Consider the following 49,804-nt stretch of genomic DNA (forward strand, 5'->3'; position numbering starts at 1 on the left):
TGGTTGATCACTGTCCAGCCTACGAAATATCTCACCATCATCATTGAGCAGGACAACCATTTCATTAAGAAACTTACCCGACCTATGCAGCCCTTCAAATCGCTGAATTCCGCTTCGGTTACTCTTGCCGGAATTGAAGTCGCGCACATGATCCGGAAAGGTCAGTTTGACCAGCCAGAGCAGTCTAGCTTCGCGCAATTTGCGGCGGTCGCTGGATAAGTGTGTCCAGCAGAAGAGCATTCTTAGGCTGGTAGAATCTTTGCGACACGACCGTCTATTGGGGGTTGAGCAAGCGGTCTGTGTGTCGCCTTTCAAACCTGTAGTATCTGGATAATACCCCTTATTCCCGGTCATCCACTAACGTCGCCTGACAACAAGTCGGCGGGAGATGAGATTGGCGAAATACGTACACACGATGATCAGGGTTTATGACGAAGCGCGTTCACTCGCGTTTTATGACAAGGCTTTCGGGATGAACGTCGCGGAGCGGCTGGACTTTGAGGGTTTCACACTCGTCTACCTGTCGAACTCGGAAAACACGATAGAGCTTGAGCTGACGATCAACAAAGACCAGAGCGAGCCTTACGATTTGGGCAATGGTTATGGCCATATCGCCTTTGTGGTTGAAGACGTCGGCACCGAACACAAACGGTTTGAGGAGGCCGGCTTCGCTCCCCGTAAACTCATCGACTTTGCGCACGAAGGTAAGACGCTCGCGCGGTTTTTCTTCGTTCAGGACCCGGATGGGTATGAGATTGAAGTGATGCAGCGACTCGGGCGCTACCAGTAGCAATACCAAAAAAAGGGAGGAATAGATGACTACGACAGTTTCAACACGGGGACTTACTAGGCGGCAATTGCTGAAAAGCTCCGCTGCAGCCGGTGCCATTGCTGTTGTAGGGGCAGGCTTTATCGCCTCTCCGAATGCGGCCTGGGCGCTTGAGGTCAGCCAAATCACCGAGCACGAGATGGCGACGCTGATGCAGATGGCGCGTGATATTTTCCCGCATGATCAGGTCGGTGATAAATTCTACGCCATAGCAGTCAAAGGCTATGACACCGCAGAGCAGAAAGAGTTTGTCGCACAGGGTGTCGCCAAACTAGACGAACTTGCGCGAGCAGCAGGTGCGCCCGACTATCTTGAGACCAAATGGGAGGACAACCGCGTCGCGCTTCTGAAGCAGATCGAAGATGACGCGTTCTTTCAGACAGTGCGCGGCGGGCTTGTGACTGGCCTATATAACCAGAAAGCCGTCTGGCCGATCTTTGGCTATGAGGGCGAGTCCTTCAGTCAGGGCGGCTACATCGATCGTGGCTTCAACGACATCAACTGGCTCTGAGAGGACGATCATGACAAAATTTGAAAAGAGTGACGACAGTGTCGTCATTGTCATCGGAACCGGTGCCGGTGGCGGTGTTCTGTCGAATGAACTGGCGCAAAAGGGCGTGAAAGTTGTCGCGCTGGAAGCGGGCGGGCGGTATCTGCCCGAAGACTACGTCAACGACGAGTGGGACAGTTTCGGACAGCTTGCATGGCTTGATCCGCGGACCACGTCAGGCGATTGGCGCGTGGCTAAGGATTTCTCAGGCCTACCCGCGTGGATCGTCAAAGCCGTTGGCGGTACAACCACCCACTGGGCGGGCGCGTCGCTCAGGTTTCAGGACCATGAGTGGAAGGCCAAAACTAACTATGGCGAGGTTGACGGTGCCAACCTGCTCGACTGGCCAATTGATCCGCGCGAGATGGACGACTATTACACCAAGGCTGAGAACAAGCTGGGTGTTACGCGAACCGGCGGACGCGAAGGATTGCCAGGCAACAACAATTACCTTGTTTTCGAAAAGGGCGCCAAAGCGCTTGGGTACACCGAGGTCCATACCGGACGCATGGCCATCAACAGCGAAGACAATGATGACCGGGTGACCTGCCAGCAAACGGGCTTTTGTTTTCAGGGCTGTAAATGGGGTGCCAAATGGTCCGCGGCCTATACCGACATTCCGCGCGGTGAAGCAACCGGTAATCTGGAAGTACGCGAACACGCACATGTTGCCCGCATCGTGCATGACGACAGCGGCAAGGTGACCGGGGTCGAATACTTCGACAAGGACGGCAATCTGCAATTGCAGAGAGCACGAGTCGTCTGCGTTGCGGGTAACTCGTTCGAAAGCCCCCGTCTGTTGCTGAATTCGGGTTCGTCAATGTATCCCGATGGGCTGGCAAATTCCTCGGGTATGGTTGGCAAGAACTACATGCGGCACATGACCGGATCGGTCTATGCGGTCTTTGAAGAGCCGGTGAAGATGTGGCGTGGCACGACCATGGCGGGGATCATTCAGGATGAGTCGCGCCATGACCCCAGCCGGGGTTTTGTCGGAGGCTATGAGATGGAGACACTGGCGCTGGGTCTGCCCTTTATGGCGGCATTTCTGAATCCGGGAGCCTGGGGTCGCGGCTTTACAACCGCGCTTGACGGCTATGAAAACATGGCCGGTATGTGGCTGGTTGGAGAAGACATGCCCCAGGAAACCAACCGTGTGACCCTGAACGGCGATGTCAAAGACCAGTGGGGGCTGCCGGTGGCGAATGTGAATTTCTCGGATCACCCTAACGACATTGCGATGCGTGAACACGCCTATCGGCAGGGGCAGGCGGTTTACGATGCCGTCGGTGCCACCCGGACCTTTCCGACACCCCCCTATCCGTCGACCCACAATCTGGGCACCAACCGGATGTCTGCAGACCCGCAGGACGGAGTTGTCAACAAATGGGGTCGCACTCACGATATCGAGAACCTTTACATCTCGGACGGGTCGCAATTCACGACCGGTGCTGCGGAAAATCCGACGCTCACTATCGTGGCGCTGGCCATCCGCCAGGCCGATCACATCGCAGGCGAGCTGGCGAACGGCAACTTGTAGACAGACTTTTAAAACAGAAACGGTCCCGCCATCTGGCGGGGCTGTCTCAATCAGAGGGTAATCGAATTGAGTTCAGTGTTGATCTTTAGGAACCGCCTTGAACAAAGTCCGTTCCTTGTTTCTGCCCGCCTCGACTTTCAGGATCTCTTCGGCTGGAAGAGTTTCGAACCCGGCGGATTGCCCGCTTGGCAAAAGCCCCTTGAGCTGAAGATCAATGAAGCGCAGACAACATACTCTGAGGAACGATGTAAAGTTCCCAAGATCATGCCCCTCATCAATGGACTCGTTGTATAGCTGGTGCAATAGCTGCGGAACGTTCATGTCGTCCTTGGCAGCAATCTCTTCGAGTACCGTCCAGAACATGGACTCGAGCCTGACACTGGTAACCATTCCGTCCATTCGGATCGACCGTGTCTGACTGGTCCACAATTCGGGGTCAGCCCCGATAAACAACCTGCACATATCTGATTCCAAATCTGCCAAATTCAGGCGCACCTTAGCCAAATCCCTGAAAGTGTGACAGCTATTTCCTGTCTGGAGGGGCCCATGTTGCGTGGATCAGGTTTGAGACGAATTTGCCCTATTGCCCATCACTTTAGAAGACGCGCTCATACGCCGCACGACCGAGAGATGTCATGCGGTTGAGCGCTCTTAGGGCAATGTGCACTTCAGTTCTTTGATTGTCGAAATCACGCGCTAGCAGACGCTCACCGATGGCTTGGTTCCATCTGCCGATCTGGGTTTCGACCCGTGATCTCTGGTTGTATCCCGTCTTCGTTTGCCAGCTCATTCTGCAATTTTGAGCGATGGCATCGATGTGGTGGTTGCGTTGTGCATTCTCACCGTGAACCGCGTTTTTCGGCAGAGGAATAATGATCTCAACCCCGGGCCCGAACTTATCCACCAGACAGTCTGCCACCCCCTGGCCGTCATATGCACCATCCGCCAGGAACCGGCTCACATCGGCATCAATATCAGAGAGCAAGTCTGGCAGCGCCGTTTCATCACCCACATGTTCGGTGGTCAACTCCGCTGCGGTGATGTCGCCAATTTCCGGGTCGAGTCCGATGTAGAGCTTGCGCTATGTTTTGCGGGCCTTCCTGGTGCCGTGCTTCTCTTCATGCCAGTCGTTGCCGCCATGCATTTTAAACCCGTACTATCCATAATGAGTGTGATCGGCTTACTTGTAGCTCGCCAGTTTTGGTTGATCTTCAGCCCCTTACTACGTCGCGACAGGGTCGAGAAATCCGGCACCAGCAGATCCAAACCCATCAGCTTCGCAACCGACCGCATGAAGCCCTGAGTTTGCCTAAGCGGAAGCCGAAACACGACCCGCAGAGTGAGGCAAATCTCGATTGCCAAGTCGGATAACCGCGGCTGACCACCGCGTGTCTTGCGGCGTGGCGATGACCAATTCTGTGCCAAATCATCAGACACCCAGATCGTCACATCGCCACGTTGTCGAAGGCTTTCGTTGTACTCGGACCAATTTGTAACGCTGTACTGTGCCTTGTCGAATTTGTCCCTGCGGGCATCATTGAATTTGTAGGGCATCTACCGTCGCTCGCGTCAGAGAAAACGCTGGAACTACCGCGACAGATCGTTCCATGCAACACGCCCGTTAAACGGGGTGAATGAGGAATCTCGTCACCCGACCGCTACCGCACCAAGAACTGGTCCGACTACAATGCTGCGCTCAGGAAGCGCGGATCACTTCTTATCTGGCTGGACTGGTCTATTCCCGATTGCTCCACCTTTAGCCGTCGGCAGAAGACCTTAGCCGTTCAGATCCCGTATCGCCGTGCCGACGGTCCGCTCAACCTTCTGGTGGACGGCACCGGGATCAAGTTTCTCGGCAATGGCGATGGCGAGTGGCAAATCCGCAAGCATGGCGTTCGGGGTCGTTGTCAGTAGCGCAAGATGCAACTGGCTAGGGATTTGGCTACCTCCGATATCCGCGCCGTCGCTACACTGCCATCATTGAGTGTGACGCCGCCCTGATCATTCCGATCCCCAAGAACGGTCGACCATGGAAGGAAGACTGCCCGGCCGCTCGGGTCAGGAACGAAACACTGCGCGCTACCCGGCACTACAGTCGGACGTTCTGGAAGAGCCGGACAGGATATCACGCTCAGAGCCGGGTCGAGGCGAAGATGCGCTGCCTCAATGCTCTCGGCAACGCCGAAATCGTTCGAGTCGCATGACGTCAGCGGGGAAAGGGGCGGTCAGTCCTCAGGCGTTAGTTACGCAACAACGTCGGTCAGAGCATAAAATTCTGTGTCGGCGGATCTGCAGATCTTCTGCCAATCTCTCAAACGCAACGCCTCGATTTGGATTCATTGGTTCCTTTTATCTCGACCTCAGGATCGGCCGGTTCCTCAAGGAAATAGGATAGAGCAAAGCCTTTGGTTTGGTCGTGAAACCTTTGCCAGTCACTGTCGCTCAGGTCATCTTGCTCGAGAAAGAAGCTGACTTCAGGACGAAACGCGACGTAAAAATGCTGCGCGCTCCAGATCTGGAAGAGAAATGCCAGCGGGTCGGTTCGGCGCATGACACCATCATCCATGTATTTCTCAAGTAGTGCGACAGTGTTTCCGACAATCGTCCGGGATCCACGGTCCTCCATGATTTCAAGGCTGGCAGCTCCGCCGGAAATCATGTCCGAAATAATCAGTTTATTCTGATGCGGTTTTAGCTTGGCTTGCAGGAACAGATGGTCAATGTACTCGGAAATAACTCGGCGTGGAGGTGCGTCCCAATTGACGGGGTTCAGACTGCGCCATTCCTGAAAAATCCGCTCTATGACGTCTTTGTAAAGGCTTTCCTTGCTTTGAAAGAAATAGAGGACCTGCCGCTTCTGTAGGCCTGCCCTATCCGCAATGGACTGAACTGAAGTGCCGCTAAGGCCATTGATTGCGAATTCGAATTCTGCGGCATCCATGATGCTCTGAACCCGCTTTTCTCGCACGCGGTTCGCCCGTTGACGCGGTGCCGGCACCTCTGATTCTGGCACTTTTTTCTCCTTAAACATACCTAAGGCCGCCTCCTTCAACGATGCATACCTAACCGGCGAACTTTTTGACTGTACATCTCTTCATAATCCAATTTCGCCTTCAAATTTTCAAAAAACAGAAATTTGTCAGCGGGTTAATCCGAACGACACGCCAAGCGAAACCATCCTGGGCAACTCGATTCCAGTATGCGGCACTCAAAATTCGTTGACAAATACTTTTTCACACCAGATGGTGAAAAAACACCAAATGGTGAAAAAAAGGATTCGAGTATCCATGAACATGAACGATTTCATCGCCGCGATGCCCAAGGCAGAGTTGCACATGCATATCGAAGGCACGGTTTCAGCGGCAAAAGTGCTGGAGCTGGCGGAGCGTAATGGGGTGGAGATCCCCTACACCTCGGAAGCGGAAATTCTCGCGGCACAGGATTATGGCTTCCCGGCGCTGGAGAACTTTCTGGACTATCACTACATGTGTTCCAGCGTTCTGCGTGAAGGGCGTGACGTTTTTGAAATCACGCGGAATTTCCTTAATAAATGCCTGGTTGAAAACATCCGACACGTAGAGATGTTCTTTGACCCGCAACAGCATATCGAGCGCGGAGTTTCTTTTGATGAACTGATGGATGCGATGACGACAGCCTGTAAGGCGTCGGATGTGTCCACCGGTCTGATTATGTGTATGAACCGCGACCGCTCGCTGGATAGCGCAATCGAGATGCTCGACCTGGCGGGCAAGCATCGTGGCGACATCATTGGGGTGGGTCTGGATTCTTATGAAGAGGGAAATCCGCCAGTAAAATTCCAGGAGTTCTATTACCGCGCCCGGGAGGAGGGGTACCGGCTGACCGCGCATTGCGACTGCGATCAGAAGGATGCGGTCAAACATGCCCATCAATGTGTGCACAATCTCAAGGTCGACCGGATCGACCACGGCCTGCATGTTCTGGATGATCCGGAATTGATCGAGGTCGTACGGAGCCGCGAGATCCCGCTGACGATGTGCCCGACCTGGCGCCCATCTGATCCTGAACCGCGCCGTCTGATGGCGCTACGCAAAATGTTGGATCTGGGACTACCGGTTTGCCTCAATACCGATGACCCTGAAGAATTCGCCAGCCGCTACCTGACTAACATGATGCAGAGCGTGCAACAGGACGGCGATTTCAGCGCCGACGAGATGACCCAGTTCATGCGCAATGCTTTCAGGGGTTCCTGGATCGGGGAGGAACAGCGCACAGCTCATCTGACAGAGCTTGAAGCGCATCTGGAGACCTATCTGCAGCAAAAATAACTGGCCTGCGAACCAGCCAATCTCTCAGGGAGGAAAGAGATGAATTTACGACCATTAATGAAACAGATTGCGCCGGGAATTCTGGCAGTTGCCGGTATGTTTGGTACGCTCAGCGCCACAACCACGTTCGTTCAGGCCGAGGAACCGGTGCGGGGAGGTGAGTTGGTAATCGGGGCCGGGTACTCGGCTTCATCCCTTAACCCTGCAGTGCAATCAGGCTTCGGGGCCGGTGTTCCGGGAGCTCAGCTTTTTGCCGGATTGGTGCGCTATGACGAAGACTGGAGCCCGCAGCCGTATCTGGCCACCGATTGGGCCTTCAGCGATGACGGTAAAACCCTCACGCTGAACCTGGTCAAGAACGCGACCTTCCATGACGGGAAGCCTATCACCGCCTCGGATGTTGTCTTCTCGATCAACGCGGTGAAGGCAAACCACCCGTTCAAAACAATGTTGCAGGCGGTCGAAAATGCCGAAGCGGCGGACGATCATACAGTCGTCATCAAATTGTCTCAGCCCCATCCGGCCTTGATGGTTGCACTATCTCCATTGCTGCTGCCGATAATGCCGGAACATATCTATGGAGATGGGCAGGAACTGCGCACACACCCGCGCAACCTGCAGGACGTCGTTGGCTCCGGCCCCTTCAAATTCGGGGAATATGTTGCCGATCAGCGGATCGTTCTGGAACGCTATGATGATTTTTTTATTGAAGGTCGGCCCTATCTCGATCGTATCGTAATTCAGACCGTGCGCGACCGTAGCAATATGTCCCTTCTTCTTCAGCGCGGCGAAGTGCAATACAATCCATTCACCAGTCTGACCCTACGGGATGTGGACCGGTTGGCTCGCATAGAAGGCCTGTCCGCGACGACCGACGGCTATGGCGGCATTGGCGCCATTAACTGGCTGGCCTTCAATCTTGACCGTGAACCTTTAAGTGACCTGCGCGTGCGTCAGGCCATTGCCTACGCAATCGACAAGGACTTCATCATTAATACGATGCAACTCGGTCGTTCCAAGCGCGCCACGGGTCCTATCGCCGACAGCAGCCCATTCTACACGGCAGAAGTTGAGCAATACGGCCTGGATATCGAACGCTCTATGCAGCTGCTCGATGAAGCGGAGTTCACGCCCGACGACAACGGCGTGCGGATGAAGATTACAATCGACTGGATCCCCGGTACGGTGGAATTCGGAAAAAACCTCGGCGAAGCACTGGCCGCGCAACTGCGCAAGGTTGGTATCGAAGCAACAGTACGCAGCCTGCCGGATTTCGGGTCCTGGATCGGTCAAGTCTCGGCGACCAGTGACTATGATCTGAGCATCGAGAGCCTGTTCAACTGGGGTGATCCGATCATCGGTGTGCATCGGTCCTACATCACGTCAAACATTCGCCCGGGCGTTCCGTTCTCCAACACAACGCACTACTCAAACCCCGAGATTGATGCGCTGCTGGAGCAGGCCGGAGCGGAAACCGATCCGACCAAGCGGACCGAACTCTATCATGAGTTCCAGAAAACCATCACCGACGACCTGCCGATGCACTATCTGCATGAAGTTCCGTTCCACACCGTCCAAAGGGATGAGTTACGTGACCTCCCCGTCGGGATCTGGGGCGCCATGGCGCCGTTCGACCGGGCCTATTGGGCTCAGTGATCCTGGCAGTACTGGCGCGCGCTATTCTCTTCGGCGCGCGCCACTCTCTCAACTTCTCGGTAGATCCGTGAGGGATGCATGAAACAAAAACTGCTCTTCTCCGCTGGCTTGGTGGTCTGCGTTGTCATCCTGAACTTCTTTCTGATCAGAATGGCGCCCGGAGATCCGGCAATAACCCTGGCTGGTCAGGCCGGCGGCGCTGACGAAGAAACCCTGGCGCATATCCGCAAGATCTACGGGCTTGATAAACCCATCTGGAACCAGTTCTTTGTCTATGTCGGCAAGATGCTAACCGGGGATCTCGGGACATCCTATTTCTACAATCTGCCAGTTCGTGATCTCATTCTCGAACGAGTCTTCCCGACAGTCCTGCTGGTGGTATCCTCGCTGTTGATCTCGATGGGTATAGGCACGTTCATGGGTGTGCTCGCTGCCCACCAGCCCCGCGGATTGTTGAGCTATTTCGTGACGTTCTTCTCGCTCGGTGGCTATTCGCTGCCAACCTTCTGGCTTGGGCAGATGTTGTTGCTCGCGTTTGCCTGGTACTGGCCGATCTTTCCGATTGGGGGCATGCAGGGGTTCCGAGTGGAAGGGTTCCTACCACAAGTCGCTGACGTTGCGATGCATCTGGTGCTGCCGGCGATTTCCCTCGGGCTTGCTTTCATGGCGCAATACAGCCGTGTGGCCCGCGCCAGTATGCTGGAGGTCTTGGGCAGCGACTTCATCCGCACCGCTCGGGCCAAAGGTGCCAGGGAAAGCTCAGTATTATTCGTCCACGGCCTGCGTAATGCAATCCTTCCAGTGATCACCCTGGCCGGCCTGCAGCTGGGCCAGATACTGTCAGGCGCCGTTCTGGTCGAAACCGTCTTCGACTGGCCCGGATTGGGTCGTCTGGCAGTCGATTCAATATTTCGTCGCGATTATCCCTCGATCATGGGCATCCTCTTTGCCTCTGCCGTAGTTGTCGCTGTTATCAATATCCTGACAGACGTTGTCTACAGATGGGCCGATCCGCGCCTGCGTTCCGGCGGAGGGCACTGATATGAAGCCGATTGAAACTGTCCCCAAACCGCAATCCCCGCTTCGTGAAGCCCTGGCTGTGTTTTTTGGCAACTGGGCAGCGACCATCGGGTTGATCATTCTGCTTGTTGTCTTTCTCGGCAGTATTTTGGGCCCGTACCTCTACGGTGTGAGTCCCAAAGAGACGGTTAATGCACCTTTCTTGCCACCAATGGCGGACCCTTCGAGCCCATTAGGCACCGACTATATCGGGCGCGACGTGCTGGCCGGTATTCTGAACGGTGGATCGGCAACGATCATGATTGGCGCTACTGCGGCGCTTGTGGCCGTTGTCATAGGGATCACCATAGGCTCGATTTCCGGCTATTATGGCGGGCTGACTGACACGCTTTTAATGCGGTTCACTGAGTTCTTTCAGGTGTTGCCTGCGCTGTTGTTTGTGATGGTACTGATGACCCTATTTGCCCCTTCGATACATACTACCATCATCGGCATCGGCCTGGTGATGTGGCCTCCGACGGCGCGTCTGGCCCGGGCTGAATTCATGAAACTAAAAACCATGGATTACGTGCGAGCGGAAAAGGCAATGGGAGCGCGTGATCGCCGGATCATTTGGCAGGTGATCTTACCCAATGCGCTGCCGCCGCTGATCGCTGCCGCCGCGCTGGTCATTGGGGTTTCTATTCTGTTTGAGGCGGGGCTTAGCTTTCTTGGGTTGGGCGATCCCAATATCCGCAGTTGGGGAGAAATGATCGGCGCCAATCGGGATTACATCTTCGACTGTCCTTGGGCGGTCTTCTTCCCCGGTATCGCCATTTTCCTGACCGTGCTGGGTGTGAGCCTGGTGGGGGATGGGTTGAATGACGCCATGAACCCTCGTTTCCGGGAAAGGTAATTCGATGAATGATCCAATCCTTCAAGTCGACCATCTGTGCATCGATTTCAAAACGAAATCCGGCCCGGTGCGGGTTCTCAACGATGTTTCCTTCAACCTGTCTGCCGGGGAAACTCTCGGCATTGTTGGAGAATCCGGTTGCGGCAAAAGCATGACTTCGCTGGCGGTTATGGGTCTTGTTCCCAAACCAAATGGCAAGATCGTATCCGGAAGTATTCTCTACCAGGGGGAAGATCTTGTTCAGGTGCCGGAAAAGCGCTTACGCCAGATCCGTGGTGGCGACATTTCCATGATATTCCAGGAGCCGATGACGTCCCTGAATCCTGTGTTCAGTGTCGGCAAGCAGATCGGCGAAGCGGTAAGGCTGCACGAAGATATCTCCAAGAAAGAGATCCACGATCGGGTCATCGACGTTTTGACACGCGTCGGCATTCCGGATCCGCTCAAACGCGTTAACGACTTCCCGCATCAAATGTCGGGCGGCATGCGCCAACGGGTTATGATCGCCATGGCGTTGGTGTGCAAACCACGCATCATTATTGCGGATGAGCCGACAACCGCGCTGGACGTAACGGTACAGGCGCAGATCCTTGAACTGATCATGAAGCTGCAGGAAGAGGAAAACACAGCCGTCATTCTCATCTCCCACGATATGGGGGTGATCTCACAAGTCTCGGACCGTGTTCTGGTGATGTATGCCGGGCGTATGATCGAGGAAGGCGATTGCGTGTCGGTGGTGCAGGACAGCGCTCATCCGTACACCAAAGGGCTGATCTCCTGCATTCCGGACATCGACCACACCAAGGACATGGCCTTAAGCGATCGCCTGCCGACTATCGAAGGCATTGTTCCGAACCTTAAGACTATTGGTCAGGGTTGCGCCTTTGCTCCGCGTTGCAATCAGGCGGATGAGGCTTGCAAAAGCTGGAAGACAAGCCCGATCCAAGTTGCAGGAGCACACCTCGCAAGCTGCCGCAAAATAGTAGGGAGCGACATATGATGGATCAGGTTCCAAACGTTTTCAGTGCGCGGGACCTGAAGGTCCATTTCAAACTTGGGACCGAGGATTCCGATGGCAATCCACGGGTCGTACATGCCGTTGATGGTGTCAGCTTCGATATCCCGAAAGGTACCACCCTCGGCATCATCGGAGAGTCCGGCTGCGGAAAGTCCACAACGGCATTGGCGGCGATGCAGCTGTTGGGCAATGTGAAAGGCAAGATGCAGCTATCGGGTGTCGAGCTTTCCGACCTGTCCAAAGAAGAGCTGCGCCAGCACCGCAAGAAGTTTCAGATCATTTTCCAGGACCCGTATTCTTCACTAAACCCGCGCCAGCGGGTGGGATCTCTGATCCGAACGCCGATGGATCTTCTGGATGTCGGCACTCCGGATGAGCGGGATAAGAAAGTTGACGAACTACTGGAGCTTGTGGGGTTGCGTCCGGAGTCACGGAACTTGTTCCCACACCAGTTTTCTGGCGGGCAGCGCCAGCGCATCGGTATCGCGCGAGCTTTGGCGACGTCGCCGGATCTTATCGTCTGCGACGAGCCGGTTTCTGCGCTGGATGTAGCCATTCAAGCCCAGATTCTAAACCTGATGAAAGATCTGCAGGACGAGCTGCAGCTGACCTATTTGTTCATCTCACATGACATGGGGGTAGTCAGTTACCTTTGCCACGAGGTTGCGGTGATGTACCTGGGTGTCTTCGTTGAACAGGGAAACTCGAAAGAGATTCTAAAGGAGCCCCTGCATCCCTATACCCGCGTCCTTTTGTCGGCGATTCCCAAAATTGATCCGGTCAACCGCAGTCTGTTTGACGCTCAAAAGCTTGCCGGAGACCCCCCGAGCCCGATCAATCCGGCGCCAGGATGCCGTTTTACCGGTCGTTGCCCGCACGCCAAGGACATCTGCAAAGGTGAAATGCCTGCACTTCGACCCGTGTCGGTAAATGGCTTTTCCAGGCAGATTGCATGTCATTTTGCCGGTGAAATCTAAACTTCCAAAAAAGGAAAACCATGAAAACCTTCGATATCTGTGTTTGGGGATCGCTATGACCACGACTTTTGCAGGCGGCCTCCAGGCCGAAACAAAATTGCCTAACATGGCGATTGAGCTGGTCACGCTTCATACTGATAACTACCCGGAAATGCACGATTTTTACCGGGATGTGCTAAAGCTTGAAGTCGCATTTGAGCAAGGTGAGTTCGCCAATTTCGTCTCGACCCCAACAAACCTTGGTTTGGTCAGCCGATCCAGCATGTTGGAAGCTCTCGGAGACAGCGGTTTTGACGGGACTCGGACAGGTTCTGGTGTCGGGTTGGGATTCTACTTTGACACCGACGCCCAAGTGGACGAAGCCTACGCAGCGATCGTGGAAAGGGGTGCTCGCTTGGTATCGGAACCAACCAAGATGCCTTGAGGTGAATACATCGGGTTCTTTTCGGACCCGGATGGCAACGTTCATGAATTTGTCTCACGGGAAAAACACTAACTTCACCCGCCGCTAAAGTTGAGCAAAACCCAGATCATGCGGCGTCTACACCTTCAAAGCCGCATTACGGCAATTCATCTGGAGACGATCTGAACCATAGGTCGATTGGCCTGGCAAAAGGCCACAGTTTTCAATCCGAGGTCACGCGCCGAGGCGCAAATCGGTCGTTACAAGCAGGTCATCGGGCCAAGACTTCACGACAGAGTTCTGGAGACGCAACACGTCGAAATGCAAATCGCTGTAAAGGCCCTGAACCGCATGACCCAAACCGGTCGTGCAGTCTACGCGTGCGTGTCATAGCTACATGGGGAAAGGGGACCTCTCGTTCCGATCTAGATCCATGCAACACGGTCGCTGTTCATTAGATGTCACGCGTCTCAAGTTTGTTATAGTTTGTCTTATTCGGTGTTGTCACCGCAATCACCGTTCGGTTGCTCGTGCCGGAGCGTGTTCTCGCGTTCTATACGATATGACGATGGGTTCCACCTGAATTACTTCGGCCTCGTGAGGCGGCTCGCTGTCGATGATACGAAACATCGCGTCAAGCATGGAAGGGACATCCTGACGAACCGAAAACAGGTTCTGAGCTGTATATTGGGCAAACGGATCCCAGTCGAAACTTCCAAAAAGGATTGTATCAAGCGCCTTTCTGTGGTGTTGCCCCAACCAGTCAAAGACACCTTCCAGCGAAACCGTCGAATTCACGAACATTGCCGTCGGCATGCGGCCTGTACTTTCGACTTTCGCTGACAATGCAGCTTTCGATTTGGCCGCGGCGTAGCCGCAAGCCATTATGTTCTCTTCGGTTGGCAATGCCCCCGCATCTGTGATGGCTTCACGGAACCCACGGATACGCTCACTAGTGTTGTGATCAGTGGGTCGGCCTCCTACGAATAGGAAATCGTTTTGCCAGTTGCTCCCGACGGCGTTGGCCCGATCTATGAGCGCGGCCGTCAACTTGTATGCGCCGGTATAGTTGTCAGATATGATCGACGGCGCCGCTGTGCCGGGTAGGTCCAGATTGATCGTTGGCACCCCTTGGGCGTCACAAATACGGGCGATGCCGTCCGGGTCGGTTGCGCCGGTACAAACGATACGATCGACATTGTAGGACAGCATCTGCCGAACCGTGGCCAGCTCCAAATCGGGCTCGCGGCGTGTGCATGATGTCATTGGCAAAAGCCCTCGGGCCCTTGCCTCCATTTCGAAACGCTCGGCGATGGCCCCGAAATATCGGTTTTCATACATGGGAAGAATCATACCGATCATGCGCGATCGAACGCTTCGCAAGGCACGGGCCTGCATGTTTGGCGCATACCCCATCTCTTCGGCAATCTGTCGAATAGTTTCAGCGCGTTTTTCGCTAATGCGGCGATTGCGCCACGAACCATTCAGAACCGCTCCGACGGTACTGGCCGAGGTCCCCGCTCGATCCGCGATATCATAAATCGTAATTTGTTTTTTGGACGCGGTTGTTGGCACTCAATGTTCCCCTTTGACAGGATCACCACTTTCCATATAGCCTAAGCACCATCGATTGCGCAACAAGGACAATCGATGGTGCAATCTGCTTGACTGCGTTTTTCAAACGTTGGTCGTTCTGGGAGGAAGACATGAAAATAAAGACGATACTCGCAGCGTCCGTCTGCGCTCTTGCCCTTACAGGAACAACTGCTTTCGCAGAGACTACAATGGGAATCGTGGTCAAGATTGGCGGCATCCCGTGGTTCAACGCCATGGAAGAGGGCATTAAGGAGCGCGCGGCCGAGCTTGGCGTCAGCGCCGAAATGATCGGCCCGACCTCGGCTGACCCTGCTCTACAAGTGCGCGCGATCGAGGACTTGATTGCAAAAGGCGTGAACGTGATTGGCGTCGTGCCGAATGACGAGGCGGCGCTGGAGCCGGTATTGAAGAAAGCCATGGATGCCGGGATCACAGTCATCGCTCATGAGGGACCCGGTCTGAACAATGTCGACTGGAACTTCGAATTGGCCTCTGCTGACGGTTTTGGTGAAGCGCATGCCAAGCTGCTGTGTGAAAAAACGCAAGAGCCGGGCACGTATGCGGTGTATGTCGGCTCGCTGACGGTGCCACTGCACAACGCCTGGGCCGATGCCGGAATCGCATGGTTGGCAGAGAATTGTGCCGACAAGCTGCAGCCGGTAGGCGACCGCTACGGCGTGGCCGAGAGCGTCGATGACAGCCGCTCGACCGCGCTTGACCTGATCGCGGCCAATCCTGATCTGCGCGGCTTCCTCGCGTTCGGCAGTCAGGGCCCCATCGGTGCAGGCCGCGCTATTGAGGAGCGTCGCCTTGGCGGCAAGGTTCACGTGCTTGGGCCGTTCTCGCCGGGCCAGGGACAGAAGCTCTTGAAAGACGACGTCATTTCGGGCGGTTTCATGTGGAACCCGGCTGAGGCGGGCCGCGTCTTCGTGACCCTCGGCGACATGCTGGTCAACGGTGAGGAAATCAGCGAGGGCACCGAGATCGAGGGCCTGGGTGCTGTCAGTCCCGATGCGGCGACTCGCAACATCATTACCGACAACCTGCTCGAGATTAACAAGAGCACTGTTGACGAGCTGGCGGCGAAGGGACTCTGACACCTTTTTCACCAATTGTGGAGATCCGACAGCGCGCGGGTCTCCATCAAGGCTCAGAAATATAATGACATCCGATCCAGACACGGTCCCGGCGCTGAAGCTGCGAAACGTTTCGAAAACCTTTGGCGGTGTACAGGCATTGCAGTCCGTCGATTTCGAAGTACGCGCAGGCGAAGTGCATTGCCTTGCAGGCGAAAATGGCTGCGGAAAGTCGACCCTCATAAAGATTGTGACAGGCGTCTACACGCCTGATCTCGGTACCGAGATCGAGATGTTCGGGCGGTCGCTTGCCTCAATCTCGCCAACGAAGGCGCGGGCTCTGGGGATCGCGGTCATCTGGCAGGACCTGGCGCTTTTTCCACATATGACCGTTGCCGAGAACATCGCATTTGACGAGATGGTGGGCGTGATGCCGCGTCTCAGTTTGGGAAACCGATACAAGGGCCGTGTCCAGGCGGTTCTCGATCGTTTGAACGTGCCACTCGACCTGGACACGCGCCTGGGTGACCTGCCGATTGCGCAGCGCCAGATCGTGGCCATCGCGCGGGCACTGTTGGGTGACGCCCGGCTTGTCTTCATGGATGAGCCGACGTCTTCTCTCACACAAAGCGAAACGGATGCGCTTCTGGACGTTGTGCGAGCGCTTTCGTTGCAAGGGATTGCTGTCGTATTTGTCAGTCACCGACTGGCAGAAGTGATTGATATCTCGAAACGTGTCACGGTGCTGCGGGACGGCAAGTTAGTCGGCGTTTTTCCGACAGAAGGGATGACGCAATCCCGCCTGGGGGAACTCATGACAGGTGCATTGCTGGAGCAGAGCGTCAGTGCGCAGGACCGTTCAGCAGCCGAACCGGTTCTGGAAGTTCACGGTCTATCCCGGCACGGGGAATTTCAGGAGGTGTCTCTGACCATCCGGCGGGGAGAGGTGCTGGGCCTGACCGGTCTGATCGGCGCGGGCCGGACCGAACTGGCCCATGCCTTGATCGGGATGTGCCAGCCGGATGCTGGTGAAACACGACTGGAAGGGGCCCCGGTCCGTTTCTCATCGATCCGCGACTCGATCGCGCGCGGCGTTGCCTATGTGTCGGAAGACCGGCTTTCACTTGGACTAATCCAGCCACAATCCATTTCGGACAACACGGTCATCTCCGTGCTCGACCGCATTCTCGATGGGCTCGGGTTGCTGTCCTCCAGGCGCCAGTCGGAGCTTGTGCGCCATTGGATCGACGAACTTGCGGTCAAGATCGGTCGACCCGAGGACGCTGTCTCGACGCTTTCGGGTGGCAATCAGCAACGGGTCGTTTTGGCGAAATGGCTGGCAACCGAACCGCGCCTCTTGATCCTCGATAGCCCGACAGTGGGTGTCGATGTCGGTGCGCGCGTCGGCATCTTTCGCATCGTGCGGCGGTTGGCCGATAAAGGGTTGGCGATCCTTTTGATTTCGGACGAGGTGACCGAGGTGATGTTTAACGCGGATCGCGTGTTGCACATGGCCGATGGCCGGATCGTGGGCGAATACGACCCGCATGCCACAAGTGTCCCCGATCTGGAGGCGCGGATTTATGCCTGACGTTTTTCGCGCTCACCCCGTAGAAACACGGCTTTCCGTTGTGCTGCTTTTGCTGATCATTGGTCTTTCGCTTGGCACCGACACGTTCCTGACGATGGGCAACATCACGTCGCTTCTGAATAATAATGCCGTGAACCTGATCTGGGCCGTTGGCCTTCTGGTTGTCCTGATTGCGGGAGGGATCGACATCTCTTTCGCGGTGGCGGCCTCGGTCGTTCAATATGTAGCTGCGCAGATTTTCATGGGGATCGGAGGTGGCAACTGGGCCATCGGATTTGTTGTTGCGGGCGTGCTCGGGATTGGTCTGGGGCTGATTAATGCACTTCTCATCCATGGGTTTAGGGTAATTTCCATCGTCATCACCATCGCCACATTCAATGCGTTCTTCGGGCTGTTGATGTTCTTCACGCGCGGCCGGAACATCTACAATCTGCCCGACTGGTGGACAGACCGCATCTTTGTCTTCGAACGTCAGGCAGCGGACGGCACTTGGGCAGAATTGAACCTCTCGGTTGCGGTCATGATCGCCTGCGTCGTCGTGACGTGGGCTTTGATTCGCCTGACAACCCTTGGCCGACAGCTTTATGCCTTCGGTGATAATCCCGAGGGCGCGCGCCGGGCCGGCGTCAACATCTGGCAAATGCAGATCGTCGCCTTTGGATGGTGTGGGATGATGGCCGGCATCGGTGGGCTGATGCAGGTCAACATTGCTCAAGAGGTGGTGCCGAACGCTCTATATGGCCGCGAGTTGGATGTGCTGGCCGCAGTTGTTTTGGGCGGCGCGCGGCTTGGTGGCGGGCGCGGCACAGTGCTTGGCTGCATCCTCGGCGTGATGTTCGTCGCGATCACGCAGAACGGCCTGAACCTGATTGGAATTTCACCTTTTGCCTTCCAAATGATCATCGGCGCGGCAATTCTTCTGGCAATCTCTTCCTCGAACCTGAGCTTCCGTTGGCGCGCGCGCGAGGCTGCGGCACCCGCGAAGGCAGAGACGACATGACCCTGCGCGCGAGGATAAATGCGGCTCTAGGCGCAGAGACATTGCCGCTGTTGGCATTTCTCGGCGTAGTCTTTGTCGCATTCTCGCTAGCAACGCCGCTCTTTTTGACGGGCGCGAATCTGCGATCCATGGCCTTTCAAATGCCGGTTTTGGGCCTTCTGACGCTCGCCATGCTCGTACCGATCCTTTCGGGCGGATTGAATCTTGCCATCATATTCCAGGCCAACATCTCGGGCCTTGCGCTGGCGTGGGTTCTGATCCAATTCGGAGGGCCGGATGCCGGGTTCGGCGCGTTTGTTCTGGGCGGTGCGCTTGCTCTAATGACCGGAGCGGCCTCGGGCGCCCTGATGGGCGCGGTTGTGGCTTACGTGGGTGCACATCCTATTCTCGTCTCGCTTGCCATGATGATCTTTTTACGCGGGCTGGGCGAATTCCTAACACGGGGTGGCGATATCTCCGGCTTCCCTGAATACATGAATGTTCTTGGTCATGGCAGCTTGGGCGGCATCCCCGTTCCGATGATCGTGTTTCTTCTTGCCGCGCTTGTCTGGCACATCATGTTGAAGCGATCGAGACACGGGTTTTCGGTCTACATGATTGGCTCGAATATCGAAGCTGCGGAGTATTCGGGACTTCACACGCGCCGTACCCTGGTGATGATCTATGCTATCTCCGGTATGATTTGCGCTGTCGCGGGTATTCTGATGGCCGCGCGTTTTAACTCGGTTCGTGTCGGCCATGGCGAGGCCCTGCTTCTGGTCACTGTTCTTGCGTGCTTTCTGGGTGGGATCGATCCGTTCGGCGGGTTCGGGCGCGTCCTGTCCGTGGTCTTGGCGCTGATGATCCTGCAGGCCTTGTCATCCGGTTTGAACCTGATCGGGGCGAACCAACACCTGTCAACTGCAGTTTGGGGCCTGTTCCTGATCGGTGTCATGGCGCTTCGATGGGCTGAGGTATGGTGGCGACACAAAAGACGAAGAGGAACATGATAATGGAAGGTTTCGGCGTACATACGAGCATGTGGACCATGCATTGGGATCGCGAAGGAGCCGAGCGGACGATACCGGCGGCCGCGGCATACAAGATGGATTTCATCGAAATCGCACTCTTAGATACAAGCATTGTCGACGCCGGGCACACGCGCGATCTGCTGGTCAAGCACGGGTTGCGCGCCGTCTGCTCATTGGGCCTGCCTGAGGCAAACTGGGCGTCCGTGAATCCGGACGGGGCCATCTCGCACCTGATCGACGCGATGAACAAGACGAAAGAGATGGGTGCAGAAGCCCTGTCGGGGGTCACCTATGGCGGCATTGGAGAGCGCACCGGCGCGCCTCCGACCGAAGCAGAATACGACAACATTGCCCGCGCTTTAGAGGCGGCGGCTAAACATGCCAAGAGTCTTGGTATCGCTTTTGGGATCGAACCGGTCAATCGGTACGAGAACCACCTAATAAACACCAGCAGGCAAGCAGTTGAGATGATCGAAAAAGTGGGTGCGGATAACATCTTCATCCATCTCGACACCTATCACATGAATATCGAGGAAAAGGGCGCCGGCAACGGTATCCTCGATGCCCGAGAGCATCTTCGCTACATCCACCTGTCCGAAAGCGATCGCGGTACGCCGGGCGAAGGCACCTGCGATTGGAACGAAGTCTATGCCACACTTGCTGCCATCGGGTTCAAGGGCGGGCTTGCCATGGAGAGCTTCATTAACATGCCACCTCAGATCGGCTATGGCCTTGCCGTTTGGCGCCCGGTCGCCCCATCCTTCGAGGACGTCATGGACAAGGGGCTACCGTTCTTGCGGAACAAGGCAGTGCAGTACCGTCTGATATGAACCCAGCGAAGCATCCAAATCGGGCAAATCGTCTCTTTGTGGCACGCCCCGTGATAAGCCGTTGACTGTGGTCGGCGATATCGCGGTTCTCGACGTCGGCAAAACCAACGTCGACCTTTGGGTCGCCCGGCAGGACGGCACATTGCTTGAAAATCGATCCGTTGGAAACGGTGTTCTGAACGGTCCGCCATGGCGTCACCATGACCTGAACAAGCTTGCGATCTGGCTGGGGAATGCGCTTTCCGAGCTTTGCAAGCAGTATCCGATTCAAACCCTTGTCCCGGTTGGGCACGGATCAGGCGGCGTGCTCGTCGTTCAAAATCCCGAGGGAGCGGGCGTGGGCTGTGCTTTGCCGATGATTGATTACGAGCAATCATGCCCGGTTGAGATTGACGACGAATACCGGGCTATGGCCGGAACTTTCGAGGATCGCGGTAGTCCGGTCATGATGGCGTCCACGCATGCGGCGCGTCAGATTCTTTGGATGGAGCGCGCGGATCCAACTGCATTTGGCAGAGCACGGCATTACCTGAACATCGCGCAATTCTGGGGCTGGTGGCTGACTGGCATAGCAGCCTCAGAATACTCTGCAATGGGCGCGCAATCGCATTTGTGGAACGTGCCGCAACGACGCTGGGCACCGATTGTCCAAGACCGGGGCTGGCAAAAGTTGATGCCGGATTTCCGGCCAGCCTGGGCGCCACTCGGACCAGTTCGCAAGGACCTTGCGCGGCGATTTGGCTTGCCCGAAGACATGATCGTTCTGACAGGCGCGCATGACTCGACAGCGAATTTCTTTCGGTATCTTGCCGCCGGAATGACCGACTTTACGCTCGTATCGACCGGAACCTGGGTCGTTGCGTTGTCGAGGGAAGCCGATACGGCGACACTCGATCAGAAACGCGGGACAACGATCAACGCCGATATGGAGGGTAATCCGGTTGGCGGCGCTTTGACGATGGGAGGGCGCGAGTTCTCGGGCATCGCAGGAGCAGAATGGAACGGCCAAATCGCTGCGGCAGATGTTTTGGCCAAGCTGGTTGCACGGGGCACCATGGCTCATCCTAGTTTCGGTCAAAACGAAGGGCAGTTTCCAGGGTCTGCGCGACAGGGCAAAATCTCGGGCCCACCGCCCGAGACACAGGCCGAGCGCACTGCGCTTGCCGTATTGCACGCCGCGATGTTGACGGTAACCTGCGTCGACGTGCTGAAGGGTGGCACGCGGCTGATCCTAGATGGGACGTTCCTGAAAGAGCCGCTCTACGCGCCGTTGGTCGCCGCGCTTTGCCCGGGCAGGCCTACTGAAGCATCGCATGAAACGCAGGGCGTGGTCGCGGGTGCGGTGCGCCTTGCAAACCAAAGGGTCTCGGTGACGCCGCCGTCGCTCTCGCTTGAAACCGTGCAGGCCATCGCGATTCCAGGGCTTGAAGACTATGCCAGTCGGTGGCGCATGGCTGCCGAAAACAAGAGAGGCAGATCATAATGACTGAAAAGGAACTTCGCGAACGCATGATCGACACCTGCCGACAGATGAACGCCACCGGTATAAACCAAGGCACATCCGGCAACCTTTCGGCCCGCTGCGGTGACGGCTTTCTGATCACTCCGTCGTCGCTGCCTTATGACAAGATGCAGCCGGTCGATCTGGTAGAGATGGATTTCTCTGGCACTTATGTCGGGGGCAGACCTTCATCGGAATGGCGGTTCCACCGGGACATCCTTAAGCACCGCGCAGATATCGACATCGTTCTGCATTGCCACTCGGTCTATGCAACCACGCTGGCGTGCCATCACCGGCACATTCCGGCCTTCCACTATATGGTTGGCATTGCAGGGGGGACATCTATTCAGTGTTCCGAATACGCGACCTTCGGAACGCAGGAGCTTTCCGACGCGGCACTTGCCGCGCTTGACGGGCGACGTGCATGTCTGCTGGGCCAACATGGCCAGATCTCGATTGGCAAGACGCTCGACGAAACACTCTGGCTGGCGACCGAGGTTGAGACACTGTCTCGCCTTTACGTTCAAGCGCTGCCGCTTGGCGACCCACCGGTGTTGTCGGATGAGGAAATGCTCCGGGTGATCGATCAGATGAAGCGAATGAGTTATGGCCACGGTCCCGAGCCCGAAGGCAGCAACGACGTCGCGCGGTCACGCGACTAAAATGAAGCGCGGCAGAAACGAACGAGGGTCGAAGAATGCCATGAGTTCTGAAGGTGTAGGCGCCTCTGCTGGCCTTGATGTGCCATTGTGGTATTGGATTACTCGACGCTCTCCCGAAGCGGCAGGGGCCTAACAGTTTCTCAAGTTAGGCGTGGGTCGAATAAGCCAATCACCCTCATTGTGGACAGTACGGGTCTGAAGGTGCATGGCGACAACGGCTGGCACGAAGAAAAGCACGGCACCAGGAAAGCGCGCAAAACATGTCGTCTGAATTGATTGGGTAGGTGACCAGTCCGCCTCAATTCTGATCAATGCAACACGGTCCCTTACTAATTGTCTCAGTTGATCGTCTCACACGATTCAGCATGAAATAAATGAAGACGATCTTGATTGATCGCCAGACACACGTCTGCCCCGGGCTTGATTGGCCAATCCCCGGACATCGTAGCTGTGACGTCACTTCCGCATGCTAGTGTGCACACACATATTGTTTGGTCTCCTAAGCGCTCAACCACCTGCACTATCGCACAGGCTCCTTCACTATTCTCTGATATGCTGACGCTCGCGGGACGAAAGCCGAGCTTCAAAGCCGTACCATATCCAATGCCGACACCGTTTGCCGCAATTGTAAATTCGCCTACATTTGGCGCCGTCACGACAAGAGTCGAATTGGTTTTTTTTATGAGCGTCACATTCAGAATGTTCATGCAGGGTGAGCCAAGAAACTGCGCAACGAACAGGTTTACCGGGTTGGAATACAACTCAATAGGAGCGCCAATCTGCTGAATCGCTCCCTTGTCAATGACTACGATCTTGTCAGCCAACGTCATGGCCTCGGTCTGGTCGTGAGTGACATAGATCATGGTTGCGCCGAGGCGGCGGTGCAGTTTGGCAAGCTCCGCACGCATGCCGACACGTAACGCTGCATCGAGATTTGAAAGGGGCTCATCGAGTAAAAAGACTTTGGGCTCCCGAACGATTGCGCGACCAATCGCGACGCGTTGGCGCTGACCTCCCGATAACTTACCAGGCGTGCGAGCAAGGAGGTGATCGATTTTCAGAATTTGCGCAGCAGCTTTAGTGCGGTCATCACGCTCTGCCTTGGGTGCACGCGAGATCAGCAATGAAAACCCCATGTTGTCTTGCACGCTCATATGCGGATACAGCGCATAGGATTGAAACACCATTGCCACACCGCGCTGCGATGGATCAACGTTTGAGACGTCTACGTCATCGATCAACAATCGGCCCGAGCTAATGTTTTCAAGACCTGCAATTGCTCTTAGCAGCGTGGATTTACCCGACCCGGATGGCCCGACGAAAACCACGAACTCACCATCTTCAATTGACAAGTTTATGTCGTGCAAAACTTCTAATTTCCCAAAGTGTTTGGAAACATTCTCAAGCCTGACACCCGCCACGACGAATTTCCCTCAATTTGATTGATTCAACAGATTTGCCCAGTGTAATTGTGGGAAAAACCTTTGATGCGCGTTTCCTCGATCAAGTCATCAGACAGAACTACAGGATTGCCGATCATCAACGAATTAAAATACTGGTGGGCGATAGTTTCCAGTTCGACAGCACGCCACATCGCATTCGGCAGTGAGTGCCCTGTTGCTATTGATCCGTGGTTGGACAATAGGCAGGCGGAGCGATCTTCTAACGCAGCCAGCGCATTTGTCGAGAGTTCTTCCGTGCCATATGTCGCATAGTCCGCGCACCTAACGTTGATGCCGCCAAATGCGGCGATCATGTAGTGACACGCGGGGATTTCCCGGCGCGAGATTGCCAAACTGGTGCAATACATCGGGTGCACATGAACAATGGCTTCTACGTCCTTTCGTGACAGCATGATGTCAAGATGGAAGCGCCATTCGCTGGAGGGTGCTTTGGGACCAAACCAGGTACCGTATTCTCCATCCATTGGCATTTCAACTATGTCTTCCGCGCTCATTTGGTCGTACGGGACGGATGTGGGCGTGATCAGCATGCTGTTTTCGAAGCGTACGCTGATATTGCCGGAAACGCCTTGATTTAGGCCGTTCTTATTCATCAAAAGACAGTGCTCAATGATAACTTGTCTAATCGAAGAATCTGACATTTCGAAGTTCCTTTTCGAGGCACAAATTCGGTGTTGTGAGTGCGGCAAAGCTGATCATTTGACCGCTCCAATGGTCGCGCCAGCGATAAACTGTCGCTGGAGTGCAAAGAATACGACCATAATAGGTGCAGAAGTGATCAATACTCCTGCGCTGATCATGGTGTAGTTGAGCGTGTAGGTGCCGCCCTGAAGGTAAAACAGACCCAATGTGACTGTGCGCATTTCCGGGTCTTGCAGCAACATCAGTGGGAGCAAGAAATCATTCCAAGAATACATGAACTGAAGCGTAGCCAAAGTCATTGCCGGCGCTGTGCTTATGGGCAACACGACTCGGCGAAGAATTTCGACATCTGTCGCGCCATCAATTCTGGCGGCTTCAATGATTTCTCTAGGAAGTCCCGACATAAACGAGCGCATCAGAAAGACCCCAAACGGCATTCCAACCGCGGCTTGCGCCAACACGAGACCGAAATGTGTGTTCAGCAGGCCCAGTGCAACTTGCAGGTGAAACAATGGAATGACCACGGCCTGAAGCGGCATGATAAGACCCAACAAAAATAGGCCCAGCATTATTCTGCTTCCTTTTAACCGCGCAAAAACCAAACCGTAGGCAGCAAGCGTTGAGCAAGAAACCACAATAAGAACAGTGGGCACAGAAACCATAATTGAGTTGAGATAGTAGGTCTTGAAATTGCCTTGGACCCAAGCGTCAGCAATTTGACTAAATCGCCAGACATCAGGTGGGCGAAGAGGCGCAGCAAAAATCTCATTGTTCGTTTTGAAGGCCATCAGACCAATAATCAGAATAGGGAATAACGTGGCGAGAGCGAAGAAGGTCAGCAATACATGCAAGAGCAAGATGTTGAGCTGCTTTCGTTCAATCAATTTTGACGCTCCCGAAGGGAAACAAGAGCAATAGAAGCCCCGGCCACCAACAGTGTCAGAAGCACGGCAAGCGCCGCTCCATAGCCTTGGCGGCCATTTTCGAAAGACTGCCAATACATGTAGGTGGCAATGACTTCGCTGGCGTGGCTGGGCCCTCCTTTTGTCATGACGTAAACGATATCGAAGACTTTGAAGGATCCGATCACGCTAATCACCACCAGTAATGTCACCTGATTGGACAGGGCAGGTACGGTCACATACCTGAAACGTTGCACTGCACCGGCGCCATCCATCATCGCGGCTTCGATCTGTTCGGGATTGACCGTGCGCAATCCTTGCAAAAAGATAACTGTGCAAAAGCCAAAAAATGTCCAATTGCCTGCCAATACGATCGCAGGTGTCGCAGTGCTGGTGTTGCCAAGCCAGCCTTGTGCGAGCTGGGGGTAACCGATCGCGCGGAAGAATTGGCCAAGAGGTCCGACGAGCGGATTATAGATTAACCCCCAGACCAGCCCGACAACGATCAGGTTGATTACGACGGGTGCAAAAAAAACTCCCGTGTAAACACGCTGCCCGGTTTGAACTTTCGAAAGCATTACGGCGAGGATTAGTCCGAAGAACATCGGCAGAGCGATTGAGGCAACGACCCAGATTCCATTGTTGGTGATCGAAATTCGGAATATGTCGTCGTCAAAGGCGCGTCGGAAATTGTCCAAACCTACAAAGAGTTTAGCCTCGGAAACACCGTTCCACTCGTGAAACGAAAGGACAAATGTCTGAACTAGCGGGTAAAGTAAGAAAGGCAAATATACCAGCAGAGCAGGCCCAAGAAACAAAGCATATCGACCGATGAGGGCAAGAGCCTTTTTGCGCCTGCCCTCATCGAAAGCCTTACTGCTAGAATAGGTCTTTGACTGCATGATTTTTCAGTCAGTTAAGCGATTACTTTGCCTTCCAAATTCGACCTTCGGATTTGGCTGTTTCCCAAGCAGTCTGCTGGGCTTTCGCCACATCTTGTGCGGTTGACGAACCGTCTAACAGCGATTGCGTGCCGGACTTCATTGCGTCGTTCCATTCGGAGGGCATGACCACGTCTAGATTGTAAGACAACGGCAGACTTGCACCCATCACGACACGTTGCATCATAGGACTGAGATCGAAATCCTGTGAGTTAAGATCCGCTATTGGCGGGACGATGCTCGCGTCTTCAAGCCAGCGCTGGCCAGCTTCCTTGCTCATGATGAAATCAAGGAACTCAAGAGCGATGTCTTTGTTGTCCGAGCTTTCCGAAATCGCGAATGTAGAACCGATGCCAGCAGCTGCGCTCAGTGGGAGGTCGTCATTCACAGACGGCAGAAGCAAAAAGTCGATACTTTCCGGATCTGCGACCTGGTCCATCACATCCGCGACCAACCAGGTTCCCGTTATGTTGGTCCCAGCGCGGTTATTGAAGAATAGCGCATTTCCCTCATCGTAGGAAATCGCGTTCGCTGACGGGGTATAAAACCCTTCATCATTGTATTGCTTATAAAGTTCCCATGCAGCAACAACCTCGGGCGCGTCCCAAGTACCGTCGCCAAACAGGATATTGTCAACAAAATCTTTACCAGCCGTGAGGGTCAGGAAGTAGGAAAACAAGTGCCCGCCACGGCCCGGGTCTCGGTTTCCGAATGACACAGGAACCAAACCTGAATCCTTGGCCGCAGTCAGAATTGTGGCGAAATCATCCATAGAATTGAGCGTCAGCAGATTTTCGTTCCCGGCGGCAGAAACGATCAGATTTCCCAGGCCAAGATCATCAAGCAGGTTTTTGTTAAAGTACACATTGGTGTATTCAATTTCATTGGGAACTCCCCAGATGCGATCGTTAAACGTCACGCGTTCGACAGCCCAATCAACAAGTAATTCGTCCCAACCCAGAGTCTCGTATTCATCACTCAGGTCTGCGACGAGCCCGGCATCTACGAGTGGCCCCAAAAACGCCGGCCCAGCATCGTAGTAGAAAAGATCAGGGCCAGAGCCGGAGGCGAGAGCGGTGGGCAGCGTAGCGCGGATTGCATCGGTATCGAGGACGTTCCTTTCAATGTTGACGCCCGGATGCGCCGCTTCGAATTCGGCTACGAAGCTATCCATCAGCGCATTGGGTGCATCCGAAAAAAACTGGTCCCACACGGTAACTACGGTCTTATCCTGAGCTAGCGCAGAACCGGACATGCAAACAACGGCTGCAGAGCCAACCAACCCCGTCAACGTGACTCGTTTCATGTGGTTCTCCTCCATATCGGTGCAATGTAGATCACAGCAGCAGGTACTACCTGCGCTTTACAAAGTTGCGTACTGGGATGATACAGGTCAATACGAATATTTCGTACTGGAATCGGGGCGAAGGAACAAAACACTCTTTCGATAAAACAGGTATCTATTCGCAACCTTTCGTGGCCGCTAAATCGGCAGTACGTTAACGCTTTGAAGCAAGGCTGAACACTTCGTAAGGAAAAGACAGTGGATAAATCGAATCCAGTAAAGGCACTGCAGTCCAGCAACCGTTTCAGTACGAAAGCAGTTCAGCGGTTGGCGGAGTTTGTACTGTCGCATCAAAATGAAATACCTTCGATGTCGATCGCCACCGTTGCTCACGCTGCTAAGGTGAGCCAAACGACAATTGTCCGACTGTGCAAAGACATCGGCTACTCTGGCTATCGTGAGTTTCGCGCTGCAATGGTTGAAAGTCGTGGACAGCGCCGTGGTGCAGATTTGCTTGGTTTGGCGCCTTCAGGGCCGGAAGCACAATCAAAGCAATTTGACGTGATTGCGAGACAAGTCTTGCGTCTGAATGCCGATGCACTTTCCGATACGTTTGGGTTGCTTGACTATGACGTCTTGGAACATGTCATTGAGCAATTTATGTCCGCTACGCACATCCATCTTATTGGATTTGGCAGTTCGTCACCGATAGCAGTGGACATTTATCAGCGGCTCTTGCAATTCGGTCTACCGTCGAGCGTATGTTCCGATCCCCTTGTCGCCTTAACAATATGCAACAATGCCTGTGGGGGGTCTTTGATTTTCGGCATTTCTTACACCGGTGAAACTCGCGATTTGGTTGACTGCCTCAAAACGGCGCGAAAACGTAAGTTGCGCACAATTGCCATGACCAGCTTCGCGTCGTCAGCGGCCGCAGAAGCGGCTGGCACTGTGCTTATCTCAGCACTTAGAGGTCGGCAAACCTCATCGGAATCTGTTTCATCCCGGATCTCTCAGCTTGCAATCATGGATATTCTATTTGTTGGAATCGCACTGCGCTATCCCTCAAAGCTGGAACTGATCGAAAACACAGAACGAAAACTGGAGAAAAAGAGAGTCGCCGCAGTGAGCGACAAAACATGAGCTTACCTTTTTCTCGATCATGTTGGAGGGCATTGTTGCAGGGATCACCATTCCACTGATATCGGATGCGATCTTTCCTTTGAGGATGCTGAAGGTGCCACCCAAATTCGGCGCCAGTCGTCGTCACAAAATCCCGAAACAAAGGCATCGAGTGACCAACTGAGGTTTGAGCAGCCCAAGCCGGCGCGGCATTCGACCGATCGTGATCACCATATTATAGAAAAACCGACACGCGGGCGGATTGCCTGGCAGAAGACCGCCGACTGCAATCTGCGAAGCCGCGTTGAGACACAAATGGGTCGCTGGAAGACCGACATCGGGTCCAAGCTAAAGGCGCTCACCCTCAAAAAACCAGAAAACAGAAGCCAAGATTTGCGTCCGCGCATTGAACTGGATGACGGAACTTGACCGGCCCATTATTTAACGCACCGCCTGAAATCCGTCTGGGGTAGGGCGCATTCCGAACTGCAACTGATCTATGCAACAAGGCCCAACACGTTCACTTTATTCGAAAAGACGCCCGAATTGGGTGCTGGTGTCACCTATCCCGGCCAACCGGAGCATGTGCCAAGCCAGTGCCTGATTGCTCGAAAGAACTGATACTCCCGTTTTTTCTTCCGCCCGAGCGATTACATCGAGGCATCGTAGATTTGTACAGGAGACAACCACTGCATCACAGGGCGCTTGCGCGGTGACATGCTCGATGGCCGCAAGGATCGATGCCTCTGTGATCCGGGCGACGATGCGGTCATTGCCTTCCTCGAACGAGCCGAAACCCGCGATCTCGAACCCGGCTTCCTCGAGCTTTGCACGCATCCCGGCAGACACTTCGGGAATGTAGGGGGTGACGAAACCCAGCCGCTTTGCACCTAGATGCCGTCCCGCGGCGATGATTGCGGCCAGCGGATCGGTGACGTACGCGTCGGGGCATTCGGTCTTGACGGCGCGGGCCACATTCTTTGACCCGATTACGGTCGAGGCCGAGGTGCAGCCGAAGCCGATAGCGTCAAAGCGGAGCGACGGCGGCAAAAGGCGCGCCGACGCCGGCAGGTCTTGTTCCATACGCGCCAGAGTATCGGGGCGGATCTCGGGCACCATTGGGATCCTGCTGTGATAGAGCGCAACCCCAGCGCGGTCCATGATACGGGCAAACTCATGCTCAAGTGTTTCGTCCGTTTCAAGGACGATCACACCAAGATTTGCCCGCGTACCGATGCCACCGTCTGTTTGAAAATCGAGTTTCATAGAGTTACCTCAGATGATTGGAAGCTCGGGTGCGGCGCGCTCGGACAGGAGGTCCGCGCCGCCCGCGCGCACGACGATGTTTTCCTCATGCACCATGATCCGACCCTCGCCGTAGCCAAGCGAAGGCTCAAGGGTCAGCACCATGTTCTCGGTGATCTCGGTTTTGTCCCAGCTGGTGTGTGATGGCCATTCGGTCAGTTGCATGCCAAGACCGTGGCCCAGCCTGCCGACATCTCCGCCCTCATCGTCCAGTTCAGCGATCACATTCTGCATCGCGTGAAAGAGATCGCGGCAGGTGGCACCGGGGCGGGCTGCGGCGATACCTGCTTCGGTTGCGCGCCAGAGCACGTCATAGGCGCGGCGCGACGCGTCATCCGCGCTGCCAATGGCCCAGTTTCGGTCAAAGTCGCAGAAATACCCATCCCAGTTAGCGCCAGTGTCGAGCATCAGGATATCACCGCGCGCCAGCGGGCGGCGCGAGGGTGGAGAAATGACGTCGTGATAGCCACCGTTGTCAGCTCCGCCAACAAGATAAGGAACGTCGTCGGCGCCCTGCGCCAGCCCTTCGCGGCGGCAAGCCCGGAATAAGTCTTCGAGCGGCTGGCCTTCGTGGGCGATTTCAGGCACCCGCGAGAATGTGCGCGACCCGATGGCACAGATATGCGCGAGTTTTTCGATTTCGGCCTCGGATTTCACCATCCTCAAGCCGCGCACGATCTGGGTAGCATCGGCAATCGCGAGCCCTTTCAGGCCAGTCATCAGCCGCTCATAATCACCAAGCGGCATCCTTAAATGGGTCTCATGACCCTTCATCAGCCCGATCGTCTCGCCGCGCTCGGCATAGGGCGTCAAAAGATCGGTCAACAGCCCGATTCCGTCATCAGCAGGTGCAGGCGCGCTCCAAGTCCGGATATCGGTGATCCAGGTGCGGCGCATCAGGTCGGCGCCGATCTCGGGGATGATTGCGATGGGCTTACCTGTTGCGGGGACGAACAAGAACCACGGACGGGTTGGGCTTTGCCAGAAGAGCGTGTGAAACCCACTGAAATATCGCACCTCCGGTTCAGTGGTCAGCAGCAGGCCCGCCATGCCGGTCTGGGCCATCTTTGCCTGCGCTGCCGCCGAGCGGGCGGCAAATTCTTCTTTGTGGAAACCACGCGGTGGGACGTTCATGAATGTTGCTCCTTTCGAAGAGGTAACCGATCCTGGACCAGCCTGACCCAGAAATTTGCACCGATCGGCAACAGGGCATCGTTGAAATCATAGTCAGATGCATGGAGCGGTTGGGCTTGCGGGCCGGTCTCGCCGTTGCCCAGTAACAGGAAACAGCCCGGTACAGCGGAACAGAACTGTGCAAAATCCTCGGAAAAACTCATCGGCGCGCGATCCTGGAGCAGGTCGCAACCGGCGGTTTCGGCAGCGCGATAGACCGCCTCGACCGGTGCTTTGGTGTTGATGGTCTCGACGAACTGGGTGTCGAAGATCACCGAGGCTTCGACACCGTGCGCCGCCGCCACCCCTTTGGTAATCTGGTATATGAATCCTTCGATCGCAATGCGATCCTCGGGCGATCTGGCGCGGAAATCACCCTTGAGCGTGGCGTTTCCCGGCAGAACGTTTCGCTGACCGTCAGTCTGGAATTCGGTGACGGAAATGACCGCGCCAGAGGCGGGCGCGAGTTTTCGCGCCACCACTGTTTGCAGCGCAAGTACAAGCTCGGCACCAACCGTAATGGCATCAACGCCGGTCTGTGGCATCGAGGCATGGCCGCCCCGGCCTTTCACGGCAATTTCGAAAAGCGTTTCGCTGTTGCAAATGATACCGGTCCGCGTCGAGATCTGGCCCGTCGGTGCTCCGGGCAGGTTATGGATCGCATAGATCTCGTCGATCGGAAATTCCTCAAGCACCCCTTCTTCGATCATGGCGCGCGCGCCAAGCCCGTGTTCTTCGTTCGGCTGGAACAGAAAGACCACGGTTCCGTCGAAGGCTGGATTTTGCGCCAGCCGTTCTGCCGCGCCAAGCAACATCGCTGTATGCCCGTCATGCCCGCAGGCATGCATCACACCTAGCGACGTTGAGACATAGTCGTGAACGGATGTTTCGGTGATCGGCAGGGCATCCAAGTCGGCGCGCAATCCAATTGCCTTGTTGCCACCACCGGATCGGAGCACGCCAACAACGCCAGCACCTTCGTGCACCTCGATCCCCAGTGCGCCTAGGCGTTCGGCGATAACCGCCTTGGTTCGCGTTTCCTGAAAGCCAAGCTCGGGATTCCGGTGTAGATCCTGCCGTAGCTCGATCAAACGGGTCTCTAAATCGCTCATTTTGCCATCCGCGTGTGAATTACCTTGGTTGTACACAATGGCATTGCGCGAGTTGCATCAAGTTTCGGTTCCCCAGACAGAAAAATTTGCACCAAAGCGGCAAATCCAGATGGGTTTGCATCCTAGGAACAAGCAACCGCCTGAAGACAGCCGACTCGGCGTTCTGCGATCAATGCAAATGCGGTCCCAAAATAGTTAGATCGGCAGTTCCAGGCCGATCTTCGTGCGATCCATCGCTACAGATGTACGAAACCGACGAACGTTCGAGTTATCGAAGAACAACCGATGGGTCAGATCCTCGAAATCATGCATGTCCCGGGCAACACAGACGAGAATGAAGTCGGCGTCACCAGTCACGTAGTAGCATTGCTGAACCTGCGGTTCGTTTCTGGCACGCTTGCGGAAAACGTCGAGTTGCTGAAGCGATTCCCGGTCGAGCTCAACAAGAACGATAAATGTCATCTTGTAATCGAAACGCGACGGATCGAGTACCGCGACCTCTTTCAGGATCAGGCCGGAATCACGCAACCGCTTCAGCCGTCGCTGCACTGAAGGGACCGAAAGGCTGCATTCCTGAGCGAGCTTTTCAAGCCCGATTCGACAATCCTTCTGAAGCGTTCTCAGGATTGTCGTGTCTGCATCATCAAGTTCAGCGTCCATGAAAAATTCCCGCGGTGAAAGAGGCCGGTGCGAAATTGATTATCGAGAATAGGGACAAAAACGGGAAATAGGAACAGTCGAGTCATGCAAAATCTCTGCTCAAATCTAAAGCGGATAAAAAAACATGACACGTACCGATAACCTCAGCTTTGCACCGGATTTCGACCGTGCCCTGGAGTTCTTTCAGGCACAGGAGAACTATGCCGTTTCACCGCTGATCGAACTCAAAGGCCCCGGTGGCCTGAACGTTTACGCCAAGAATGAAACGCAGCGTATGGGGCTTGGCGCCTTCAAAGCACTGGGCGCCCCTTACGCCGTTGCCCGCGTTCTTGAGGCGGTGTGGCAGGAAAAAACCGGCGAAATACTGTCCGCGGCGCGTATGGGGGATGCCGACATTCGGGATTTTGCAGCGACCCAAACTTTTGTCTGCGCCAGCGCCGGCAATCACGGCATGGGTGTTGCTGCTGGGGCGCAAGCGATGGGGGCCAAGGCGCGCATTCATCTTGCCAAGTCTGTACCCGAGGGATTTGGCGATCGGCTCAGGGCGCTTGGTGCGGAAGTGGTGCGTTCGGGTGACGTCTATGACGAAAGCGTTGCAGCCGCGATCGCCGACGCCGAAACCACAGGTGCCACGCTTTTGGCGGACGGAACATGGCCCGGCTATACCGACATCCCGAAATTGGTGATGGAAGGGTACTGCGTCATCGCCGAAGAGATGCGCCAGCAGTTCCAAGCCTCGGGCCGCTGGCCCACACATGTCTACCTACAGGCTGGTGTCGGCGGACTTGCCGCAGCGATGGCCCACATGATCCGGCTGAACTGGGCCGAACAACCCGAACTGATCGTCGTCGAACCTAATGCCGCCGCTTGTCTGAAGACAAGCCACCTGGCCGGAAAACCAACCCGCGGCGAGGGACCGGAGTCCAACATGGGTCGCCTCGACTGTAAGGAACCTTCGATCGTGGCCTGGGATGTGCTCGAGCGTTGTGACGTGCGCTACGAAACGCTTGCTGAAGAAGAAGGCAAGGCCGCCGCAGAAGCTGTCACTGCACTTGGTATCGCCACCACACCGTCAGGCGCAGCCGGTTACGCAGCCCTGTGCAAGCAAACCACCGAACAAGGGAACGCCAAGGAAACGCGCCCTCTTGTCATTATCTCAGAAGGACTCGCTTGAGCGGGCAAGAAAGGACCAACAGAATGACATCTACTTTCAGCAAGCTTTTTACTTCGGCGCTGCTTGCCGCCGGTCTGTCGACTGCAGCCTTTGCCGACACCTGGAAATTCGCCTCGGAAGAGGACAAGGGTGACGTGCAGGACATCTTCGCTCAGGCGTTTGCCCATAGCATCAAGGAACAGTCCGACGGCGATATCAAAGTGCGCATTTACTACTATGGTCAGTTGGGCACCGAGAACGACATTGTCGAATTGACGTCAAAAGGCACCGTCCAATTCGTGTCGGTCGGCACCGGTCACCTTGGTTCCTATGTGCCCGAGGCGCAGGTTCTCGATCTGCCTTACGTGCTGGGCGGCGATGTTGACGTGATCCGCAAGGTTCTGACAACCAGCCCGACCATCTATCAGGACCTGAGCACGAAGTTTGAGAAAGTGAACCTCAAACTGCTGACTATGATCTCGGAAGGAGATATGGCCTGGGGCGCCAACAAAGCGATCCGCAGCCCGGCAGATTTCGAAGGTCAGAAAATCCGCACCTTCACTTCGACCATTCCGGTCGAAACCTTCAAGGCCTTCGGCGCCAACCCGACACCGCTGTCCTGGGGCGAGGTCTATGGCGCGCTGCAGCTGAAGACCGTCGACGGCATGGTGAACCCGATCTACTTCATCTACAACGCCAAGTGGCACGAAGTTCAGGATTTCCTGATTCTCCCGGGTCAGCTGCCTTATGTCGGCACCGTTTCGACCAACAGCGAATGGTTCAACGGCCTGCCTGCCGATCAGCAGGAAATGGTAACGAAAGCCATCGCAGAAGCCGAACAGGCCGCGCATGACTATCAGATCAAGATCAATTTGGAAAACATGGACAAGATCAAGGCCGAGCGCCCTGATCTGCAGGTCATCGTCCTGACCGAGGAAGAGCGAGCTGTCTTTGAAGCCCAAAGCGGAACGCTGCACGAAACTTTCTATGACGTGGTCGAAAATGCCTATGACGACGCCGAGAAACCTGCGGCGCGCGATGGTGCCAAAAATATCCTCGAGAGCCTGCTTCAGGAGGTCGAAAACGCTTCGTAAAACAAGCTGACATCGCTGGGGGATGCTGCGTTCTGTTCAGACGTCGCGTCCTTCAGTTTTTTGTGGCGCGCCCACCGGCGCGCCAAGGGAGAGAAAACCATGAAGACCGTATTGGTGGCCTTGAGCAAGGGCACTGAATTCATCGAGAAAGTCGTTGTCATTTCGGCCATTTTGCTGATGATGATGAACTCGACCGCCAACGCCATAGGTCGCTATGCCTTTGGCAAAAGCCTGTTCTTTTCCGAAGAATTGAACCAGTTTCTGATCGTCAGCGTGACTTTTTTCGGTTTTGCCTATGCGGTCCGGAAAGGCCGGAACATTCGTATGACGGCGCTCTACGATACCCTAAGCCGCCGGTCGAAAAAACGCGTCCTGACATTGATCTCAATCACCACCAGTCTGCTGCTGGCGTTTCTGGCGTATAAGTCGGTGTTCTACGTGCTCGAGATCAAGGAACTGAACCGCCTGAGTCCGGCGCTGCAATTTCCGGTCTACATCATCTATTCGGTGATCCCGGTCGGGCTTTTCATGGCCAGCCTGCAATACCTGATCGCCTTCATCATGAACGTCACCCACGCCGGCGCCTGGCACTCTTACGAGGTCGAGGACAGCGACGCAGTGGAAATAGGGGTCTGACATGTCGGGAGTCTTCGAATTTCTAGGCGATGTCGCAGCAGGTGACCTGGATATCTACGTCATCACCTTTACCCTTGTGGTGACCATGGTGGTGCTGCTGTTTCTCAGCTATCCCATGTTTGTTCCATTGGCCGTGGCGACACTGATCGGTCTCGTCCATTTTTCGCAGAGCGATACCGGCGTGATCATCCAGCAAATGGTCACCGGCATCTCGCCCAATGCGCTCATCGCTGTGCCGATGTTCATCTTGGCGGCAGATATCATGGCGCGCGGACATACGGCCAACAATCTGCTTGGCCTGATCGAAGCCTATGTAGGTCACCGTCGGGCCGGCCTACCGATCACGGCTTGTATCAGTTGCACGCTTTTCGGCTCGGTCTCCGGATCAACCCAGGCGACGGTGGTCTCGATTGGCCAGATCATGCGGCCAAAGCTGTTGAAAGCGGGCTACAAAGACAGCTTTGTCATGGCGCTGATCATCAATGCCAGCGACATCGCCTTCCTCATTCCGCCAAGCATCGGAATGATCCTCTACGGCACGCTGGCCAATACGAGCGTCGGGGAATTGTTCATCGCGGGGATCGGTCCGGGGGTTGTTCTGGCGGTTCTTTTTTCGGTCTACTGTTACTTCTACAGTGCCATGCAAGGTGACCAGATCGCTCTGGTGCCAAAGAAAACCGGTGCTGAGCGGCGCGCAGCATTCCGCAAGGCCATCCTGCCGCTGGGTTTCCCGCTTCTGATCGTTGGCGGTATCTATTCCGGTGCAGTGACCCCAACTGAAGCGGCATCGTTTTCGGTTCTCTACGCGCTGATCGTCGAATGCGTCATATACCGCGAACTGAAACTCAACGACGTTCTGGACTCGGCGCTCAGCACCGGACTGATTACGGCAGTCGTGTTTATCCTTGTCGGGATCGGTCAGGCGTTTTCCTGGTACATTTCGTTCGAACAGATCCCCCTAGGCCTGTTGGAGCCGCTCAATCTCGAAGGCGCGTCCAACGAGTACATTCTCTTCATCATCGCCCTTTGTTTCTTCGTGGGCTGCATGTTCGTCGACTCGCTGGTCGTGCTTGTCATCCTGACCCCGATCTTCGTACCCATCGTCGATGCCTCGGGGCTTGATCCAGTTCTGGTCGGTGTGATGGTCACGCTGCAGATGGCCATCGGTTCGGCGACACCACCGTTCGGCTGCGATATATTCACAGCCATCGCGATCTTCAACAGGCCTTACCTTGAAGTAATCCGGGGAACTTTACCGTTCTTCGCAATTCTGGCCCTGATGACGGCGTTGCTGATCTTTTTCCCGGGCATCGCATTGTTCCTGCGAGATCTCGCGGCGTTCTGACAATGCTGAAGGCTGATGAGCACTTGTTGAGGGACCGGGCGCGCCAACAATTCGGCGCGCCCGGTCCTTTTCACTGCGCAAAGAGGAATTGCCAGGCCCAGACGGTTCAGGTCTCTGCTCCGGTCACAAATCACGCCGATTTCATCTGGCGACAGGATAACAAAGACATCAATCTCGAGATCAGATAGCGGGCTTGAAAACGCGGCCCCATCAATGCGCGCTTCTTCTAGATTCCTGATTCCCCTCCAGAATGAAGAAATTATGCGCCTGATCTCGCTTGAGGACGGAGAGACGTTTTATCCATGAAAAACAACGCCCTGGAAAAAGATACTTCAATAATATTGCCTGAAATCAATAACTTGCTTATGAAACATACAGCAGCTTCGTTACGATAACCCCAACATGATCTCGTTCAAAACTCTGCGACAGATCCAACAATGGGAGCCATTTCAGTCGATCGGGTTGACCAATCGCTCGCGATCCAAAAGCGCTCTTTCACGACGGGCGATTGCGCGTGCCTTTGCAGTCCGCTTGCGCCGGTCCGTGCGCGGTGCCTCGCTGCCGGTTGTTGCCAGGAACGCATTGGCAAGCTTTTGAAGGGCAGGGATGCGGGTGCTCGCGTCGACCAGGATTTCGATGATGGCGCAGATTGCCATAACTTCATCCGCAGTGCCTCGCAGACGAATGTAATCCTGCGAGATTGCCTCTGAAACTTCCATGTATCCCAGAAGAAGCGCAGTCACGGTCTGTCTGTCGGTCGAGCCGTTGGGGTTTTTCAGGTTGGCTGATGCGCGCAATCGGGTGACCCGCAGCACGTCCTTGTGAAAGCGCAAGGCGACGCGATCGCCATCAAGAACCATTCGTGAAATCTGGCCGTTGGCGAGTTTGCGGATGGCCCGGGCGCGGTGCGGCTCGACCTCTTCCAACGCGGTATAGAGCGCGATGATCCAATCGCGCAGATGGCGGGGGCTATTCGACATATTCAAACACCCCCACACCTTCGGCGCGTAACAAGCCTTGATCCAGTGTGGCAACCAGTTTGCAACGACCCGCCAGTTCGTTAATGAACCCCGCGCCTGGACGCATCGGGTCGGACAGCAAAAGTTGCGCCGCCGTGCCCGTCTCGAACTCCAGCTCAAAACGGGCGATCGGGCTGTCGGCGCGCAAAGTTACAGTTTGCGGCAGATCGGGCGATCGGCGGTCCGGGTAAATGGCGGCCAGAGAACCAGGCAGGCGGCGAACTGTTCGCGTCGGTGCCCCCTGATAGGATAACGCAATCTGGTTTGGCGTGAAGCCGTAGACGCGGCGGTCCTGGACGAGAAAGACATGCGGCGGTTGTCGGTTGAAGTGGGCTTTGTCGGTGCCTCTGGCGGCAACGATTGTTATATCGTCGCCAAGCACCCATGCGCCCCATTCCCAAGCAACATCCTCGCCCCAGAACCAGCGGCCCCAGTTGTGATCATGATAGCCGCGCGCATCGTTGAGTGCGATTTCCTCACCGTCGATCTTCAGAGAGCCGGAGATGGAAAGGACAGGTACCGCGCTCCACCCGATCCAGCCGCTGCCGAATTCTGCGGTCAGATCGAGGCCTGCGGCGGGAAGCAGCGGGTGGGCGACCAGATCGGCCTCAAACCCGTCCTCGGGTCGGTCGACGCGGGCGTGAAGTGCTGAGCCATCGCGTGTGACGGCAATGGAGAGTGTGCTGAGAAAGATGGCTTGCGTTTCGACGGTGCTATTGGCGAAGGCAGCTACCTCGACGCCGCCGATCCAGTCACCATCGGCCGCGCTTGCCAGAGCCACGCCAACCACCCGGGCGCGGCTGTCCCAGGGCGCGCCGTGCAATGACAGGTTTATCAGAACGACACGCCCACTCTCTGGCAGAAAGATGTTGAGATGAAACCAATCCTTGTAGGCCGCCGCAGTGGGATCGCCTATGACAGGCGGGCGGAGCGTATCGAAACGAGTCACCGCAGAATCGGGCCGCTATGAACAGCATCGCCGGGCTCGACCGTGTTCCCGTCCGGCGCGCTGCGCGCAAGGGCTTCAATTGATTGCACGATCTCGCGCGAATGAATCCAGAGCCCCATCAGCGTATCGATGAAGGTGATCGCCGCCGGCACCGTTTTGCTGTGATGCACCTTGTTTTCCAGCGGGGCCGGAACGTTTTCGATGGTTTCGGCAAGGTCATCGGCCAGCAATAGCGCCAGATCGTTGCGGACATGATCGAGCACCGGAGCCGCCGGCATCCCCTCGGTCCAACCGGTCACGCGCAGGGCACTCCACAGCAATTCGCCATTGTCTTTGACTGCGCTGGCCTCAAGCGCGCGTCGGATGCGCGCGCCCTCGGCGGTCTTGGAGATCTCGCGACCGGCTTCGGCGAGACCGGCGAGGGTTGATCCGATAACACTGACGCCGGAGGTGTAATGCAGCGTGATCAGACGGCTGGCAAGCGAAGCGAAGAGGCTTGCCGTGGTGCGCCCCGCATCTTCCGGTGGGTCAATGAGGCGAATATTCGCACTGTTGGGCATGAATCAGCTCCTCAAGAGGCTTTGGTGGATTTGGCGGTCTTGCGCGCGCGCTTTTTGGCTGGGGTCTTCTTGTCCGCGGTCGTTTTGCGTTTCGCGGCGGCGGTGCGCGTGGTTTTGGCGACCGTGACCTCCAAAGGCACAACCCCATCGCTGCAGCCATAGATCATCACGGCCCCGCGATAGACACCCACAGGCATGTCTGCGGGGGCATCCAGCACAAGGGCGAACTCTAGAACCTCATCGGTCGCCAGAAGTGCCGTGGGCGGTGAGAATGCGGTCTGCGCGAACCAGGTCGCGCCGGTCTCTGACACCAATGGAGTTATCATCGGCGTGACCATGCTGTGCACGCGTTGGCGGTTCTCGACATTCACCGTCGCCTTGGCCTGACCTCCAGGTCGCATTTTCAGCTCGATCGTACTGCCCTCAACCTGCTGCACAACCGTGCCCGGCGTGACCGGCCCCACGATCCCTTGCAACTGCCGCAGATACTGCATCGTGGCCTCGCTGAGGCTTTGTTGAAACGCGCTTTGCAGCTTCATCAGCTCTTCAAACGGGCTGGATGGGACGCTTCCGTGATCGTGGTCATGTGGCATCTGTCGTCCTCACTTCAATCTTGCAATTACATATCTGAGCACTTCGCGCAGGAACTGGCGGTGGCGAGTTTCGGGCATGAAACTCAGGCCCTCCGCCTCGAATTTAAGCGCCCGCGTGATGAAATCCTGCGCTAATTCGCGCCCGTGATCGATCGAGCCTGCGTCATGCATGGCCTGCAACAGCCAGCGCACCTCGTCGGGCTCTTTTTCTACGCGCGGCAAGGTCAGCAACCGGATGGCGCGTGCGCGCTGACGCTTGGGGGCTGTGCGTAGGAAATGCAGCAACATGACGGTGCGCTTTCCCTCGTAGAGGTCGCCACTGATTTCTTTACCATAGAGCACCTCGTCGGCGGTGAGGTTCAGCAGATCGTCCTGCACCTGAAAGCCGATCCCGGCCAGATAGCCAAGCTCCATGATATCGATCAGTGCCTCTTCCAGATCGGCCACAATTGACGGGCCGGACCCAGCCACTATCCCAAGCCGCAGCGGCGCTATCATCGTGTACCAGCAGGTCTTCTTGTAGGCCATGCGCAGGTAATCTTCGGTCTCCAGATCGAAGCGCGCGTTGCGAATCCAGTCCAGCTCGATGGCTTGCCCTTCGACGGATTCGCGGCTGAGACGCTCGAATTCCTTCAGAATTCGAAGCGCTTTGCGCACGCCGAGCTGTTCGACATTGTCCAGCAACAGCGAGAGACAGAACACGAAGGTCGCGTCGCCTGTGTTGATCGCGATGGGAACGCCGTGGCGACGAAACAGCGTCTCATCCCCGCGGCGAAAGTCCGATACATCCTCGATATCGTCATGCACGAGCGCGCCATTGTGGAAGAGCTCTATGGCAGTGGCGGTGTTCTCGGCCTGCGCTTGTGTCCCGCCCATGGCCTGACAAGCGGCATAGACCAGCGCCGGGCGCAAGCCCTTGCCCACGCGAAAAGGATAATCACTGATCTGGTCGTAAAGCACATCCATCCCCGTTTCACGGCGCGCGTCGAAAAAGCGGGTCATTGCCTTTTCGGTCCGAGCCCGCGCGGCTTTGAGGACCTGCTCGATGAGGGCCCGATCGTAGCCCGGATCATTCAAATCGGCTTCTGCGCGCAAGCGATTCCGAAACCGGGAACAAGGTCAATCCAGCCCGTGTTTTCGAACCCTGCCGCCTCAAAAAGAGCCATGAATTGTTCGGGCGTGTGAAACCCGATCCAGCCGGGATCGGCCCAGAGCGCCAGACCCGAAGAACGCTTTACGAACCACTCGGGCCCGGCGTCGATCACCGTGTAATATCCGCCGGGTCGTAGGGCCCGGAAGATCTCACCGGTGGCGGCAGGCGGATCAGGGTAGTGATGATGCGCGAGGCAGGAATAGACTAGATCGAACTGGCCGGTGAAACCCTCAGGCAGATCTCCTACGTCGGACTGGAAAAAGGCGGTATTGTCGAAGGCCTTGGCGCGGGCGGACTTGTGGGCGGCATTCACCATGCCGGCGGCCAGATCAATGCCCACCGCTTCGCCGTCGGGCACCAGACGCGACAGGCGGCATAGTTCGCGCCCGGCGCCGCAACCGGCATCGAGCAGACGGTAATCCGGTTTGATATAGGCCGAAAGCTCCGCAACGGCAGCGTTCATGATCGGGGTTGAGAACGGCCGCACATAGGCGTCGTAAATTTCACCCATGCGGTCGAATTCGGAAACCAACGGATCGTTTGCGGTAGGGCGACCCAAAAGGACCGGGCGGTCATAGGTCTTGCAGAAATGCTGGCCCAGGCCATCGCGGTTCAGAGGCTCGGGCAGTGTGCCCATGCTCGTCCGTTCGATCAGCCCAGCGTTTCGCCCCTGCTCATAGGGTTTCATCACCAGGGCGGAGTAGAGGTGCATCGCCTGCACCAAAACGCCTTCGGCCACGATGCCTCCCGGTGCGCTCATGACTTCTTCGCTTTCGCGCTTGCCGGCGCTGGTAGGCGGCGCAAGACAACCGGGATCTCACGATTGCCGAAGGGGTGAATGCTGACCGAGCCGTGGATGTCCTGATCCAATTTCATCTTGCCACTTGGTTTTCCCTTAAGCGTGAACACCGCCTCTTCGCCATGTGCCACCATGCGCCCTGCGGGCTCGACCTTCACGCCCACGGCTGCGAGGCCGTCTGAAACGGCAGGGTCCGCAGCAACCTCCTTGCCGGTTTTATTGGTTACGGCAAAGCTGGCCGAGGCGACCTTGTTGGCCTGCGCAGCCAGGATCAGCGGCTGTACCGCCGGGGCTGCTGGGGCGGGTCTCTGCGCAGGTGGCGGGCTATTCTCCACCCCCTTTTCAGCGAGTTCGCGCAATGCGCCCAGATAGTCGCGGGTCACATCGAACAGCCCGCTGTAATACTTCATGTTCAGGCGCATGGCCTGACCAAAGAGGTCCTTGAATTGCGAGTTTGACATGGCTACCCGACCGTATCCTTGCCGGGCGTCGTCGAACGGGTGGACCGACCGTAGCAGGGGCGGACACAATAGAAGTGGTCGTACCAGTGGTGTTCGTAATCAGGTTGATCGAAAACTTCGACATGATGGCAGCATGCGCGTGCTGTCTTGCCCACATCCACTGTCCAGCGCAGGTAATGGCTGTGGCAGCCGACGATCCAGATCAGCGCCTCGAATTCCGCGCAATGGACCGTGTCGTCCAGCTTCGTGTCGAATTCAGCACGTATCGTGCGGCGTTCCTTGGGACCGAGGGTAAAGCTGTTGGGCGAAAGTTTGACGCGCCCGGCATCGGGTCCTGCTGCGACGGCGGTAAAATTGCGCGGGCGGAAATCGGTATTGGTCACCCGGATCTCGATGATGCCGGTGCTGCCGGGGCAAAGATCGCAATGGTATTCGCCAAGATCCTTTGGCATCCAGCACGGTTCCGGTCTCTCGCAGCAATTGCGTGACTGGCCCTGCGTCAGCGAAGACAGGAAGCGTTGCGCAGTCCCGGCGAGGCTGTCGACGATCTCTCCGGTCAGGTCCAACTGACGCAGCATCATGTCGGACATGGTGTCCATCGTATCGCACATTTCCTGCGCGGTGTCCTTGTGCTTTTTCTTCATCTGCTATCCCTTTTCTTTTTCGGAGCGCTCAGCGTCACACGGACCACAAGTCGCAGGTGCTGCATGACCAAGGTGGCGTGGAACCGGCGGCCAGTGCCAACCGGTGTGCCGAGATTCAGAGGCTCGGGCAGCGTGAACTCTCCTGTGATGTCGCGCGCCTCGCCGGGGGGCAGCGGATTCTTGCTCTTGGCGTTCAGCCGAACGTGCATCAGCCCCAGATATGACCGGCGCAGGCCCAAAATGAACTCGCCGAAAACCTCCAGCGGCGCCTCGGCATTCGAGCCATAGGCGGCGGCAAACGCCCCGGCCAACCCGTCAGAGGCAAAGAGCCCCGCGACACCACCGGCGGGCACCGCTAGTGCGACATTGCCCGTGTTCTTCACCAGAAAAGACGCCTTCACGCTGTCACCCGGACGACCCGTGATCTCTATCGAAGAGGGGGACAGCCGAAGCTTTTTCTTTTCGGGCACATCCACGACAACCGGGTATTCGCCCGCGTCGCTGACCAGCACCGCTTTGTGCGTTCCGGGTGGCGCGCCGGTACCGATCCGGGCGCTGATCCGAGTCTGACCCTTGCGCGGCAGAAGCCTTGCCTTGACCTCTGCCCCAAGCTCGGCCTTCAGATCGCCGTCAAGTTTCAGGACGGCCGATTGCGCGCGCTGCACCAGAAACGGGGCATTGCCTTTCCCCTTGCGCAGGCTGATCGTGTCAACGAGATCAGCCATCGTCTTCAACGAGTTCGATGCGGTTTACGCTGCCCGCAATGTCCCGAGCACTGTTGGTGCTGCCGACCGGCCCGCAGATTTCGCAGGGGTTGGGTTTGTAGTCCTCGGTGATGACCTGAGCCTCGCCACACAGATTGATGCAGAGCAGCTCATTCCCGAGTAGCGAAAGTCCCACCTTGAAATTCGCAGGCAAATGCGCCCGGATCGCGGGGATTTCCTTGAGCCTGAGCGAGAGGTCAATCGGATCGACGCCCAACTGCACTTTGGGCAGTTCTGTGACGCCGATTTTGATCTCCGGCAGTTCCAGAACCTTCAATTCGATGGTGGGCAACTCACTAATTCGAAGGTCTGTGTCCAGAGACAGATCGCCATCAATTGTCGTTCCGCCGCTGAGGGTGAGGTCAATCTCATAGTCGTCGGGTATATCAACGCCCATGGTATTCTCCTTATTCGGGTCGGACCAAGGTATTGACCTTAGGTTAACAGAGATTCGAGATTCGGCGAAGGATGGCGTCAAGGTGATCAGCGAGTGGGTGTTTTAGTTCGCAAGCATCGTCGGTTAAAATTGCCCTGCCGGACACCGCCGCACTGCCACCCGGAGCTTTGCGCCCTTCCGTGAATGTCAGTTGGCTGTAAACAATGCCCATGACGGCACGGTAAACTTAATGCACAGGTCTCAGCAGCCCAATCCTAAGGTCAGTGTAACTCGCTGGCCGACTTTAAACTGCAATAAAGGGCATTAACGTCAGACACTGTGAAAGCACTCTAAAAACCGACACTTGCATGGAAGAATTTACGACCACGGCGGGGTTTAAGGGAAACACTGTGTCGCAAACACTGAGCCGGAGCCAAACAGCTCACCGAGGCTCAGCCTTAGCTGCAAAGGTCCCGGCAGGATTCAGTCATATTTAAAAGTGCGATCTGTCCATTGTTGTCAAGGATTGTTCACTGAATTGCCATAAAGGTGGATGATCGATATTTCAGAGGGCGAGACAACGTCCAATCATGTTCAGAGGTTGACGATGTCAAATACTTCGCCCAACCCGCTTCCCGGTGCAGAAGTCATATCCATAGACATTGATGACATTCTCATTGATGGAAGTGGCGCGGCAAAATTCAATATCGAAGATTATGCGGTTGACGTCGACGGGTCAGAGGACATCATCTTTAACGATACCGGTACGCTTCCCCTTACTCTTGTTGAAATCAGCAAGCTTGGTGGTGATTCAGATGGTGCCGATGTCGTCCGTTTTGACCTGAGTACATTCGATGACGATTTCACTATTACACTGGGGGATGTGAGTGACGATGACCAACTTTTTCTGATTGGTGTTCATTCCTACACCGACAATGGAGACGGTACGTCAACGGCAACCTACTATGGCAGCGACGCAATACTGCATACTGTCACCATTGAGCCAGATAATGCCTCGATCGAGACCTTCTACGCCCCTGACGGCATTGTGGACGGTGCCGAAGGCGCCGAGGTCATGGATGTTGGTTACACCGATTTCCAAGACGACGAAATCGACGGCGCCGATGGTGTTAACGATACGATCTTTGGCAACGGGGGCAGCGACACCATCACTGGCGGTGCTGGTGATGATACCATCTTTGGAGACTTCGACATCGGTGCCGCAGGAAAACCCACATCGGATTTACCACCCAACGCCTATTTTGGCACGCCTGACGGGCCAGCGGCAGGGGCCGAGATTGATACCGTTACATTAACCAATTCAATGATTGACGATGGTGATGGTTCGGCAACCATTACAGTCGATGATTTTGCCGATCCGGACAATCAAAACGATCTAACAATCAACGACGGCGGCACCGAAGCCCTGACCGATTTGCTCATCGAAAAGGGCGGCGACAGCGACGATCCGGATGTCTATCGGCTGGATCTTTCCGGATTCAACGATGATTTCGCACTGGAACTGAAAAACGTCGATACGACGGACAAAATCGTTCTGACGAATGTCTTTACGATCGAAGACAATCTCGATGACACACACACAATCACATACTATGGCTCTGACAGCGAACTGCACACGATAACCCTGACGCCTGACGTTGCCCAGATCGAAGCTTATGTTACCGCAGATTCTCCGTATTTCTTTGACGACATAATCAACGGCGGCGCCGGAGAAGACATCATCGACGGCGGATATGGCGATGACACGATTGATGCCGGAGACGACAACGATTCCGTCGAAGGTGGCGTCGGCGATGATGACATCATGGGCGGGGCGGGCGCCGGTACGATCTATGGCGGCGATGGCAGTGATATCATCGACGGTGGTTCCGGCGACGACATCATCAAGGGCGACCGCGAGGGGCAAGCCGAAGGGTTGGTCGACACGATCGAATACAGCTACGCGCAAACGATCGATGGAGATGAAGCAGCACATTTTGGCGAACAGGGCCAGGGAACAGCAAACGATCCGCTAAACATCATCGACAGAGACATAGATACGGAAGTCCGCTTTCACGAAAATGACTTCTTTGAATACGCCTTTGGTCAGGAAGTTGTGGCCGGCACCAGTATCACCCTGACAGAAGGGCCCAATGGTGTTGATGATGAAGTTGTAAGAATTTACGTCAGCATGGGCTCGACCGATCCGGCCGGTGACTCCAACTCGGGCAGCGGCGGAGGTGTCGGGTATGAAAATGCCGTCACAAACGGGCAATCCGTTCTGGTCTATGAAGGGCCGTCAGATGCCACCGTCGCATTCGATGTACCGATTGACGCCACTCATATTCAGTTTCTAGGCGCCGGTGGAGATCACGGTGGTTGGGCGGAAATTGAGTTTACGGATGTTTTGAACCCGCTTGTACCTGGCGTTGACATCATTACCGGTGGCGACGGTGATGATGCAATCGACAGTGGTGCGGGCGACGACACCATTGATGGCGGAGCGGATAGCGACACAATCGACGGTGGCACGGGCAACGACGACATCATTGGCGGTGGCGGCAACGATGCCCTGTATGGTGGCGACGGTGAGCCGGATATTCCCCTTGAACGCATTGCGTTCAAATGGAGCGACCTCCCCGATCCCGACGATGGCGGCCAGATTGATAGCGGAGACGATCTAACCGGCGGGTCTCAGACCGCCAGCGGCGTCCAGATCGACTATAATGTATCAAAAAATAACGCCACTTTCGACGCAACGGCAACAGCAACAGCAGGTGTCGATGCAGGTTCCGGAACTGTTAACCCCAACAGTTCGATCTCGTTTGACAATGACGTCACGGTTGACCTCAACTTCTCCGAGGCCGTGACAAATGTATCATTCCGGATCAGCGACTTCGAAAACAATGCCGAAAGCATAGTTATCCGGGCCTACGACATCGACGGGAACCTGATCCCGTTCACGTCGACCATTGGCGCCAACATGGCATCGAGCGACACCGACGCCGTCCCCGGCGACGATACCTTTTCCGGAGCCGGACCAGAGCTTGGTGACACGAACCTCGACAATTCAATGCTGGTCGAGATTGCAGGCCCGGTTGCCCGGATAGAACTCGAAATGACCAGCACTGGCGGGTCTCTTTCTGCGTCGGACATTTATTTTGATGATCCGGCCACTGGCCTTTACACCGTTGGAAATGATGAAATCGACGCCGGAACAGGAGACGACACTATCATCGCGGGTCTCGGGACAGACAACATCAGCGGTGGAAGTGGCGCAGATTCATATGATGCGTCAATCTCGCCCAACCTCGCTGAAGGCTCGATCAACGTCACCGTCAATAATCTTGGCGATGCGACAGTCGCTAAATCTGTGGACGGCAATACCGATACGGTCACCAGCGTAGAAACCTACACAGCCGGAGAAGCCGCGGGTCAAACCGACTCGATCACGCTGACTGATGCGATTAAATACTGGGACCTGGCGACAGAGTTGGAGGGTCTCGATGATTCCGCCGTCGGCACTTTCACTCCGGATTGGGGCGGAGCTTCCGTTGCCTTTGGCGGCAGTGGCGAGCCTACCCTGTCAGAAGTGCTGTCGGGAACCTTTGACCTGGGTGGTGGCATTACTTCTCCAACGGGCACATTCCAGATTACGTCAGGAGATGAATCCGGTCGTGTCGGAGACATCACCTTTTCCAACTTCGAAGAAATCAACTTTCAGGTTGTCTGCTTTAGCTCCGGCACCCACATCATGACGGGCGAGGGTGAGGTCGAAGTCCAGAATTTGAAAGTCGGCGACGTGGTCCTCACAGCCGACAATGTTAGCAAACCAATTGCCTGGATCGGTTCGCGCGAACTGTCGGCGTCAGATCTCAGGCGCGCGCCAAGTCTGCGGCCCATTCGGATCCGGGCCGGAGCTCTAGGGAACGGAAAACCCAAAGCAGATTTGATTGTGTCACCTCAGCACCGGATCTTGGTCAAATCCAAAATCGCATTGCGGATGTTTGACAATTCGGAGGTTCTAATCGCCGCCAAACACCTTTTGGGAATTGACGGCATAGATGTCATGGAGAACGCCACTGGTGTGACGTACTGGCATTTTGCATTCGACCAACATGAGATTGTCTTCGCAGAGGGCGCCCTGGCCGAGACCTTTTACCCCGGCCCCGAAGCGCTCAAAACAGTGAGTGCGGGAGCCCGCCGTGAATTGATCACACTCTTTCCAGAATTAGAGGCACCTGACCTTTGTTCCAATCCGACCTGCGCGCGGCCTTTTGTAAACGCACGCCGGGCGCAGCGTCTGGTGGACCGAACCAACAAAAACGCAGCCAATTTGTTTCAGGAGTGGACAACTGCCTCCGTTTGCCCAAGCACCGATCTGCTTCGGATTTCAGAATAACTTGGTCGACCATCCTATCGCTCTCGCGCGCGATCGACGTGGATGGAGACCTTCTCGTACTTCTCGTGCAAACACGCCGCAATGTCGAAGCAGCAAATCGCTTTTCCCAAAGACTGGATTCATAGTTCGGCGAGCCAGGAGTGGTCATTGCCGACAAATTGCACAGCCATATCAAACTGATCAAAACACGGGCACCGAACGCTGACCATCGTGCCCACAAAGGTCTAATCAATGCGATCGAAGTGTCGCTCCGACCGACCCGCAAAACAGAAAATAATGGGCCGGTTGAAATCCCACCGGCAGGCTCAGTGGTTTCTATCCGCGCATGACCAGATCAACCTCATAATTCGGCCTCGACGCTATCAACTCACCGCAACTTCATATCGCCAGACCCGCGGCGAGGCATTCAAACTCTCGGCCGATTTCACAGCCCAAATGGGCGCCTGATCCACCCTGACGCACACTTCGCATTTCGCAAAAAAAGCTTGGCAATACCTTTCGTTGTACTCAGATGCGCTTGTCGCCTGCTGCTTTGCTCATTCGAATTTGTCCCTGCGGGCAACATTGAACTTGTAGGACATCTACCATCGTTCGCGTCAGAAAAAACGCCGAAAACACCGCGACCAGCCGATCCATGCAACACGCCCAATAGGCGGATTATGGAACGGTCCTGCTCGGTTTCACGCAGGAATTTGCCGATCTTTAGACTGCCGGTTTCAGACTATGGTTCTTGCCATTTTGGCACGGTACGCCAGCGTTGCAGGTCCGGGACGACACACTCAGTCGTCTT

The 49,804-nt window shown here is 55.7% G+C and carries 48 protein-coding genes and 3 pseudogenes (1 of these 51 cut by a window edge); 27 read left to right on the top strand and 24 right to left on the bottom strand.

Annotated features, from left to right (window positions below):
• From AB1E33_RS23530 to AB1E33_RS23545, 4 genes and pseudogenes are all read left to right on the top strand, one after another.
• Positions 1-219, top strand: a pseudogene (locus tag AB1E33_RS23530) (IS6 family transposase) (it extends 465 nt beyond the left edge of the window).
• A gap of 175 nt (positions 220-394) precedes the next feature.
• The gene (locus AB1E33_RS23535; RefSeq protein ID WP_372579674.1) at positions 395-790 is read left to right on the top strand and encodes a VOC family protein; all 396 of its coding nucleotides are present in this window, start codon (positions 395-397) and stop codon (positions 788-790) included.
• Positions 791-815: 25 nt separating this feature from the next.
• Positions 816-1,340 (top strand): twin-arginine translocation signal domain-containing protein, encoded by a 525-nt coding sequence (locus AB1E33_RS23540; RefSeq protein WP_372579675.1) that lies wholly within the window; start codon positions 816-818, stop codon positions 1,338-1,340.
• A gap of 10 nt (positions 1,341-1,350) precedes the next feature.
• A complete protein-coding gene (locus AB1E33_RS23545) occupies positions 1,351-2,919 on the top strand; it encodes a GMC family oxidoreductase (RefSeq protein WP_372579676.1) in 1,569 nt (522 codons plus the stop codon).
• 72 nt (positions 2,920-2,991) lie between these two features.
• Here AB1E33_RS23545 and AB1E33_RS23550 read toward each other — a convergent pair whose 3' ends face one another.
• The 3 genes from AB1E33_RS23550 to AB1E33_RS23560 all read right to left on the bottom strand — a co-directional run bounded on the left by AB1E33_RS23550 (position 2,992) and on the right by AB1E33_RS23560 (position 4,473).
• The gene (locus tag AB1E33_RS23550; protein ID WP_372579677.1) at positions 2,992-3,381 is read right to left on the bottom strand and encodes a ribbon-helix-helix domain-containing protein; all 390 of its coding nucleotides are present in this window, start codon (positions 3,379-3,381) and stop codon (positions 2,992-2,994) included.
• Positions 3,382-3,514: 133 nt separating this feature from the next.
• Positions 3,515-3,946 (bottom strand): transposase, encoded by a 432-nt coding sequence (locus tag AB1E33_RS23555; protein ID WP_372579678.1) that lies wholly within the window; start codon positions 3,944-3,946, stop codon positions 3,515-3,517.
• A complete protein-coding gene (locus AB1E33_RS23560; RefSeq protein WP_372579679.1) occupies positions 3,943-4,473 on the bottom strand; it encodes a transposase in 531 nt (176 codons plus the stop codon). Before AB1E33_RS23560 ends, AB1E33_RS23555 begins: the two co-directional genes overlap by 4 nt.
• An 87-nt stretch (positions 4,474-4,560) precedes the next feature.
• Here AB1E33_RS23560 and AB1E33_RS23565 point away from each other — a divergent pair.
• A pseudogene (locus tag AB1E33_RS23565) lies at positions 4,561-5,123 on the top strand (transposase).
• Between the two features lie 107 nt (positions 5,124-5,230).
• Here the strand turns inward: AB1E33_RS23565 and AB1E33_RS23570 are convergent.
• Positions 5,231-5,950 (bottom strand): TetR family transcriptional regulator C-terminal domain-containing protein, encoded by a 720-nt coding sequence (locus tag AB1E33_RS23570; protein WP_372579680.1) that lies wholly within the window; start codon positions 5,948-5,950, stop codon positions 5,231-5,233.
• 256 nt (positions 5,951-6,206) lie between these two features.
• On the opposite strand from AB1E33_RS23570, the gene add reads away from it, so the two are divergent.
• From add to AB1E33_RS23605, 7 genes are all read left to right on the top strand, one after another.
• A complete protein-coding gene (gene add, locus AB1E33_RS23575) occupies positions 6,207-7,226 on the top strand; it encodes an adenosine deaminase (RefSeq protein WP_372579681.1) in 1,020 nt (339 codons plus the stop codon).
• A 261-nt stretch (positions 7,227-7,487) separates the two neighbouring features.
• Entirely contained in the window at positions 7,488-8,882 is a 1,395-nt protein-coding gene (locus AB1E33_RS23580) for an ABC transporter substrate-binding protein (protein WP_372579682.1), read from the top strand.
• A 78-nt stretch (positions 8,883-8,960) separates the two neighbouring features.
• Entirely contained in the window at positions 8,961-9,923 is a 963-nt protein-coding gene (locus AB1E33_RS23585; RefSeq protein WP_372579683.1) for an ABC transporter permease, read from the top strand.
• A 1-nt stretch (position 9,924) separates the two neighbouring features.
• The gene (locus AB1E33_RS23590; protein WP_372579684.1) at positions 9,925-10,797 is read left to right on the top strand and encodes an ABC transporter permease; all 873 of its coding nucleotides are present in this window, start codon (positions 9,925-9,927) and stop codon (positions 10,795-10,797) included.
• A gap of 4 nt (positions 10,798-10,801) precedes the next feature.
• Positions 10,802-11,797 carry an ABC transporter ATP-binding protein gene (locus tag AB1E33_RS23595; RefSeq protein WP_372579685.1) on the top strand — a complete coding sequence of 332 codons (996 nt, stop codon included), beginning with the start codon at positions 10,802-10,804 and terminating at the stop codon, positions 11,795-11,797.
• Entirely contained in the window at positions 11,713-12,792 is a 1,080-nt protein-coding gene (locus AB1E33_RS23600) for an ABC transporter ATP-binding protein (protein WP_372579686.1), read from the top strand. The genes AB1E33_RS23595 and AB1E33_RS23600 overlap by 85 nt, the downstream gene beginning before the upstream one ends.
• A 55-nt stretch (positions 12,793-12,847) precedes the next feature.
• Positions 12,848-13,216 carry a VOC family protein gene (locus AB1E33_RS23605; protein WP_372579687.1) on the top strand — a complete coding sequence of 123 codons (369 nt, stop codon included), beginning with the start codon at positions 12,848-12,850 and terminating at the stop codon, positions 13,214-13,216.
• 492 nt (positions 13,217-13,708) lie between these two features.
• Here AB1E33_RS23605 and AB1E33_RS23610 read toward each other — a convergent pair whose 3' ends face one another.
• Positions 13,709-14,770 (bottom strand): LacI family DNA-binding transcriptional regulator, encoded by a 1,062-nt coding sequence (locus AB1E33_RS23610; protein WP_372579688.1) that lies wholly within the window; start codon positions 14,768-14,770, stop codon positions 13,709-13,711.
• Between the two features lie 209 nt (positions 14,771-14,979).
• Here AB1E33_RS23610 and AB1E33_RS23615 point away from each other — a divergent pair, with 209 nt between their 5' ends.
• From AB1E33_RS23615 to AB1E33_RS23650, 8 genes are all read left to right on the top strand, one after another.
• Positions 14,980-15,888 (top strand): substrate-binding domain-containing protein, encoded by a 909-nt coding sequence (locus AB1E33_RS23615; RefSeq protein ID WP_372579689.1) that lies wholly within the window; start codon positions 14,980-14,982, stop codon positions 15,886-15,888.
• Between the two features lie 64 nt (positions 15,889-15,952).
• Positions 15,953-17,458: a sugar ABC transporter ATP-binding protein gene (locus AB1E33_RS23620; RefSeq protein WP_372579690.1), complete on the top strand. Its 1,506-nt coding sequence runs from the start codon at positions 15,953-15,955 to the stop codon at positions 17,456-17,458.
• Positions 17,451-18,458 carry an ABC transporter permease gene (locus tag AB1E33_RS23625; RefSeq protein WP_372579691.1) on the top strand — a complete coding sequence of 336 codons (1,008 nt, stop codon included), beginning with the start codon at positions 17,451-17,453 and terminating at the stop codon, positions 18,456-18,458. Before AB1E33_RS23620 ends, AB1E33_RS23625 begins: the two co-directional genes overlap by 8 nt.
• The gene (locus AB1E33_RS23630) at positions 18,455-19,447 is read left to right on the top strand and encodes an ABC transporter permease (protein WP_372579692.1); all 993 of its coding nucleotides are present in this window, start codon (positions 18,455-18,457) and stop codon (positions 19,445-19,447) included. The genes AB1E33_RS23625 and AB1E33_RS23630 overlap by 4 nt, the downstream gene beginning before the upstream one ends.
• Before the next feature lie 2 nt (positions 19,448-19,449).
• Positions 19,450-20,298 carry a sugar phosphate isomerase/epimerase family protein gene (locus AB1E33_RS23635; RefSeq protein WP_372579693.1) on the top strand — a complete coding sequence of 283 codons (849 nt, stop codon included), beginning with the start codon at positions 19,450-19,452 and terminating at the stop codon, positions 20,296-20,298.
• Between the two features lie 67 nt (positions 20,299-20,365).
• Complete coding sequence (locus AB1E33_RS23640; RefSeq protein WP_372579726.1) at positions 20,366-21,781, top strand: FGGY family carbohydrate kinase; 1,416 nt, start codon at positions 20,366-20,368, stop codon at positions 21,779-21,781.
• Positions 21,781-22,461: a class II aldolase/adducin family protein gene (locus tag AB1E33_RS23645; protein WP_372579694.1), complete on the top strand. Its 681-nt coding sequence runs from the start codon at positions 21,781-21,783 to the stop codon at positions 22,459-22,461. The genes AB1E33_RS23640 and AB1E33_RS23645 overlap by 1 nt, the downstream gene beginning before the upstream one ends.
• An 87-nt stretch (positions 22,462-22,548) precedes the next feature.
• Positions 22,549-22,737, top strand: a complete 189-nt coding sequence (locus AB1E33_RS23650) for a transposase (RefSeq protein ID WP_372579695.1) — start codon at positions 22,549-22,551, stop codon at positions 22,735-22,737.
• Positions 22,738-22,799: 62 nt separating this feature from the next.
• Here the strand turns inward: AB1E33_RS23650 and AB1E33_RS23655 are convergent, their stop codons facing one another.
• From AB1E33_RS23655 to AB1E33_RS23675, 5 genes are read right to left on the bottom strand one after another with little or no spacing between them, the layout of a single operon-like run.
• Positions 22,800-23,882: an ABC transporter ATP-binding protein gene (locus tag AB1E33_RS23655; protein ID WP_372579696.1), complete on the bottom strand. Its 1,083-nt coding sequence runs from the start codon at positions 23,880-23,882 to the stop codon at positions 22,800-22,802.
• A 26-nt stretch (positions 23,883-23,908) separates the two neighbouring features.
• Positions 23,909-24,565 (bottom strand): class II aldolase/adducin family protein, encoded by a 657-nt coding sequence (locus AB1E33_RS23660; protein ID WP_372579697.1) that lies wholly within the window; start codon positions 24,563-24,565, stop codon positions 23,909-23,911.
• Positions 24,566-24,619: 54 nt separating this feature from the next.
• Positions 24,620-25,450, bottom strand: a complete 831-nt coding sequence (locus AB1E33_RS23665) for a carbohydrate ABC transporter permease (RefSeq protein WP_372579698.1) — start codon at positions 25,448-25,450, stop codon at positions 24,620-24,622.
• On the bottom strand, positions 25,447-26,370 hold the full coding sequence (locus tag AB1E33_RS23670; protein WP_372579699.1) for a carbohydrate ABC transporter permease: 924 nt from the start codon (positions 26,368-26,370) through the stop codon (positions 25,447-25,449). Before AB1E33_RS23670 ends, AB1E33_RS23665 begins: the two co-directional genes overlap by 4 nt.
• Positions 26,371-26,392: 22 nt before the next feature.
• Positions 26,393-27,715: an ABC transporter substrate-binding protein gene (locus tag AB1E33_RS23675; RefSeq protein ID WP_372579700.1), complete on the bottom strand. Its 1,323-nt coding sequence runs from the start codon at positions 27,713-27,715 to the stop codon at positions 26,393-26,395.
• A gap of 237 nt (positions 27,716-27,952) precedes the next feature.
• On the opposite strand from AB1E33_RS23675, the gene AB1E33_RS23680 reads away from it, so the two are divergent.
• Complete coding sequence (locus AB1E33_RS23680; protein ID WP_372579701.1) at positions 27,953-28,837, top strand: MurR/RpiR family transcriptional regulator; 885 nt, start codon at positions 27,953-27,955, stop codon at positions 28,835-28,837.
• Between the two features lie 504 nt (positions 28,838-29,341).
• Here AB1E33_RS23680 and AB1E33_RS23685 read toward each other — a convergent pair.
• The 4 genes from AB1E33_RS23685 to AB1E33_RS23700 all read right to left on the bottom strand — a co-directional run bounded on the left by AB1E33_RS23685 (position 29,342) and on the right by AB1E33_RS23700 (position 33,066).
• On the bottom strand, positions 29,342-30,082 hold the full coding sequence (locus AB1E33_RS23685) for a maleate cis-trans isomerase family protein (protein WP_372579702.1): 741 nt from the start codon (positions 30,080-30,082) through the stop codon (positions 29,342-29,344).
• 9 nt (positions 30,083-30,091) lie between these two features.
• Positions 30,092-31,255, bottom strand: a complete 1,164-nt coding sequence (locus tag AB1E33_RS23690) for a M24 family metallopeptidase (protein ID WP_372579703.1) — start codon at positions 31,253-31,255, stop codon at positions 30,092-30,094.
• A complete protein-coding gene (locus AB1E33_RS23695; protein ID WP_372579704.1) occupies positions 31,252-32,406 on the bottom strand; it encodes an amidohydrolase in 1,155 nt (384 codons plus the stop codon). Before AB1E33_RS23695 ends, AB1E33_RS23690 begins: the two co-directional genes overlap by 4 nt.
• 195 nt (positions 32,407-32,601) lie before the next feature.
• Positions 32,602-33,066 carry an Lrp/AsnC family transcriptional regulator gene (locus AB1E33_RS23700; protein ID WP_372579705.1) on the bottom strand — a complete coding sequence of 155 codons (465 nt, stop codon included), beginning with the start codon at positions 33,064-33,066 and terminating at the stop codon, positions 32,602-32,604.
• 124 nt (positions 33,067-33,190) lie between these two features.
• On the opposite strand from AB1E33_RS23700, the gene AB1E33_RS23705 reads away from it, so the two are divergent.
• From AB1E33_RS23705 to AB1E33_RS23720, 4 genes are all read left to right on the top strand, one after another.
• Positions 33,191-34,240 carry a pyridoxal-phosphate dependent enzyme gene (locus AB1E33_RS23705; protein WP_372579706.1) on the top strand — a complete coding sequence of 350 codons (1,050 nt, stop codon included), beginning with the start codon at positions 33,191-33,193 and terminating at the stop codon, positions 34,238-34,240.
• A 23-nt stretch (positions 34,241-34,263) separates the two neighbouring features.
• Positions 34,264-35,313 carry a TRAP transporter substrate-binding protein gene (locus tag AB1E33_RS23710; RefSeq protein ID WP_372579707.1) on the top strand — a complete coding sequence of 350 codons (1,050 nt, stop codon included), beginning with the start codon at positions 34,264-34,266 and terminating at the stop codon, positions 35,311-35,313.
• A 99-nt stretch (positions 35,314-35,412) separates the two neighbouring features.
• Positions 35,413-35,949 (top strand): TRAP transporter small permease, encoded by a 537-nt coding sequence (locus tag AB1E33_RS23715; RefSeq protein WP_372579708.1) that lies wholly within the window; start codon positions 35,413-35,415, stop codon positions 35,947-35,949.
• A 61-nt stretch (positions 35,950-36,010) separates the two neighbouring features.
• Positions 36,011-37,294, top strand: a complete 1,284-nt coding sequence (locus AB1E33_RS23720; protein WP_372579727.1) for a TRAP transporter large permease — start codon at positions 36,011-36,013, stop codon at positions 37,292-37,294.
• 449 nt (positions 37,295-37,743) lie between these two features.
• Here AB1E33_RS23720 and AB1E33_RS23725 read toward each other — a convergent pair whose 3' ends face one another.
• The 10 genes from AB1E33_RS23725 to AB1E33_RS23770 form a co-directional block, all read right to left on the bottom strand.
• Positions 37,744-38,274, bottom strand: coding sequence for a hypothetical protein (locus tag AB1E33_RS23725; protein WP_372579709.1), 531 nt, complete (start codon positions 38,272-38,274; stop codon positions 37,744-37,746).
• A complete protein-coding gene (locus tag AB1E33_RS23730) occupies positions 38,264-39,262 on the bottom strand; it encodes a hypothetical protein (protein ID WP_372579710.1) in 999 nt (332 codons plus the stop codon). The genes AB1E33_RS23725 and AB1E33_RS23730 overlap by 11 nt, the downstream gene beginning before the upstream one ends.
• Positions 39,259-39,822, bottom strand: a complete 564-nt coding sequence (locus tag AB1E33_RS23735; RefSeq protein ID WP_372579711.1) for a hypothetical protein — start codon at positions 39,820-39,822, stop codon at positions 39,259-39,261. The genes AB1E33_RS23730 and AB1E33_RS23735 overlap by 4 nt, the downstream gene beginning before the upstream one ends.
• Before the next feature lie 11 nt (positions 39,823-39,833).
• Positions 39,834-40,415 (bottom strand): hypothetical protein, encoded by a 582-nt coding sequence (locus tag AB1E33_RS23740; protein ID WP_372579712.1) that lies wholly within the window; start codon positions 40,413-40,415, stop codon positions 39,834-39,836.
• Positions 40,416-40,424: 9 nt separating this feature from the next.
• Positions 40,425-41,417 carry a polyprenyl synthetase family protein gene (locus tag AB1E33_RS23745; protein WP_372579713.1) on the bottom strand — a complete coding sequence of 331 codons (993 nt, stop codon included), beginning with the start codon at positions 41,415-41,417 and terminating at the stop codon, positions 40,425-40,427.
• Positions 41,418-41,488: 71 nt separating this feature from the next.
• Entirely contained in the window at positions 41,489-42,328 is an 840-nt protein-coding gene (locus AB1E33_RS23750; protein ID WP_372579714.1) for a class I SAM-dependent methyltransferase, read from the bottom strand.
• Positions 42,325-42,828: a hypothetical protein gene (locus AB1E33_RS23755; RefSeq protein ID WP_372579715.1), complete on the bottom strand. Its 504-nt coding sequence runs from the start codon at positions 42,826-42,828 to the stop codon at positions 42,325-42,327. The genes AB1E33_RS23750 and AB1E33_RS23755 overlap by 4 nt, the downstream gene beginning before the upstream one ends.
• A gap of 2 nt (positions 42,829-42,830) precedes the next feature.
• Entirely contained in the window at positions 42,831-43,472 is a 642-nt protein-coding gene (locus tag AB1E33_RS23760; protein ID WP_372579716.1) for a hypothetical protein, read from the bottom strand.
• On the bottom strand, positions 43,469-44,197 hold the full coding sequence (locus tag AB1E33_RS23765; protein ID WP_372579717.1) for a hypothetical protein: 729 nt from the start codon (positions 44,195-44,197) through the stop codon (positions 43,469-43,471). The genes AB1E33_RS23760 and AB1E33_RS23765 overlap by 4 nt, the downstream gene beginning before the upstream one ends.
• Complete coding sequence (locus AB1E33_RS23770; RefSeq protein ID WP_372579718.1) at positions 44,190-44,633, bottom strand: hypothetical protein; 444 nt, start codon at positions 44,631-44,633, stop codon at positions 44,190-44,192. Before AB1E33_RS23770 ends, AB1E33_RS23765 begins: the two co-directional genes overlap by 8 nt.
• Positions 44,634-45,165: 532 nt before the next feature.
• Between AB1E33_RS23770 and AB1E33_RS23775 the strand changes: the two genes are divergently transcribed.
• Together AB1E33_RS23775 and AB1E33_RS23780 are read left to right on the top strand one after the other, a co-directional pair.
• Positions 45,166-49,014 (top strand): Hint domain-containing protein, encoded by a 3,849-nt coding sequence (locus AB1E33_RS23775; protein ID WP_372579719.1) that lies wholly within the window; start codon positions 45,166-45,168, stop codon positions 49,012-49,014.
• A gap of 20 nt (positions 49,015-49,034) precedes the next feature.
• Positions 49,035-49,461 (top strand): annotated as a pseudogene (locus AB1E33_RS23780) (DDE-type integrase/transposase/recombinase); the annotation flags it as partial.
• Positions 49,462-49,804: the final 343 nt, after the last annotated feature.

The organism is Ruegeria hyattellae, assembly GCF_041537925.1.
In the GTDB taxonomy this organism is placed as follows: Bacteria; Pseudomonadota; Alphaproteobacteria; order Rhodobacterales; family Rhodobacteraceae; genus Ruegeria_C.

Coding starts and splice junctions, on each gene's coding strand:
- AB1E33_RS23630 (WP_372579692.1), top strand. CDS start 18,455: ATGACCCTGCGCGCGAGGATAAATGCGGCTCTAGGCGCAGAGACATTG.
- AB1E33_RS23735 (WP_372579711.1), bottom strand. CDS start 39,822: ATGCCCAACAGTGCGAATATTCGCCTCATTGACCCACCGGAAGATGCG.
- AB1E33_RS23770 (WP_372579718.1), bottom strand. CDS start 44,633: ATGGGCGTTGATATACCCGACGACTATGAGATTGACCTCACCCTCAGC.
- AB1E33_RS23695 (WP_372579704.1), bottom strand. CDS start 32,406: ATGAGCGATTTAGAGACCCGTTTGATCGAGCTACGGCAGGATCTACAC.
- AB1E33_RS23670 (WP_372579699.1), bottom strand. CDS start 26,370: ATGCAGTCAAAGACCTATTCTAGCAGTAAGGCTTTCGATGAGGGCAGG.
- AB1E33_RS23740 (WP_372579712.1), bottom strand. CDS start 40,415: ATGCCACATGACCACGATCACGGAAGCGTCCCATCCAGCCCGTTTGAA.
- AB1E33_RS23710 (WP_372579707.1), top strand. CDS start 34,264: ATGACATCTACTTTCAGCAAGCTTTTTACTTCGGCGCTGCTTGCCGCC.
- AB1E33_RS23775 (WP_372579719.1), top strand. CDS start 45,166: ATGATCGATATTTCAGAGGGCGAGACAACGTCCAATCATGTTCAGAGG.
- AB1E33_RS23675 (WP_372579700.1), bottom strand. CDS start 27,715: ATGAAACGAGTCACGTTGACGGGGTTGGTTGGCTCTGCAGCCGTTGTT.
- AB1E33_RS23765 (WP_372579717.1), bottom strand. CDS start 44,197: ATGGCTGATCTCGTTGACACGATCAGCCTGCGCAAGGGGAAAGGCAAT.
- AB1E33_RS23560 (WP_372579679.1), bottom strand. CDS start 4,473: ATGCCCTACAAATTCAATGATGCCCGCAGGGACAAATTCGACAAGGCA.
- AB1E33_RS23625 (WP_372579691.1), top strand. CDS start 17,451: ATGCCTGACGTTTTTCGCGCTCACCCCGTAGAAACACGGCTTTCCGTT.
- AB1E33_RS23700 (WP_372579705.1), bottom strand. CDS start 33,066: ATGGACGCTGAACTTGATGATGCAGACACGACAATCCTGAGAACGCTT.
- AB1E33_RS23685 (WP_372579702.1), bottom strand. CDS start 30,082: ATGAAACTCGATTTTCAAACAGACGGTGGCATCGGTACGCGGGCAAAT.
- AB1E33_RS23540 (WP_372579675.1), top strand. CDS start 816: ATGACTACGACAGTTTCAACACGGGGACTTACTAGGCGGCAATTGCTG.
- AB1E33_RS23760 (WP_372579716.1), bottom strand. CDS start 43,472: ATGAAGAAAAAGCACAAGGACACCGCGCAGGAAATGTGCGATACGATG.
- AB1E33_RS23550 (WP_372579677.1), bottom strand. CDS start 3,381: ATGTGCAGGTTGTTTATCGGGGCTGACCCCGAATTGTGGACCAGTCAG.
- AB1E33_RS23725 (WP_372579709.1), bottom strand. CDS start 38,274: ATGTCGAATAGCCCCCGCCATCTGCGCGATTGGATCATCGCGCTCTAT.
- AB1E33_RS23750 (WP_372579714.1), bottom strand. CDS start 42,328: ATGAGCGCACCGGGAGGCATCGTGGCCGAAGGCGTTTTGGTGCAGGCG.
- AB1E33_RS23690 (WP_372579703.1), bottom strand. CDS start 31,255: ATGAACGTCCCACCGCGTGGTTTCCACAAAGAAGAATTTGCCGCCCGC.
- AB1E33_RS23645 (WP_372579694.1), top strand. CDS start 21,781: ATGACTGAAAAGGAACTTCGCGAACGCATGATCGACACCTGCCGACAG.
- AB1E33_RS23660 (WP_372579697.1), bottom strand. CDS start 24,565: ATGTCAGATTCTTCGATTAGACAAGTTATCATTGAGCACTGTCTTTTG.
- AB1E33_RS23745 (WP_372579713.1), bottom strand. CDS start 41,417: ATGACCCGCTTTTTCGACGCGCGCCGTGAAACGGGGATGGATGTGCTT.
- AB1E33_RS23545 (WP_372579676.1), top strand. CDS start 1,351: ATGACAAAATTTGAAAAGAGTGACGACAGTGTCGTCATTGTCATCGGA.
- AB1E33_RS23755 (WP_372579715.1), bottom strand. CDS start 42,828: ATGTCAAACTCGCAATTCAAGGACCTCTTTGGTCAGGCCATGCGCCTG.
- AB1E33_RS23605 (WP_372579687.1), top strand. CDS start 12,848: ATGACCACGACTTTTGCAGGCGGCCTCCAGGCCGAAACAAAATTGCCT.
- AB1E33_RS23715 (WP_372579708.1), top strand. CDS start 35,413: ATGAAGACCGTATTGGTGGCCTTGAGCAAGGGCACTGAATTCATCGAG.
- AB1E33_RS23590 (WP_372579684.1), top strand. CDS start 9,925: ATGAAGCCGATTGAAACTGTCCCCAAACCGCAATCCCCGCTTCGTGAA.
- AB1E33_RS23595 (WP_372579685.1), top strand. CDS start 10,802: ATGAATGATCCAATCCTTCAAGTCGACCATCTGTGCATCGATTTCAAA.
- AB1E33_RS23635 (WP_372579693.1), top strand. CDS start 19,450: ATGGAAGGTTTCGGCGTACATACGAGCATGTGGACCATGCATTGGGAT.
- add (WP_372579681.1), top strand. CDS start 6,207: ATGAACATGAACGATTTCATCGCCGCGATGCCCAAGGCAGAGTTGCAC.
- AB1E33_RS23585 (WP_372579683.1), top strand. CDS start 8,961: ATGAAACAAAAACTGCTCTTCTCCGCTGGCTTGGTGGTCTGCGTTGTC.
- AB1E33_RS23570 (WP_372579680.1), bottom strand. CDS start 5,950: ATGTTTAAGGAGAAAAAAGTGCCAGAATCAGAGGTGCCGGCACCGCGT.
- AB1E33_RS23705 (WP_372579706.1), top strand. CDS start 33,191: ATGACACGTACCGATAACCTCAGCTTTGCACCGGATTTCGACCGTGCC.
- AB1E33_RS23615 (WP_372579689.1), top strand. CDS start 14,980: ATGGGAATCGTGGTCAAGATTGGCGGCATCCCGTGGTTCAACGCCATG.
- AB1E33_RS23620 (WP_372579690.1), top strand. CDS start 15,953: ATGACATCCGATCCAGACACGGTCCCGGCGCTGAAGCTGCGAAACGTT.